A 46,171-nucleotide genomic window follows, 5' to 3' on the forward strand; every position below is an offset into this window, starting at 1 on the left:
CGATCGGCTGCACCGCGAAGGCGAGCGCGACGCAGCGCACGATCTTTTCGATGCCCACCTGCCGTTGATCCGTTTCGAGCAGCAACAGGGGATTGGCCTCGCGGTGCGCAAATACGTGCTGATGCGGCGCGGCGCCATAACATCGGACGTGCAGCGCAGCCCGCGCTCGTCGCTGACGCCGACCGGTCGATCCGAAGTCGACTACCTACTGGAACGGTTGGCTCGAAAGGACCCGCGAGCAAGGCGGTGACGATGCATGCCGAGCGCCCGCCGCGGGATACGATGGATTGTATCCGGTCCGGATCATTGTGACCGCTCTTCGATCCGATCGACGATCATCTTCGCGATCGGCATAGCGGACGTCGCCGCAGGCGACGGCGCGTTGCAGACATGCAACTGGCGCGGGCTGTCGAGGAAGAGGAAATCGTGCACCAGCGTGCCATCGGCCAGAACCGCCTGCGCACGAATGCCGGCGCCTGGTTGGCCGAGGTCCGGGAGTTCGAGCGAAGGGCAGTATTTGCGACACTGCTCCAGGTAGCCGCGGCGGAAAATCGAGTTGCGGAACTCGTCGATGCCTGACATCAGATTCTTGCGGGCCATTTTCCAGAAGCCGCCGAAGGTGAGCATCTGGGTGACATCGCCCAGGTCGATGCTGCCCTTCTTGTAGCCTTCGCGATGGAAGCCCAGCACGGCGTTGGGCCCAACTGTCACCCGTCCGTCGATCATGCGTGTCAGGTGGATGCCGAGGAACGGCAGATCCGGATCAGGGATCGGGTAGATCAAGTGCTTGACGATCGTCGATTTCGCGTCGGGCAATGTGTAATATTCGCCACGGAACGGCACGATCTGGTGGGTGGGATTGAGCCCGGCAAGCCTCGCCAGGCGATCCGACTGCAGCCCGGCGCAGGCAACAAGCTGCTCGGCGCGGATCGCTTCGCCATGATCGGTGGTCACCACCACGCCGGTGTCGTCTTCCGAGATGCCTTTGACGCGGGTGCCGGTCATCAGTTTGGCACCATTCGCCTTGAGACCCTCGGCCAGAGCGTCGCAGATCAGCTTATAGTTGATAATGCCGGTCGACGGCACGAGCAACGCGCCTAGGCCAGCGATGTTTGGCTCGATCTCATGCAGACGCGCCGCGCTGACCTCCTCGAAGCCAATGCCATTCTCCAAAGCGCGATGCTTTAGCGCTTCCATGCGCTCCATCTCGACCGGGCTGGTGCCGACAAGCAGCTTCCCGCACACCTCGAACGGAATGTTGTTGTCTCGCGCAAAGGCTTTCGTGGCCTTCGCTCCCTCGCGGCAGAGCTTCGCCTTCAAGGAGCCGGGGGCGTAGTAGATGCCGGCATGGATAACACCGCTGTTGTGGCCGGTCTGGTGCTCGCCGAAACCGGCCTCCTTTTCGATGACCAGGATGCGAGCCGCCGGATCGCGGGCCAGGATATCGGAGGCGGTGGCAAGCCCGACGATGCCGCCGCCAACGATGCAATATTGAAATGTCATATACCGCAGTCCTGTCAGACCTCAGCCTCGTCCGCGGCGATCTTCTTGCGCCCGGTCAGCTTGAGGAAGAGTGGGATCGAGAGCACGAGAACCGTGGCGATGAACAGCCCCAGGGCAATGGGCCGCTCGATGAAGACGAGCAAGTCGCCCTGCGATTGGATCAGCGTGCGGCGGATGTTGCGCTCCAGCAGCGGTCCCAACACCAGGCCGAGGATCAGCGGCACGGCTGGATAATCGAGCCTGGCAAGGATGATCCCGGCACCGCCTGCCAAGATGGTCAGCATCACATTGAACGTCGAATTGTCGATGGCGAAGACACCGTAAACGACGATCGCAATGACGATTGGATAGAGATAGGCTGTCGGAACGAAAAGCGCCGCCGCCAGCAGCGGAGTCAGCAACAGCGTCAAGAACACAAGTGCCAGGTTGCCGATGGCGAAAGAGCCAAACACCGACCAGACAAACTGCGGATTCTCGGTGAACAGCAGCGGGCCCGGCTGCAGGCCGATCATGATCAACCCGCCCATCATCACCGCCGTGGTCGCCGAGCCCGGGATGCCCAGCGTGAACAGCGGGATCATCGCGCCGTAGGACGCTGAATTGTTGGCCGCCTCCGGCGCTGCCACGCCCTCGACGATGCCGGTGCCATATTTTTCGGGCGTCGGCGACAGGCGCTTGGCGAGTGCGTAAGAGAGCATGGTCGCTGCCGAGGCGCCGACGCCGGGGAGGACGCCCACGAAGAAGCCGAGCACCGACCCTTGCAGCAGTTGCCAGCGTGTCTGAACGGCATCGCTCATCCTCGGCAACAGCGAGGCGAAAGTGTATTTGGCAACCGGTTTGTCCACGTTCGCCTCAAGGGAGGTGAAGATCGCGGTAAGCCCGAACAGGCCGACAGCGACGATGGAGAAGTCGAGCCCATCGAACAGGTTCATCGACCCGCCGGTATAGCGCGGCAAGGCGGAAATGGGATCGAGTCCCACCATGCCCAGCCACAAGCCCAGCGCCAACGCGACGAAACCCTTGAAGGCGTTGCGGCCGCCCAACACGCTGAGCAGCGAAAGCGCAAAACACATCATCGCCGTCATCTCGGTCGGGCCAAAGGCGAGTGCATAGCGCGATACCGGAACCGAAAGAGCCACCAGCCCGGCTATGCCGAGAAGACCCCCGACGAAGGAGGCGAAGACGCTCGTCCCCAGCGCCCGCCCGGCCTCGCCTTTCTGGGCCATCGGATAGCCATCGATGACCGTCATCACGGAAGGCGCGTCGCCGGGAATGCCGAGCAGGATCGACGTGATGGCGCCGCCGAACATCGAGCCATAGTAGACACCACCGAGGCACGCGATTGCCGCGACGCCGCCGAAGCCTGCCGCCACCGGCAGCATGATCGCAACGCCGGCGGTCGGTCCGAGGCCAGGGAGCGCACCGATCAGCAAGCCGACCACAGCGCCCAGTATGGTGCAGGCGAAGATTGCCGGATCGGTGGCGGCGAGAATTCCGTCCCACAACAGCGCAAGCGTTTCCATCGCGGTACCTCTCTTGGGTGGCCGATTAGAAGCCGAGCAGTCCCCTGGGGGTCGGCACGCCCAGGAGATTTTGGAACAGCAGCAGAAGGATGATCGGCGTGATCACAGACACCGCCGCAAGCTTGACAAAGAAAACCGGGCCCGGTTCGGTCCGCAGAGCCAGGCCGATCGCCGCCATAGCCAGCATGGTGGCGATCATCATGCCGAGATACGGGGTCAGCCAGACGGCGATCAGCAGCGCCGCGATCACGACCCCGGCTTTTGCCGCCTCGCGGCCCGATATGCCCGGGCCAAGCTTCTCAACCCCGCCAAGCGCCCGGTATAGATTTATTGCGCTGAGCAAAGCGATCGACGAACCGATGATGATGGGGAAGAGACCGGCCCCGGGCGTGGTGCCCTGCATCAGGCCATAACCGATGCCTGTGTAGATCAGCCAGAGACCGAAGATTATCAGCAGTGCGGCGACCAGTAGGTCGAGCCGTTGAACGCTCATCGCTTTCCTCCTCGCGACGGATGGGAGCCACCATTTCGGGTGGCTCCGAGCAACGTCACTATTTGATGATGCCGAGTTCCTTCATCATCGTCTCGTAGCGCGCGTTGGTGCGCTCGAGCACTTGCTTGAAGCCTTCCGCGTCAACATAGTCCGGGATGTCGTGGAAGCGGTCGATATACTGCTTCTTCCACTGCTCGCTGGTCGCAACCTTTTGCAGGATGCCCTCCCAGTAGGTTACGACTTCCGGCGGAACGTCCGCGGGCATGACCAGTCCGCGAAGCTGGGTGTGCAGAATCTCGCCATATCCGAGTTCCTTGAAGGTCGGGATGTCGGGGAAGGCCGGCGAACGCTCGGCCGACGTGATCGCGAGTGGCCGCAGCTTGCCGGCCTTCATCTGCGCCATCGCCTCGGATGGGTTGAGAAAGCCGACGTTTACATGTCCGCCGAGCAGCGCCGCCATCACCTCGCCCTCACCGTCGAACGGCACTGAGTCAATCTGGATGCCGAGCGCGTTGGACGTCATCTTGGCCAGCAGTGCCGCGTCGGAGACGACGCCCGTCGTACCGGTGGTGAAGCGCGGCGTCTTCTTCAGGTCGTCAAGCTTCTGGTATTCGCTAGAGGTAGGAACAACCATGATGTAGGGCGACTGCGCGATCGCAGCGAGTGGAGTGAAGTCCTTGTAGCTCACCGGCGAGCCACCCAGGAGTGGCGTTGTGAAAAAGCTGACGCTGACGGTCGCCAGATGATAGGGATCACCCTTTTCCTTGGCGACTACACTGTAGCCGACCGCGCCCGAGCCGCCTGTACGGTTCTCAGGCAGGATCTTCACAGGGATCAGCTTCATCTCCTCGATCACGCCGGCGATGGTGCGGGCGAGCGTATCGCTGCCGCCGCCGGCGCCGAACGGGATTATCATTTTAATGTCCTTGTCCGGATACTCCGCTGCCGCGGCGCTGACCGCGATGGCCGCAGCTGTGAGCAAACCGAGGCCGACAACGCGGCCATGGTTGACGAAGTTCGAGAGTCCGTAGGTCATAGTCATTTCCTCCCAGTTAGAACTTGGAACAGCACCGGAACCGATCGAACCATTTTTGGCGGTCCCGGGGCTGCGATTGTCAGGCGTTCTTCTTTTCGATGGTTTCACGCAGCAGGTAGCCGTGCGCATCACGACCGGTGAACTGGCTACCTTTGGGATCCTTGACTCGGCCATCCTTCAGCGCTTCGTAATTCGGCGTGAAGCCAAGGCCCGGCGCGTCCGGGATTGTCATCTTGCCGTTCACGGGGTCGGGCGTGCCGTTGAAGAAATGTTTTCCGGTCATCCACATGCCGTAGTGGAATTCGACCGGGCCGCCATTCATTACGCCCGCCAGAATGTGCATGTTGAAGATCGGCCAGCCGCCGCCATTGGCCATCGGCAGATTGAAGGCCTGGGCGAGGTGCGCCACTTTGAGCGCCTCGGTGTAGCCGCCATTGTAGAGGACGTTCGGCTGCAGCACGTCCACCGCGTGGTGGACGACGAGTTCGCGGAAGCGCCAGCGGTTGCCTTCCATCTGGCCGGCGGCGATTGGAATCTTGACGCGGCTGCGCAGGTCGGCAAGCGCACGCGCGTCGTTCTGCTGGATCGGTTCCTCGAACCATTTCAGGTTCGCGTCTTCCACGGCCTTCGCCAGCATGAAGGCGTCATGCGGGTTGAAGTAGCAGTTGGCGTCGATCATGAGGTCGACGTCGGGGCCGATTGCCTCGCGTGCGGCATAGACGCGACGCACGTCGTCCTTCCAGGTACGCGTCGGCTCGCCGCCGACGACCATCTTCAGCATGGTGTGCCCGTCGGCCAGAAACTTCTTGGCGTAGTCGGCGATCTGCTGCTCGTCGAAGAACGGGTAGCCAAACGTCGCATAGGTGTAGGCCTCGCGGGAATAGCCGCCCAGAAGCTCCGAGACCGACTTGCCGACAATCTTGCCCTTGAGGTCCCACAGCGCGATGTCGATCGCCGAGAGAGCGTTGGAAATGACACCGGTATAGGCGCGGTTGTTGAGCTGCTTCCATACTTTGGAGTGGATAGCCTCGGTGTGGAAGACATCCATGCCCTTGATCAACGGAAATATATGATCCTCGATGCAGGGCATGGTCGACCAAGGCAGGAACTGGCCGGTGCAGCCGAGCCCCTTGAGGCCCGTGTCGGTCTCGACCTCGACAAAGACGAACATGCGAGATTCGATGGATTCGCCGATGCCAGGCAAATCGATCTCGTGGCGATGCAGGCTGGCGGTGATGTTTGCAATTTTCAAGTGAGATCTCCTTGGGACAAATGGGTCATATGGCGGCCACGGCGGCCGCCGCATTTTCGATGGATGCCTTCCAGCGTGCCTTGCCGTTGAGGACGTGCTCGAGCCCACGCTGCCGAGCGAGCTCGACGTCGCCGCGCTCGATCGCTTCGGCGATGCTGCGATGCTCCAGATTGGTCTGCTCCGGCGATGATAGCGAGCGCCGCAGGACATGGGTTTCCCGGATCAGGTCGTTGTAGACGCGGCGCGCACAGGAATGATCGGCGATACGGCCGATCAGTTCGTGGAACGCAAGGTTGATCTCGTAGTAGCGCACGATCCGGCCGGCGGCGATCGCCGTATCCATGTCGGCTATCAGGCGCTTGAGCTTTGCCGCTTCGGCTTCGGTACGCCGTTCCGCTGCCCGCGCGCACATCAGCCCGGTGAGCAACGAGCGCACGTCGTAGTTTTCGGCAATCTCGCGGTGGGACATTTCACGGACGAAGACGCCGCGCGCCGGAATAGCGATGAGAAGGCCCGCCTCGACAAGTGCCCGCGTCGCTTCGCGCACCGGCGCTCGGCTCACGGCCATCTGCCCGGCAAGCACCGCCTCGTTGATCCTGCTGCCGGGCTGTATGTCCCCCGTGAGGATCATCCGTTCTATTTCGCTGTAGACGCGAGCGCTCAGGCTTTCGGATCGTTCGATCGGTCTTGCTGCAAATGTCACGTCTTCGCCCTCGGTTCACTGTCGCCAGCCAACTGTAAACTGTCGACAGAAGCAGGCGCAAGCACCCAGTCGGCGCCGGATTCCTGGGCTATCCGATGGAGACGGCGATGCAGGCCGGGCCCGATGGGAATGCCTGTCTTCTCACGCTCGGCGCGGACCTTGCGCTCCGGGTCGCCGGCCACCTGGACAGGTTTTAGCGGGTCCACGGGGGGTGTTGCGCGCAGATCGTCGCAGAAGCGGGCAACGTCGGCGCGGAAGTCTGCAATCGGACGGAACAAGGCGGGGTTGATGGCCATGAAGAAGTGACCGACATCGAGGCCCCATGGCTGTTTCGAATGGTTGGGATCGGTGATCAGTGTGGAGCCGGACAGGCACGAGGCGAGGATATTGACCATCGCAGCCAGCCCGTAACCCTTGTAGCCGGCGCTCTCCGCCGCGCCGCCCAGCGGCGACAGGAAGCCTCCCTCCATCACCGCTTTCGGGTCGAGCGTCGGCACGCCCTTCCCGTCCATGCCCCAGCCCGACGGCATGAGTTGGCCTTCGACGATCTTGTTCCGGACCTTGCCGGACGCCACCGTCGTCGTGGCCATGTCGAGCACGAAGGGCCGGCCGGGCTCGGCGGGGGCGGCGAAGGACCACGGGTCGGTGCCGAAGCGCGCCGCCGCGCCGCCGGTCGGCGGAACCCGAATGCCGAATACGCTGGTGGCGGCGATGCCAATCAGATCGTGATCGGTGGCCTTGGTGGTGAAGTAGCCCAGCGCGCCGAAATGACCGGAATTGCGGACCGACACCACGCCGACGCCGGCTGCCCTTGCCTTGGCGATCGCGGTTTCCATCGCTCGTATGGCGGGATCGTGGCCGAGGCCGCCGTCCCCGTCGAGCAGGGCGCTGACCGCCGTCTCCCGCACGATTGCGGGCTTCGACTGAAAGTTGATCGGCCGCGTCTGCCGTCGTTCGTTGTATTCGACCAACAGCGCGATGCCGTGGCTTTCGAGGCCATGGAGATCGGCCCAGGCCAGCACGTCCGCCGATTTCTCCGCCTTCTCCGCAGGCATGCCCCAAGCGCGGAAAATGCTCATCGCCTGACTGCGGTGCGTCTCGAAATCATGCCTCATCCTGACCTCCCGGGGAAGGCTGCGCCATGATCGACAGCCATCCGAGGATCAAGAATAAGGAATCGACCGATCGAAAAACAATGTCAGCTTCAATTGATTTAAACGATAGTTTTTCTTGGTTCCGGAAGACAGGTCCATACGCCGAAATTTGTTCGTGCCTCCGAACTGTGTGGGCGTCTACCCTCCGTGCGATAGGCGGAAAGGACCCTTTTGAGATTGACCAATTGTTGGCTGCATCCGTTCGAAGATGGCCCCAAGGATCGGAGAAGAACGCGATGCGGCTGCTGATCGCCGGAACACATGCACAAATGTCACGATACGGCGTTTCAACTCGGCAACGCCTCGTCGACGTTGTCCACGCGAAGGCAACGGTGATGCCACCCCGACAGGCCGAGGTTGGCGGCAAGGTCCGCGTATGCGGGACGCTCGGCAGCGCGACTTCAGGGTCGGGTGGACCCGAAAAACGGCCAGATGTTCTCGGTCTGTGCTCGAAAAGTCGCATAAGAGTGCAGGGCGGAACTCAACGGCGACCCTGTGACGGGTCGCCTCATCACAACGTCTGAACCTTTCACTACTCTTTCCTTCGCGGCCGCCCAACGGCAGGCCATGACTCGAAGGCGATGTTCACATTTCAGATTCTGAACGGCAGCTCTGCGCCCCAAGTCGGTCACAAAAACTGCTTTTCCGGCTTTTCGAAACGGACATTGCAGGATCCATCACCAACGTCGTACTCGCGCGCCATCAACGGACATTGATCGATGGAACCCACGGGCATTGCCCTCACAGCCAAAAGACGAGCGTATGTCCTGACGAGAGCAAGTCGGCGATCCAAAGCGATGCGCTCCTTAGTCGGGAAGGCCAGCCTTGCGGTAACCTTCGACGAAGCGCTGGAGCACTTCTTCGTCGTCGAATGGCTGCGATGTTGCCCAGTGCCTGATGCTGAAATAGGGATCGCTCAGCAGGAAGAATTCCGCCTCTTGACGGGCTTCGTCAAAGCGCCCGAGCTGCGCGAGGGCTGCCGCTAGGATGCGCCGCGACGTGGTGCGGTAGGTTTCCGGCTTGCGTAAGGCATCGACCGCAGATTGATAGTCGCCGAGCGCATAATAGGCTTGGCCCGCCATCCAATAGTACCACCCTGGAGGGTGCGGATTGAGCCGCAACGCCCGCGTCACGAATTCGATGCCCTTGACCGCGTCGCCCCTTAGGGTGATGAGATCCGAGCGCATCGCCCAGGCATCGGCATGATTGGGATCGAGCTTGAAGGTCGCCTCGAACTCGGCATCCGATTCCGGGAAGCGCCGTTCGTGACCAAGTATGATGCCCAGCCCCCAGCGGTTTCCCGCATCGTTAGGGTCGAGCGCCACAGCCCGCTGCGCTTCCGCCAGCGCGCGAGGCTGGTTGGTTTGCTTCGGCTCGTTCCAGAACAGCCAGCCGAGCCAAAGATTGAGGGCCAGCAAGCTATGTGCCTCGGCATAGTCGGGATCGAGTCCGATCGCCTTTTCCAGGAGCATGCGCGCTTCCCGCGCGCCTAACCCGGTCTGAAAACTGACGCCGCGGGCTCGCACGCAAAGATCATAGGCTTCGAGACTCGTCGGCCGTTTACGCGCCGGCTGTCCGGCCAATCGGCCGACAAGGGCTTCGACGATCTTGGCCGTGACCTCGTCCTGCACTGCAAAGATGTCCTCGAGGCTGCTGTCGTAGCGCTCGGCCCAGATATGATCGCCGCCGATCGCGTCGATCAGCTGCGCATTGATGCGCACGCGCGCCGCGGCGCGCCGGGCGCTGCCTTCAACCACATAGCGCACCCCAAGATCACGCGCGGTCAAACGCACATCGACCGACCGCCCCTTGTAAGCAAAGGTTGAGTTGCGCGCGATGACGAAGAGGCCGGCTGAGCGAGACAGGTCGGTGATCAGGTCTTCGGTCAAGCCGTCGACAAAGGTTTCCTGCTCCGGATCGTTGCTCATGTTGGTGAAAGGCAAGACCGCGATCGAGGGCTTGTCGGGCAATTCGAGCGATGCCAGTCGGCCGACCGGAGCGGCTCTCGGAACGTGCAGGTTCACGCGATAGCAGTATATCGGCTCGGCTATATTCTTCACCCGCTGCTCGCCCATGGGCTCGAACGCAAACGCCAGCTTCTGCCTGACCTCCTTGGACACCTTCTCCGAAACGCAGATGCCACCGGGCTCGGCGAGTTGTTGGAGACGCGACGCCACGTTCACGCCCTCGCCATAGCGATCGTCCCCTTCGACGATCACTTCTCCAAGGTTGATTCCGATCCGGACTTCGAAGCGCTGGTCTTCGGCGACGCTCGCGTTACGCTCCGCCATGCCGCGCTGAAGCGTGACCGCGCATTCGACCGCATCCACCACGCTGCCGAACTCCGCCAGCAGGCCGTCTCCCATCAGCTTGAAGATTCGCCCGTGTCGCGTCGCGATTTCCGGCTCGAACAGCTCTTTGCGGCCACGTTTCAGCCGGTCGAAGGTGCCCGCTTCATCCGCCTCCATGAGCGCCGAGTACCCGACAACATCGATGGCAAGGATGGCAGCGAGCTTCCGCTCCATGTTGAGCCTCAGTAAAGATTCACGACTCGCAAGCCGCAGGCCAGAGGCAGGCAGGACCGGCGCCTCCGGTCTTACCGGCCTATGATACCACAGATCACGCCTCTTGAGACTATGGCTCGCGCGACGCCCCAGCTCTCCTGCCGCAGGGCCACTGACGCGCGTCCGACCCATCCCGCTGCTTCTGGCGCAATGCGGTCGGCACTACCCTGGATGAAAAGGTCGGCTTTCCAGCCCCATCATCCCGAAAGCGGACGTTCCGCTTCCGGCACGGCAGACTGAAGCAACGCAGCATTTTCCACTTTGAGGCGAAGTAATTCTCAACTATGGTCCGCCAGGCTTTTGGCATGGGGGGATATTGCCGATGGTTTTATCACGCAGGGGTGTCGTGCTCGGCGGCCTGGCGCTGGTCGCGGTGGGTGCAACCAGCAATATTGCTCAAGCCGCGGCGGCAAAATCCTTTTTCGCCGGTACCGCCAGCGACAACAATTTTGTCTATCGCAAGACCAACTTCGCCAAGATCGACAAGAGATGGCATCGCCAGATCGTCAAGTATTTCAGCAGTGAGCCGGTCGGCACCGTCGTGGTCGATACCCGCCACCATTTCCTCTACGTCATCATGGAAAACAAGACCGCCATCCGCTACGGCGTCGGCGTCGGCAAGGACGGCTTCAAATGGTACGGCCGCGCGACGATCGACCGCCGCGCGCTGTGGCCGCAATGGGTCCCACCCCCCGAAATGCGTAAGCGCAAGCCGGACCTACCGCACATGGTCGCAGGCGGCGCGTCCAACAATCCGCTCGGGCCGCGCGCGCTCTATCTGCACCGCAACGGCGCCGACACCGGCTACCGCCTGCATGGCACGCTGGAGCCATGGAGCATCGGCACCGACGCTTCCAGCGGCTGCATCCGCATGTTCCCGGAAGACATCATCGACCTTTACCAGCGCTGCCCGATCGGCACCGCGGTGCAGGTCCTGCCGCACATCGCCGACCAGGCGCCCGCTTCCACCACTGTCGAATGATTGGCGCCTCATGAACCGCATGATTGAAAACACGCGCCGGCTGCTCGCCGCCGGCCTGCTGGTGCTGGCCGCATCCTGCTCGACCAGCAACACGCTGGCCCCTTCCACGCCCGACATCACCAACACCGAGGTTGCCGGCTTCCAGAACGTGCAGCCGGGCAGCGAGGAGGATTTTATCCTCAATGTCGGCCGCCGCACCTATTTCACGCAAGGTTCGGCTGCGCTCGATTCTGTCGCCAAGGCCACCCTCGACACCCAGATCGCCTGGTTAGCAAAGCATCCGCGCTGGCTGCTCAAGCTGCAGGGTTTCGCCGACGATCCCGGCGCAAGTGAAACGGCGCTGTCGCAGCAGCGCGCCGATGCGGTGATGGACTACCTCGCCGCCGGCGGCATAGACCGCAACCGTATGTGGGCCAAGGGCTACGGTAAGGACAGGCTCGTCCGCGACTGCCCCGACACCGCCTGCAGGTCGCAGAACCGCCGCGTTGTGTCTAATTTGCGCGATGAGAGGGACGAGCCGTAGGGGGCTGCTGTTCTGCTTGTGACCCGTTGGCGACCTCCATAGGTCAGACCGGAAGGTCTGCAAACGGGGCAATTCGGCTCGTCGCGAGAGGCCGGAACTACCGCTCAGTCACCGATTTTGTTGAGAGCTCAGCAATCCAGCGCTTCAGCCAGTCATCAGGTACCGCACAAGGCCACATGGCGATCCTGGTCCCTGGTCGCTCGTTCAGAAAAGAGCCGGATGCGCCGCAGAACCAGCCGAGGTATCCGCGCTTGCGGAAAGGACTGTCGGCGCCGGCTGGATTAGCGTAAGCTAAAGTTTGGGGGTGCAGTCATGCACCACGCGGTCACCATTGCTGTCGCCGCGCTCGCGGCGTTGTTCATCTGCCCTGCGGGGGCGGAGGTGTTGATCGGTGTCGCCGGCCCGATGACGGGAAAGCTCGAGTGGACCGGCACACAATTGAAACGCGGCGCCGAGGCGGCCGTGGCCGACATCAATGCGACGGGTGGGGTGCTCGGCCAGCAGTTGCGGCTCATCACGGTCGACGACTTCTGCGATCCCGAGCAGGCGGTAGCGGCAGCCCAGAAGCTGGTCGCCGACGGCGTGGTATTTGTGGTCGGGCACTACTGCTCCGGAGCCTCGATCCCGGCCTCGAAGGTCTACGAGGCGGCGCGCGTTGTGCAGATATCGCCATCCTCGACCAACCCGATGCTGACCGAGCACGGCCGCGCCACCGTCTTCCGCGTCTGTAGTCGCGACGATGCGCAGGGCCTCGAGGCCGGCGACTTCCTGGCTGATCAATGGGGCGACAGGAAGATCGCGATCCTCCACGACAACACGACCTACGGGAAAGGCCTCGCCGACGAGACCCGGAAGCAATTGAACAGGCGGGGCGTGACCGAAGCGATCTACCAGGCCTACGTTCCCGGGAAAGACGACTACTCCGCTGAGATCGTCGCGCTGCAGGCGGCGGATATCGCGGTGCTCTATGTGGGCGGGTACCATACCGAGGCCGCGCTCATGGTCCGCGCGGCGCGCGACCGGGGCTACCCGGTTCAGGTGATCTCGGGTGACGATACGGCGACCGAGGCGTTTGCGCTCATTGCCGGCCCTGCCGCCGAGGGCACGCTCTTCACCTTTGTCCCCGACCCGCGTCGAAATCCGGAAGCGGCTGATGTCGTTGAGCGGTTCCGCGCCGAGAACTTCGAACCCGATTCCTGGACGCTGCACAGCTACGGCGCCGCCCAGACCTGGGCGCAGGCGGTCGAGAAGGCAGGCTCGCTGGAGCCGAAGGCCGTGATTGCGTCGCTGCACAACAATCAATTCGACACGGTGTTGGGCCGTATCGACTTTGACGACAAGGGCGATCTCACGACCCAAAGCTGGGTATGGTACGTCTGGCGGAGTGGAGAGTACGTGCCGGTCGAGTAAGGGTCCGGCGCACGCTGAAACAAATGATGCAGACCGGGTTAGCACGATCGTTCGGATCAAGCATCGGCGCGATATTTGAGCGCCTCCGTATACGCGGCTGCCTCTTGCGTCTGCCGCTGGCGGGATCGCGGCTCCCAAGGACGCTGCGCCTGCGGAAAGGGCTGTCGCGCCGACCGGATTGGCGTAAGCGGCGGTTTGGGGGTGCATCCACCCACCGCATCATCACCGTAGCTATCGTCGCGCTTGCAGCCGCGTTCAGCCTCCCCGCGGGGGCCGAGGTCCTGATCGGGGCGGCGGGCCCGGTCACGGGGCAGCTCGCCTGGGTCGGCGGGCAGATGGAGCGCGGTGCCGAAATGGCCGTGGCCGAAGTCAATGAAGCGGGCGGCGTACTCGGGCAGCAGGTGCGGCTCATCACAGTCGACGACTTCTGCGATCCCGAGCAAGCTATGGCGGCCGCCCAAAAGCTGGTGGCTGACGGCGTCGTGTTCGTCGTCGGGCACATGTGCTCCGAGTCGTCGATCCCGGCATCGAAGGTCTATGAGGCTGCGGGAATCTTGCAGATTTCGCCGTCGTCCACCAACCCGATGCTGACCGAGCAGGGCCGTGCCAATGTGTTTCGAGTCATTGGCCGCGACGACGCGCAGGGCACCGTGGCCGGCAACTACCTGGCCGATCATTGGGCCGACAAGAAGATCGCAATACTTCACGACCGTACGACCTATGGGAAGGGTCTTGCCGATGAGACAAGAAAGCAGTTGAACCAGCGGGGCGTGACCGAAGCGATCTATGAAGCCTACGACCCCGGGAAGACCGACTATTCGTCTGAAATCGCTGCTCTCGAGGCAACAGATATTGCGGTGTTGTACCTCGGCGGCCGTTATGACGCAGCCGCCCTCATGCTCCGCGCGGCACATGATCGCGGATACGCACTTCAACTCGTCTCGGGCGATGCCATGTCGACCGAGGAGTTCGGCCTCATCGCCGGCCCCGCGGCCGAGGGCACGCTCTTCACCTTTGTCCCCGACCCGCGTCGAAATCCAGAAGCGGCGCTCGTCGTCGAGCAGTTCCGCTCCGAGAACTTCGAGCCCGAAGGCTATACCCTGCTGAGCTATGGCGCCGTCCAGGTATGGGCGCGGGCGGTCGAGAAGGCGGGCTCGCTGGAGCCCCAGGCCGTGGTTGCGTCGCTGCGGAACAATCAATTCGAGACTGTGTTGGGCCGTATCGACTTTGACGACAAGGGCGATCTTACGACCCAGAGCTGGGTTTGGTACGTCTGGCGGAGTGGAGCGTACGTGCCGGCAGAATAAGAATCCGCCAATCGCCGGCGCGCTGGTCGAGGCATCTGATGCAGGGCAAGTTAGCGCGATCGTTCAGATCAATGCGTCGCTGTGATGGTTGAACGCCTCGGCATACGTGGCCGCCTGTTGCTGGCCTTTTTCGGTATCAGCACCTTCGCGGTGTTCGCCACGGCGGCCGCTCTTTACGCCTTCCTCCAGGTGGGAGAGGTCGTCGACAGCATCACCAGGGATCGGGTGCCGTCGGCGCTGGCGTCCCTCCAGCTGTCGCGCCAGGCCGAGCGGGTCGCCGCCACTGCGCCCGCCATACTTACCTCGACCAGCGAGGCTCGGCACAACGAGGTCTCGGCTGCGATCGGGGCAGAGATGACGCGCCTCGAGGAGCTGCTTGCTGCGCTCAAAGGTGCGGCGCTCGACGTCGCGGCCGTGGCCGAGATCGAGGCGGCAGTGCTTGGTCTCAGGCGCAATCTCGACGCTCTCGACGATCTTGTCGCCGCCCGCCTCAGCGTGGTCGCGCGCAAGGAGGACCTGTTGCGCCGCTTGTCCGCCACCACAAATGCAGGTCAGCGTCTTGTGGCGCCCGGCATCCTTGTTCTGAACTCCAAGCTCCCGCAATGGCAGGCGGTCACGGCCGACACGTCGCGCGCCGCGGATCCAGGCGCGGCGACGGCGGCCGACGTGGTCCAGGCGATTGCGGCCTACCTCCCGCAGCAGAAGGCGCATCAGGAGATCTCGGCTGTCAATGACGCGCTGGTCAAGACGGCAGACGCGCCGACACCGGGCGATCTGACGTTGATCCTGTTCCCGCTGCGCCGGTCGCTCGCCGTTCTCGACACGATTTCTACCGAGATCGACGAGAGGCTGCGGGTCCGCTTCCGGCAGCGGGTGGACGAGTTGAAGGCACTTGTCGATGGTGAGAACAGCATCCCGAAGGCGCGGGAGGACGAGTTTGCTGTCCTGGCCGATGGCGAAAAGCTTCTGGCCGAGAATAGCAAGCTGTCGCGCAGTCTCACCGCTGCCGTCGATCGCCTTGTCTCAGCGGCAGACAGCGAGATCACAGCGTCCGGTCTCGAGGCCGCGCTCGTCCAGCGCTACGGCACCGGAGTTGTCCTCGGCTCCGCCTTTCTCAGCCTCCTGAGCTCGGTTCTGATTGTCTGGCTCTATGTCGACCGCAGCCTCCTTGCCCGTCTGGGAAGCGTGAGCCAGGGCATGCTCGCGATCGCCGGCGGCAATCTTCGTGCGCCGCTGCCTGCCGCCGGCCGCGACGAAATCGGGCGTATGGCCGACGCGCTCAGGCTGTTCCGGGACACCGCGGTCGAGATCGAGGAAAAGAACCTGCGCGAGGTCGCCGAGGCGCGCCAGCGGCTCGTCGATGCCATCGAGAGCATCTCCGAAGGGTTCGCTCTCTACGACGGGGAGGACCGGCTTGTCCTCAGCAACAGCCGCTATCGCGAGCTGCTCTACAGCGACCTTGCGATCGAACTGGCGCCCGGCACGACGTTCGAGCAGATCATCCGCCGATCCGCCGAGCGCGGCTACATCAAGGATGCCGAGGGGCGGTTCGAGGAATGGGTCGCCGAGCGGCTCTCCCGGCACCGCAACCCTGGCGAGCCCTGGGTGCAGCGGCGCGCCGATGGACGATGGATCATGATAGGCGAGCGGCGCATCACGGGCGGCGGCACGGTCGCCGTCTACTCGGACATCACGGAGCTGAAAAAACGCGAGGAGAACCTCGCCGAGAAATCCGCTGCGCTCGAGGCGCTCTCAGCCAAGCTGGCCAAGTATCTGGCGCCGCAAGTGTACAACTCGATATTCACCGGCCGTCAGGATGTCAGGATCGCCAGCCAGCGGAAGAAGCTGACAATATGCTTCTCGGATATCGCCGGCTTTACCGAGACCACCGACAAGATGGAGTCGGAGGACCTCACCCAGCTCCTCAACCACTATCTGACGGAAATGTCGAAAATTGCTTCGGATCACGGCGCGACAATCGATAAGTATGTCGGTGACGCGATCTTGATGTTTTTCGGCGATCCGGAGACTCGCGGTGTCAAGGAGGACGCGCTCGCCTGCGTCGAGATGGCCCTCGCCATGCAGAAGCGGATGACCGACCTTGCCGAAATCTGGCGTGACATCGGCATCGAAACGCCGCTGCGCTGCCGCATCGGCATCCATACCGACTACTGCACCGTCGGCAACTTTGGCAGCGAAGACCGGATGGACTACACGATCATCGGCGGCGCCGTGAATCTCGCCTCACGCCTCGAGCAGGAGGCGCCACCGGGTGCCGTGCTCATTTCCTATGAGACGTTTGCGCAGGTGAAGGACACGATCGACTGCGTGGAACTAGGACACGTCCAGGTCAGGGGCATCGCCTATCCCGTCGCCACCTATCGCGTCCTCGATCTGAAGGCCAATCTGGTCGCCGCCGGCAGCGCCGTTCGAACCGAGCTGCCGCATCTCAGACTAGAAGCTGAACCCGAGTTGATGTCTGCTGGGGAGCGAGAGGAAGCCGCGACTGCGCTTCGCGACGTGCTCGATCGACTTTGTCACAAGCCCGGGTAGCAGGCTTCGCGCCCGCACCCGGATCGTCGCCTTCTACAGCGCTCACCTTGTCGACCAATGCAGGGATGGCTCCTTCGCCAGCGCCTCTTTTGGGGCCGTGACTTGACCTTCCCGGCGTCGCTGGCAAGGTCCGCTTCTGGCGCAAAGTGGGCTTCGGCATTGCACCGCCCGGCCAAGCCGGCTCATAATTCCCTTCGGTTCCTTTTCGGTCAGTTCGAAAATCGGAATTTTTTTGTTGCGAAGGCTGCGGGACGGCGCCCCTCTCTGTCCTGCCGGACATCTCCCCCAACAAGGAGGGAGATTGGCAGCTCCACCGGCAGCGTTTTTTAATCCAGCCTTGGAGACTGGCGAACGCGATGGCGATATCCGATCAAGTGGGCCGGCAACGGGGCGACGTAGAGCATCGGCTTCAATGCTCCCTCGCCAGCCACCGCGCCCCGCGCAGTCTCAGGGCGTGGTGGTGTGCGCGCAGATTTCGGCCAGGCGTCCGGCAACGTATTCTCCGGCGGCGGATATTTGGCCGCCGGTTTTCGCCGCTGCAGCTCGGCAGCAGAGGCGCGTCGTAATTGGTCTCGAAGAAGAAGGGAATCGAAGCCGTGGTCAAAGTCGCCCGGCGGTGTGCCCGCCACACCACAGCCCTTTTGATTGAGCTTGCGAAGGGGCGCGCCAGCCCTTCGGATCAGGCAGATCCAAACGCAATTGCCACATGGCGGCAAGGTATTAGTCGACACGCACGCGGCGCGTCACCTGGCCATTGCTTTCCCAATATGTGTGTTTCTTGGCAATCAAGGGATCGTCCATTGCCGGTTGAATTTGTCCCGTGGTGCTGACCGCGCGCGAGGTCACCGTGTGTTCTCCAGGGGCGGGATTTGCCCAAGCCAGGGACCAGATCTTCCAGGCGTGCTCGGCCTCCTCACTATGGTCGATGGTCGCTGGTGCCCAAGGCCCTTGATCGATTTGCACTTCCACCCGGTCGATCGGCGCCCCCCAGGCTGCTCCAATGATGGAGTAATCTGAGTCTTTCCGGGTGACCTTCGCAGGCGCGGACTTTATCAGCGCTCGCCCGACCGAAGTCTCGACCCATACGGTCTCGCCGTTGTGGTCTTCCTCCCGGATGGTGACATAGTCACGGGCCATCAGAAGGCTCATGAACCGCGTATCGCGGACCTCGATGCGCTTCAGCCACTTGACGTTGGCGATCCCGTACCAGCCTGGAGCGATGAGCCGCACCGGGAAGCCGTTGGGCGCCGGCAAGGCGGCTCCGTTCATTTCATAGCAGAGGAGATTGTCGGGGTTCATCGCGTCGGCGAGCGACATGCTGCGAGCGAAGTTCTGCTGCATCTTGACGTCGCGTATCGCGACCTCGCCTGTGTCAGTGCCGAAAAAGACGACCTCGATGCCCTTCTCCAGAACGCCGGCTTCCTCGAGGATCGGGGCGAGCGGCGTCCCTGCCCAGCGGGCATTGCCGATGCCGCCGGTGAAAAAGGGAAACCCGTGATTGCCCGAGCATTCCACGGTGAAAACGACCTCCTGCCGCGGCCGCGCCCTGATGTCGGCGAGTGTCAATTTCAAGGGCTTCTTGACCAGGCCGCCGATCTCCATCGACCATGTCTTCTCGTCGATCGTTGGTCGGTTGAAATGCGAGATGCTGAAGAACTTGTCGTTTGGAGTTATCCAGCTATTCAAATCCTCCCAGACAAGCTGCTTCTGGATACCTACCGGATCGGGATTTTCGGTCGGCTGATCCAGCCACGGGATAACTTCCTCGCTCGGCCGTGTTGGAAAAGCGTAAGCCCGACGCGAGGTATAGAGAGCGGCAATTGCGGCAAGAGCCGCGCTTCCTTGAACAAGAAGTTCTCTGCGCTGAAAATCAGGCATGTTGTTTACCTCCCAGTTGATCCGGAACGGGCTGCAACGTGCCTTAGGCCGTAGCCTGATCACGGATAGGCGACACAATGTGAGGTCTGCCCACCCGGAAGTATCCGGACAGGTCAGACAATCACCGACGCAAGTCAAGCATGTGAAGCATTGGACGAAACACTAGCTCGCGTTTCGCACGCTAAGAGTGCGCCTTTGAGAAGGACGTGTCCACAACCTGGACGGGACATGATGATGATTGCAGCATTCGAGACCGATTTCCTGCCAAAATCGTTGCTGCTCGGATCGCAACCGAACGCCCGCTTCCGGGTCATTTCCGGACCTTCGCGGGTGCGGTCGGAAAGGCCCGTTCCGAGCCAATTGCTGCCGTTCCGATACCGGCCGCGCCATCTCCAGGACGGATGTTCACCCCAAATTTGGCAAGAAACCGCGTTGGCCTGCCGTCTCTTGTCGCGATCACTCTTGGCGCGACAGGATGGCGGCGCGGCCGGCGCAGGTGTATGATGATGGTCTAATATTTCGAGATGAGGGAGGACAGCATGATGTCTTGGGAAATCAAGGGACGTGAACTCGTCAATTGCACCTGCGAATATGGCTGCAACTGTCAATTCAATGCGCTGCCCGATAAGGGCCATTGCCATGCGGTGGCGGGCATCCAGATCGATGAAGGCCATCATGGCGAGACCGCTCTCGACGGCCTCCGGATCGCTGCGATCTTCAAATGGCCTGGCGCCATCCACGAAGGCAATGGCGAAGCCATCGCTTTCGTCGACGAGAGCGCAACCGACCGGCAGCGTAACGCGCTGCTGCGCATCATGACCGGCCAGGACACCGACCCGTTCGCGACGATGTTCGCCGTCTACGCCTCAACCGTGACAAAAATGAATGAGCCGGTTTTCACCAAGATCGATCTCGACCTCGATATCGACGGTCGCAGGGGCCGCATCTTCGTCAAGGATTATATCGAAACCGTCGGCGAACCGATCCGCAACAAGGTGACGGGCGCGGACTCGCGCGCTCAGATCGTGTTGCCGAACGGCTTCGAATATGCGGTCGCCGAGATCGGCAGTGCCTCGAGCACAACCAGCGGGCCGGTTCAGGTGAGCACTAAGGACAGTTACGGCCAGTTCGCGCGGCTGCATCTCAACAACCACGGGGTGGTGCGAGCCTGACGCCTCGCATGAACGGCGCGTCGCCACTGGAACGCCTGCTCAGACGCGACCGCGTCATCACGATTGCGGGCGTGGTGGCGCTGTGCCTGCTGGCCTGGCTTTATATCGCCGCCGGTGCAGGGCTCGGCATGAATGCGTGGGAGATGTCGAGGCTCGCGCTATTCCCCCACCAGCACACCGCCGACGTGGCCTCCGATATGTCTGGCATGGACATGCCCGGCATGGACATGAGCGCGATGGCCACGGCGGCGGAACCGCGGGTCTGGGGGGCCGCGACTTGGGCGCTGATGATCGCCATGTGGTGGGTCATGATGGTTGCCATGATGTCACCGAGCGCGGCGCCGACCATCCTGCTCTATGCGCGCGTGCATCGCCATGCGCTCGCACAGGGTCAGATCCAGGACAAGCTCGCGCCCACCGGCGTATTCATGGCAGGCTACCTCCTGGTCTGGCTGGGGTTCTCCGTCGCGGCAGCCGCGTTGCATTGGCTGCTCGAACGCGAGGCATTCGTTTCAGCAGCGATGATGAGTTCGCAGAGCCGCTGGCTTTCGGGCATCGTCCTGATCGCCGCGGGCCTGTATCAGCTCTCGCCGCTCAAGAACGCCTGCCTGTCGCATTGCCGGACGCCGACGGCGTTCCTTTCCCGACACTGGCGTCCCCACGCACTTGGCGCGCTGCGTTTGGGCGCCCTGCACGGGGCGTTCTGTGTCGGATGCTGCTGGATGCTGATGGCGTTGTTGTTCGTGGGTGGCGTAATGAACCTGGTGTGGGTTGCCGCACTCGCCATTCTGGTGCTGGTCGAAAAGGTGTTTCCTGCCGGCCAGTGGGTCGGCCGGGTGGCCGGCATCGCCCTGATCGCCTGGGGCAGCGCAACGCTTTTGGTCTGACGACCAGCGCCGCATCGAATGAAGGAAGCGACGACCAATCGCTTCTGATGCAAAGTGCGTCGCACCACCCGGCCGAACCGCATAGCTACCACTAGGCCAGGTTGGGAGCACTGCCCCGCCTATCCCGATTCGCGGCGACCGGCCCATCCGGCACGTGCAAGGTTCAACCCCGCAGAGGTGGTGGAGCGAGCTTTCCATCTGCGGTCTGACGAAACTGAGCATTATGCCGGCATTCAAAGCTGCGGAGGAACTTTGAATCCTCGCGCCCGTTTACCGAATGTCATGGATGGGAGGTTCCGCCGATGAATGTGAGCGACGAAAGGACCGTAGCCCTCTGGGCGGCGACCGAAGTAGCGCCCGATGCGGTCCCGCTCGGGCAGAGCGAACAGGTCGATGTCGTCGTCGTCGGGTCTGGAATTGCCGGCCTGTCGGTCGCGTACGAACTGGCCGCCGCCGGGCAAAAGGTAGCTGTCGTCGATCGCGGCCGGATTGGCAGTGGCATGACGGCTCGCACCACTGCGCACCTGTCATCCGTCTGCGACGACTATTTTTCGGAACTGATCAAATTGCGCGGTGAGGACCTGGCGCGGATTTTTTATCAAAGCCAATCGGCCGCTATCGACCGCATCCAATCAATCCAGGAGACGGAGAGTATCGCGTGCGATTTCCGACGCCTCTACGGCTTTCTCTTTCCGGCTTCCGGCGGCCGAGAATCCGATATCGAGCGCGAGCTGGACGCCGCTCTGAAAATCGGGGTCGACGTCGAGAAGATCAGGGGCGTGCCGTTTGCGGGCTTTTCGGATACGCAGGCCCTTCGATACGCGAATCAGGCGACCTTCCACCCGCTCAAATATCTCTGCGGGCTGGCCGCAGGCATCCGCGCGCGCGGCAGCGCGCTTTATGCCGATACCATTGTGGAAAACGTCGAAGAGACTGACGGCGGCGTGCGCGTATCCACGGTTTCGGGCTTAACCGTGTCTGCCAAATCGGCCGTTGTCGCCACCAACTCGCCGATCAACGACCGGGTCGCCCTCCATACCAAGCAGGCGCCCTATCGGACCTACGCGATGTCGTTCGAGATCGCGCGCGATACCCTACCGGATGCGCTGTATTGGGATACTGAGGACCCTTATCACTACGTTCGGCTTCAGCCTGGCGAAGGCCGTACCGACTTCCTGATCGTCGGAGGTGAAGACCACAAAACAGGGCAGGCCGACGATGCCGGCGACCGCTTCGCGGCCCTGATAGCCTGGACTAGAAGGCTGGTGCCCGATATCGGCGTGGAAACGAACCGGTGGTCCGGGCAGGTGATGGAGACCGTCGATTATGCGGGGTTCATCGGCCGCAATCCTGGCAACCAGCGTGTCTTTGTGGCGACTGGGGATTCCGGCCAGGGCATCACCCATGGCGTCGTCGCCGGCCTGTTGATCTCCGACCTGATTCTGAAGGGGGAAAGCCCCTGGCGCGAACTTTACGAGCCGTCTCGCAAGACGGCAGGCGCGATCGGCGATTACCTGGCGGAGAATGCGACTGCGATCAAGAGTTTTGCCGAGTATGTCGCGCCTGGCGAAATTGATTCCGCCGACAAGCTGCGACCGGGAGAAGGTGCCATCGTTCGCGAAGGGCTCAGCAAAATCGCCGCGTTTCGCGATGACGACGGCACGCTCTACAAGCGCTCGGCCGCATGCACGCATGTCGGCTGCCATGTCCACTGGAACTCCCTCGAGCGCTGCTGGGACTGCCCTTGCCATGGTTCGCATTTCGCTATCGACGGCACGGCTTTGAATGGACCTGCGGTGTCGCCGTTGGCTCGGCTGGGCTAGCCTCTTCAAGCCGCCTCACAATTCCTTTTCGGCCAGCTCGCGAAACGCGTCGGGAACCGATCGCGACAGTCCGAGCGCGACCGAGGCATAGCCGACCGCCTCCCAGCCGAAGCGGTCGCGGATCTTGTCGATGGCGCGGTCGGCGGTCCAGCGTGCCGCACCCTTCCTGGTGCCGGGGCGGAGGCGGTCGTCGTCGAGGTCGAGCGGCAGTTCCAGCTGCAGGCCCGGTTGCTTCTCCAGATGCGAGACGGCGATCGCCAACAGCGAGATGGTCTTTTCGTGCGGATGATCGACAAGCACCTTGCGCACCAGCGCCTCGGCGATCTCGGCCAGCATGGCGGTTGCCGAAATCGGCTGGTCGAGCGTGATCGAGCGCGTCACCGAGCGCCGATCGGCGAAGCGGACGCGGACCGTTACCGTGCGGCCGGGCCGCGATTTTGCCCGCAGCCTGGTGGCGACCCTGTCGGCCAGGTGCAGCAACGCGGGCACGAAGATTTCTGCCTCGGCCGGTTTTCTGCCGAGCGCCGACTGCGCGCCGGCCGATCGCGCCCGGCGCTGCGTCTCGAGCTTGCGCGGATCGCGATTCCAGGCCAGCGCGTTGAGCTTTTCGCCCGCCGCCGGGCCGAGCAGGCGCTCCAGCGACCAGCCGGGCGTCTTTGCCAGCTCGCCGATGGTGTTGACGCCGATGCCGGCCAGCCGCTCCCTGGTGACCGGACCGACGCCCCACATCAGCTCGACCGGCAGATCGTGCAGGAACTCCAGCTCGTGGCGCGGATCGACCACCACCAGCCCGTCGGGCTTGGCCACTTGCGAGGCGATCTTGGCCAGATGTTTGGTGCGTGCCACGCCGACCGAGATCGGCAGGCCGAGCTCGGCCCGCACGCGGCGGCGGATCGTTGTGGCGATCTCGGCCGGCGGGCCGAACAAATGGGTGCAGCCGGTGACGTCGGCAAAGGCCTCGTCGATGGAAATCCGCTCGACCACAGGCGTGAAATCGCCGAGCACTTGAATAGCCGCATCGCCCAGCCGCTGGTAATCCTTGAAATGGCCGCCGACAAAGATCAGCCCGGGGCAGAGTTCGCGCGCGCGCCGCCCCGGCATGCCGCCACGCACGCCGAAGGCCTTGGCCTCATACGACGCGGCCAGCACAACGCCGCCGCCGACGGCGATCGGCTTGCCGCGCAGGGCCGGGTCAAGCAACTGTTCGACCGAGGCATAGAAGGCGTCGAGATCCGCGTGGAGGATGTTGGCTTCCATCCGGCCCGTTCGCCCGCGGCGGTTCGAACGCCGCATTGTCTTGAGGTGGTTTCGTATGGAACATAAAGAGAACAAACAGGGCGGATTGTCAAGGAGCGTGGAGGGCAATCGCTTCGGTTTGCGCTGCCCCTCATCGCCCTACCGGGCACTTCTCCCCGTATAGGGACGGGGAGAAGGACGCCCTCGTCGATGGTTTCGCCAATCACCAATGCTGCAGGAAAGTGCCGAGGTTGCGGACAGCTCCTTCGCCCCGTCACTATACGGGGAGAAGGTGCCGGCAGGCGGATGAGGGGCGGCGCCGATTTCAAACGATCGCCCCGATGACGGGTGCTGCGCCCTACAACGCCATCTTGTAGCCAAGATGGCTGGCGGTGAAGCCGAGGCGCTCGTAGAAAGCGTGCGCTTCCCGTCGGCTCTTGTCCGTGGTGAGCTGAACGAAGCTGCAGTTGCGCGAGCGGCACGCTTCGATCGCCCATTCGATCATCTGCTTGCCGACGCCGCCGGACCGTCGGCGCCGGGCGACGCGAACGCCTTCGATCTGGCCGCGCCAGGCGCCTTTCCTCGAAATGCCCGGAATGAAGCTGAGCTGCAGCGTTCCGATGACTTGTCCGGCCTCGACGGCCACCACCAGCAGCTGGTTGGGATCGGCACCGATTGCCCGGAAGGCATCTACATAGGACGGCGCGAGCGGCGTCGACGCGTCTTCCCGGCCGGCGCCAAGCGCATCGTCGGCTAGCAATGCGACAATCGCCGGCAGATCGGGCGCTTGCGCGCGACGGAACTCAATCTCGCTCATCGAGGAGAGATTTACGGCGCGGCGTCGGCGACGGCAAGTGCCGTCCAGGCATTGGCGAGCCGATGGCTCGGCAACCTCCGGCTTACGCCGCCTGCCGTGCCCAGAGGCGATGGCCGTAGCGGCGGAAGAAGCGCGCCAGGAGCCGCTGCTGCTTGGCGCGGGCGAGATCGGCGCCGCGTCTTTCCTGGCGCCAGCGCGGCATGTTGCGATAACAGGCGATGAAGCGGGCGGCGTCCTCGAGCGCCTCCTCGGCCGACTGCGCCGGGCGCATCGCCGCCAGGAACAAGGCCTCGCCGTGCTTCAGCCGGTCGACCATCGCCTTGCGCTGGTCATGGCCCAGGCGAGCCTTGCCTATGCCGTCGAGGCGGATGGCCGCGAAGGCCGCCAGCATGGCCGGGCTGTCGCCGGTATAGCCGCAATCGCGGGCGAATTGAGCGGAGAGGGCGTCCATCCTGGTTTCCTTGGCTTTCGGCGGCCGGACGGATGTCCGGGTCCTGCTGCCCCATCCGTATCGTCCGCGGCGGTACTATTCGTCGGTATGAGATACAAGCATAACTCAAAAATAGGCACAAGTGAAACTTTTGCATGGGTTTGAGCGGAACCGACTCGACTCTTTGGGTAAAACCCATAATGTTGTGAACAAAACAGGAACGGAGGCACTAGGGGCGATGGCATTGCCGGGCAAGGAAGCGACGATCGCCGAGGTGGTCTCGATTGCGGTCGAATGTATCGATTGCGGCCGCAGCAGATGGTGGAAGCCGGCTGAGCTGAGGCGCTTCGGGGTGACTGGGCAGACGGCGCTGGCGTCCCTTTCGGGGCGGCTTCGCTGCTCGGCCTGCCGCGCGGACGGGCTGCCGGGCGCCACGGTCGTGATCCAGGCGGCGTTCATCGACGAGCAGGAGCGACGCCGCGCCGAGGCGCGGATGCTTAGCGAGCGCGAGGTTCCGCTGGAGAGATCCAGGCGGGCTTGAGTGGTGGCTTCCCCTTCTCCCCTTGTGGGAGAAGGTGGCCGAGCGAAGCTCGGTCGGATGAGGGGTGTTGGACGGATCGCTACGCCTGCCTTTGCTTCGGGAAGTGAAGTGAAAGCGGACGGATTGCCAATGCCTCATTCCGTGCAGCACCCCTCATCCGGCTCGGCGCTGGCGCGCCGATCCACCTTCTCCCACAGGGGGAGAAGGGCGCGCCCACCCTAATACCCCAGCAACTCCTTGAGCGGGATGACGCGGAAGACGGCCTTGATCGCGTAGCGGTTGAAGGTCAGCGTCTTCGGTGGATTGTACTGCTCGACGACCAGCTCGGCGGCGGTGCGCTTGATCAGCTTCTTGATGAAGGCCTTGCCGTTGCGCTCGTTTTCCTCGGGAAACATCTCGATCACCACGTGGTCGCCGGGCACGGCGTCGCGGCCGCCGCAATAGAGCATTTCGCCGGGCTCGTAACGCGGTACCATCGAGTCCGAGAGCACATGCAGCGCGAACACCTTGCGCAAATGGGCGATGCCGGGCGGGCGCTGGACGTAGCCGGCGACCTCGCCGTTGAAGGTGAAGTCGCCGTCGTCGCCGCCGACCGCGGCACCCAGAAGCTCGATGTCCATCGGGCCGGCGGGCAGGGGAGCGGCGTCGGTGACGATCTCGGCGTCGGCGACATTGTCGGCGTCGTCGAGGAGGACGACCTCGCCCCTGCCGAGCGCCACCGGGTCGACGCGCAGGAAGGCGGCGGTCTTCAAAAGGTTCTCGGTCTTGGGCAGGTTGCGGCCGGTTTCCCAATTGCCGACGGCGGCGACGTCGGTGTCGTTGTGCTCGGCAATGTGGCGCATCACCAGGCCACGCTGCTTGCGCGCCTTGCGGATCGCCGCCCCGACCTTGATCGACAATGAGGTTTTCGCCATGGCGGCCATCTGAAACATAAGAATCGATTTCGTCCATGAAAGAATGGCTTGCATTATTTTGAGAGTTATGCTTATATTCAACCCATGCACAAGCCACGTCGCCTCATCTCCCTTTCCCATCCGTCCCGGCTGTTCTCCTCCCCGGCCGGGACGACGCCCGAGGCTCACGCCTCGGACCCGGTCGCTCTGCCGTCACCGGCGGCGACCGGAACGGCCGGAGCCGTATCCCTCACGGCTCCGGCCACGAATTTCGGCGCGTGCCATGCCGGCGTTTCGTGCATCCGCACCGAGGACGGCACGGTCATCGCCTTCGACCGGCAAACGGGCAGGGCGGTTTCCGGCGCCACCCGCGAGGCGGCCGAGGCGAAGTTTTATCGCCGGAGGTGATCGTCCTTCTCCCCGTTCACGGGGAGAAGGTGCCGGCAGGCGGATGAGGGGCGGCACCATCGCCGGGCTGCTCGGGCAATGCCGGCAAGGCCTGGGAGAGGCAATCGGCGACGTCGCGCTGCCCCTCACCTGCCTGCCGGCATCCTCTCCCCGTGAACGGGGAGAGGGACGCAGCTTCGGCATCTACGCAACCCTTTCAAACGGATCGACATCATGCCCGCGTACACCGACACGGAATTGCAAAGCATCGCCCGCTGGCTGAAGGACGGATTGTCCGCCGCCAGGATCGCCGACCGGCTGAGCGCGCTGCGCGGCGGCCCGGCCTCGCGCAACGCGATCATCGGCGTGGTCCACCGCAACGCCGACTTGCGCGCCATTGGTTTTGCCAATCCTCAGGGCAGGTCCGGCGGCCGGCCCAGAAAAAACCCGGCAAAGCTCGTCAGGCCGGGCAAATCCGCAGAGCCGGTCGGATCGCCTGGGCAAGCAAAGCTGCCTGGGCAAGCGAAGCTGCCTGGGCAAGCAGAGCTGCCTGGGCAAGCGAAGCTGCCCGTGCAAGGGAGGCTGGCAAAACAAAGCGGGCCTGCGAGGCATGTGACGCCGGCCAGGCTGGCGCCGCCGGTCTGGCTGCCGCAGCGCCAGTTCGTGCACGAGATCCACGGGCCCGATAGCGAGGCCGTCAAGGTGCCGGCGCCGCACCCCACTGCCGTAGGGCGCCAGAAGCATGTCGCGGCCATGCGCTTCATCGACTGCCTGTTCAACCGCTGCCGCGCGCCGCTCGATCTGACGCTGGACGAAGACCCCGAAAACGTCGCGCCGGGCAGCCGGCCGGGACTGGACATGCTGTGCTGCGGCCTGCGCACGCGGCCGCTGAAAAGCTACTGCGCCTATCACGCGGCGCGCTTCTGCGACCACCGCCGCACGGTTCTGGCGGATGCGGCGTGAGCTGATCGCCGAACGGACGGCAATCTGAGTTCCTCGCCCTACGAGGTGAGGAGAGGAACCAGGTTCTGCGAAGACAGCAAATGAAACGAGGAGCCACCGATGAGCAGGAAGACCGCCCAGAAGGCTAAACCCAAGCTGCCCAAACTAGCCAAGGGCGAGGCCGAGCAGGTGCGCATTCGCAAGGAGGTCGGCCATGATTTCGCGCTGAAGGACGACGCCTTCGGCCGCAAACGGCTCGCAGTCGGCACGCTGGAGGCGAGGCGTGTCTATGAGGTTTCCAACGACGGCCCGCCCGGCGGCATTGTGCGGGTGCGCAATGTCGACCCGCTGACCGGCATCACCTCGCTGTCGCGCCAGCAGCGCGAGGCGGGCATGCGCTACCGCGAGGATTTTCGCGTCTCGGCACAGGACGGCGTCAAGCCGACGGCGCTGACCGAGCGCGTCGATGGCGGGCGCATCGGCGGCGGCGTTGCCGACCGCATCCTGTCCGCCGGCCGCGCCTATGCCGACGCCACCAGGGCGCTTTCGCATTGGGAGGTTTCGGGCGTGGTGCAAAAAGTCTGCTGCCATGGCGAAACGGTGAAGAGCCTGGCCAAACAGAACGCCGAGCCGCGGGATGTTGTGGCGAAGCTGCTCAAGGTCGGGCTGGATTTGTTGGCGGTGCATTACGGGATGATGCTGATGCGGAGGCCGCGTGGGTAGCAGGCAACTGGCGTGATGCTCGCGTCGGTCATCAAGACGCCGTCGATCACCGGGAGCGGCCTGAACTTTGCCGCCCGAGGGGACGCCGAGTGCGGAGGGCGGGCGAGGCAGCGAACCTCGATCCGCCCGCGTCCTCCAATTGAAGGGCGCAGGCTTCTCCATAGCCTGTTACGGTGCGCCATTGCTGGTAGATCGCAATGTTAAAGCCGCAGCTAGACCCTCATTTCGCAGACGTCGCGCCGACGTCTTCGGCGCTGACCGGCTATGACGAGGACCATATGCTTACTTATATCCGGCTGCTCGATGCGTCGGCGGACGGGGCCGATTGGCGTGAGGTCGCCCGCATCGTTCTGCACATTGACCCGGAGCAAGAGCCAGAACGGGCATTCCGGGCCTGGGCGACGCATCTGGCGCGTGCCCGCTGGATAACTCGGAATGAGGCTTCGCGCCAATCAGCACGATAGGGCGTGGATGACGCCCTGACATTTTCCATGGAACTGCCGTCCCGGTCTGCCCGTTTAGATAGGAAATCAACATGGGAAAGCGTCCGATGAACTCTTGGCAAATCAACACTTTAGAGGCGTGCTGCCTGCTTGCTGTTCCGGTGTCGCTTATCCTTACGGTTCTGGTGGCGGGTCTCATCCTTGGCTGAATACCGGTATTTGGCAGCTGTTAATTCCGGCTATTCTGCCAGGCACCTAAGCCTGCCGCGACCTCGTCATATCGGATGCGCATTGCCTGGTTCGGTAGGCGGTCGCAGCGCCGTGAAGAGGCTTGCCGCACCCAAACGGGTTCGTCCCCTCTACGAAGGCATTTGAAGGCAGATCAGCCCAGCTGTTGCGAAATCTACCTAGCGCTCCAAACCATACGCAGCACCCGCACAACCTCTGGGTTCGGCCGAGCGTCGAGCCTTCGCAGTCAAGTTTACACCCGCCTTGAATTTTGGTGGGCCGCATAGTGCTTGGCGAAAACCTCGGCGGACAGGTCGAAGGCGGCGCGCTCCTTTTTTAGCCGCGCCATGGGCCAGTTCCACCACTGGATTTCAAGCAGTGCAGCAATCGTCTCGTCGGAGAACCGGCGCTTGATCACCTTGGCTGGGTTGCCGCCGACAAGCGTGTATGGCGCAACGTCCCTGGTCACGACGCTGCCGGCGGCAATAACTGCTCCGTCGCCGATGATCACGCCTGAAAGGATGATCGCGCGGGCTCCGATCCAGACGTCATTGCCGACCAGGATCGGGCCTTTCGAAACAAGGTACTCCAGGTTCTTTTTCTGCCGGAAAATCCGCGACTGAAAAGGAAAAGTTGAAGCCGTTTCCGTTCGGTGGTCAGTCTGGCACAGAAAGAGTGTCCCTGGTCCGATAGAACAAAATGCGCCTATCTCGACTGGCGATTCCGCCGTGCAATTGAGGAATGTCCTGCCGTGGACACCATAGGTTCCGCGTCCGATTTTAGCGTGGCGCGGGATCGCTGCGGGATCATCTTTCAGTCCCAGCCAAATCCGCAGTTTCTTGAAAGCCATCCCGGTTTACCGCCTGGATTCGGTAAGCCTGCAATCGACACCACCGTATCGATCCGCGCGACTGCCTTAAATGTCATTCCTCAAGCCCCTGCTAAGGGGTGGAGCATTGCTCAAGAGAGGGCATTTCGCAAGTGCGCTATGGCCGCGCGACGGATCGGGCACCCCCACTAGAGCGAGGATTTCCGCGTCTCGCAGCAGGACGGCGCCAGGTCGATGGCGCTGACCGAGCGCGTCGACGGCGGCCGCAAACGGCGCTGTCACTGACCGCATCCTCTCAGCCGACCGCGCCCACGCTGCCCGGGCGCTGGCGCACTGGGAGGTGGCGAACGTGGTGCACAAGGTGTGCTGCCATGGCGAAACGGTGAAGAGCCTGGCCGAGCAGACAGGAGAGACGCGGGAAGTGGTGGTGAAGCTGCTGAAGGTCGGGCTGGATCTGCTGGCGGTGCATTACGGGGTGATGCTGGGGCGGCGGGTGGGGTGAGGGCGTCGAGCGCCCATCCTAAATGCCATCCTCGCTCAAAGGCGACCAGCAGCAACCCTCACTAGAGACTATGACAAAAAAATAGTGCAAAGCCGGAGCTATGGCTATCAATTCGCTCGCCAGTCTACAATTAGTGGTCGAATCCTTGATGATAACAATTGGTAGGGTCGCGTGGGTGGCTGTTGAGAGTGTCTTCAAAAGAACTAGAATATTTGCCCTGGGCTTCAAAGCGGGTCTATGACGATGCCAAAGCACTCAGTGGTCGCAGTCAAAACAGCTGTAGGCCCGACGATCATGCTCCGCAGCGGTGCAATACTGGACTTTTTAGATCCATGGAGCAGCGAATTCACGATCGACGACATCGCCCACGGCCTCTCACTCATATGTCGCTATTCCGGTCAGTGCGATCGCTTTTATTCGGTAGCTGAACATTGTGTCCACGTTAGCGAGGTTGCAAAGGATCACGCCTATGCGGCCCTGATGCATGACGCGGCAGAAGCTTTCGTTGGTGACGTAACTCGACCATTGAAACAATTACTACCTGCTTACAAAGCTATCGAGTCTGACGTCGAAATCGCCATCTGCAACCGCTTTTACGTGCCTTATCCCATCCCGGATGCAGTCAAGAAGGCGGACTTGCGCGTTCTAGCTGCAGAACAGGCGCAGATCATGCCTGCTGGCGCTGATGGATGGGCTCAAGCAGCAGGCGTGATCCCCGCGGAAATAACCGTGAAGTCCTACCCACCGTCGGAGGCGAAGGCAATTTTTCTACAGCGTTTCGAGCGGCTTCGCGGTGCGCAAGGTAACTGAGCTGCGCGCTCTTTCGTTCGATATATCAATGGCATAGTTGCAACCGGTCGCGCGATGAAAATTGCGGCCGCCATTGTTGTCCACAGGCGACAGCATTCTTTGGATTGCGGCCGTTTTGCGGATGCGTAGACCGTGTTTCACACGTTATACTTCCGCAGCCCGCAAGGCGGGCTGCGGATCGTTAGAAGGAAATTTCTATGAGTTTGCGCAAGGACCAGTCGCTCGACAAACTGGCCCGAACAGGCAACGTTGCACAATTTGTCAGCTTCGCACCACTTGCTGATGGTAGCCTACGTCAGCAGTATTCCCGCGTCACAGGTTTTGCCCCAAATCACGATTTCGGCTCGCTAGCGTCAGCACTGAAGGTGCTGCTGCGCTACAGCGTTGACGGTACGATCAATCTCCGTAGTTACGCGCCCGATAGCCCTCGCAGCAGGGAATTTGTCTATGGAATAGCTCGACTGGAGGATGCCGTCGCCGCTGCTGAGCGTCTCGCTGGTGAAGGGCTATTCGTCATCGCCAATGAAACTGTGGACATCAATGATGGGGGTGTCTCCGGCGTGATCCAGGGAAACATCATCGAGTTCGCGCCGGACGACACGCCGCGCTGTGTAGAGAAACCTGGTGTAGCCTCGCTACCGCGCGCATGGGGTCTAGCTCTATTGAAGACGGTTTATGGCTTTCGCCCAGACACTGAGACGCCGGATGACAGCCGACTGGAGTTCAGTATTCACCCGAAGCCGCGTGGTTGGAAGCGCAGCCACACACTTGCATGGGAATACGAAGAGACCGAGGACAATTATCCCTCGCCAACCTTTGCGTGGCCCAACCGGTTTAGTCGCCATATTGGTGACAAAGCGTTTGGTCTGTTGATCGCTGATTACCTAGGTCTGCCCGTTCCGAAAACTACTGTCTTCGGTCGACGAGTCGCTCCCTTTGCGTTCGGCCGGCCAACCGGCAGTCTAGAAGTTTGGATACGCACTTGTCCGCACGAACCAGATCCCGGTCGCTATACCACGCGGAAGGGATGGACTGATCCCTTCAAGCTTATGGCGGTAGAGGATCGTGACCACGATGCTATTGCTTCGGTGCTTTGCCAAGCTGCGGTGCCTGCTCTGTATTCTGGCGCTTCAATCGTAACAATTGACCACGAATTGCTTATTGAGGGTCGCTCAGGCGAGGGCGATGGCCTGATGCTTGGAAAAGATCGTCCTGAGGATTTGCCACCTGCGATACTGGGGGACGTGGAAAAAGCCTTTCAACGTCTCTCTAAAGAACTTGGACCTGTACGCTTCGAGTGGGTGCACGACGGCCAACTGCTCTGGATTGTTCAACTGCACCGGGGCGAAACACAAACTTCGTCGACAGTCCTAGTACCAGGGGATGCTGCCCAGTGGCGCTCCTTTAGCGCCAGCGACGGCCTAGAAGCACTACGCGCCTTTTTGACCGAATTACCTACCGATGCTGGAGTGACAATCAACGGTGACATCGGATTGACCAGCCACCTCGCGGACCTCATTCGGAAGGCCCAGCGACCGGCGCGCCTGATGTCCGATGCCTGAGTTCTAAAGTTCGGGTCCATCGTGTGGATCAGTACCGGGGCGCCGCCAGATCTGCACAGGTTGGATATTATGTATTCTATGAACGGCGATCACATGCTTGGCGATGTCGGAAACACCGCCGGTGACAATAAGCTCGACCAATGCATCAGCCTTGGGTCTGGTCTTGCGTCGCTCTGCGTAGGGATAGTCGGAGATCGGCAAGAATGTTTTGTTGCCACGAGGGCGCGCACCCATGATAGTCGATCCGCTATTGATTGGGCTAAGCAGGATCTTATCGCGATGCGCCGCGACTAAAGTAGCTGTCTCGATCGTTAGCACCGTTTGTGGCTGGCTGCGATAAGCTTTTGCGTTCAGCAGGCGCCATAGGCGTACGGGCGACAGCCAAAAAAAGGTCTTCGCATTAAGGATTTCGTACCATTGCGTTGGGGTCAAATTGTCTTCGAGACACTTGGCCAAGGGGCCTTCCCATAAAGGTTTTTGATCGCGGACGACAACATCCGGTAAGCCCTGGCAGCCGATAGTAACGGACTGTGGGCGGCGCTGCGATTCAATCGCCTGCCGTTGAGCTCCGTTAATCTGGTAGAGATTCAACAGGGCTGTTGTGCTTAACAGCCCATGCTTTTCGATTGAGGGCCAACTTCCATCCTCCGCCATATGGAAGAGGCGCGGATAGAAGGTGATGAGGTCAGTTTCCTTCACGCGAGTCCTTTCAGCGCCAAGTGCGACGATCAATCATAACAGCGAAGCGACCAAAATCCTTGGCAATGAGTGAGACATGGGCATTGGTGACACGTTCGACCTCAGCAATAAACTTACGAGTCTCCTCTGTTAGTTGATCAAAGCGTTGGGCTTTCCGATTTTCAACACTGATGTAATCAGCGAAGGTCAACGCAATGTCCGTGACGCCATTGATGGAAGCGGCACGGCGAACCTGTTCCCAATCGAATTCGGCGATGCGTCGGGGTTTTCCAGAAACAGTACCAACCTCAGTCGCCTTAAGTTCGGCCTCAGGGATGCCGCTGCGATCCGCGATCGTCTTTAGCTCGATCTCGCCCATCATATCTCCTGATGTGCCGCCGACCCGAATAGGGTAAGTGCGCATCACCATAATCACCTTGCGTACTCGGGTTGGTGCAATGCCTGCATCGGCGAGACAGCCAGAGGCAGTTGTCTCACGTGACGTGACATGGGGATATTGGCCATGATGTATGCTTAAGTCGGTCCCCTGAGTGCCCTCAAGCAGAACGCGCTGGCCAGCTGCATAAGCTCTCTCCAACACAGTCTTTGTGCAGCGAATGAAGGGCCGAAGTTCATCAACGTTGCGTGCAAGCCTTACCGTGCTTCCCCAATGGGCTTCACCGTCGCGCCCAAGAATTTTGCGCGCTGTGGCAACACCGACGCCTTTCTTGGTGGAGCCGATCACCTCCATGGTTTTCTCTTCTTGCTGGCGATCGGTTTGCTCTATGATCATGGCTTGAGGATCGATTGCCAGCCGCTCCGGTGTGAGGTCGAGATCTTTGATCTCCTTCAGCACTTGCTCGACCGAGAGTGTCGCGCCGGCGCCAATAACAATCGTCGCTTTCAGGTTCGATAGGGTGCCCGATGGCAGCTGGATGTAGTCATACTTCGGAAACGCGACTTTGTGACCAGCGTTGGGGCCACCGACCCGCATTAGCACCTGATAGTCATTGGCGATATGGGCGCAGATGTTGCCCTTGCCTTCGCTGCCATACTGGGCGCCGACTAACACATCGACGAGGCGCTCGGGCTCCATCGGAAACAAGCCCAGGCCAGCTGTTGCCCTGGCTAAAAGTGAAGAAGGATCACACCGGTTGGTTTCGGCGACGATATCCGCGATGGCAGCAAGCTTCTCGATATATTGTTCCGTGCCGTGTTTCCGGGCTTCGTCGTAAGTCGCATATTCATTGAGGCTGGAATCGCGCTCTTTGTAGCGCTGGCGCAGAATTTCCAAAGGTGCCGTCAGATGAACATGAACCACGCGTGTTCCGAAGGCATCGCGGAAATGGAAGACTTGGCGCTCCGTCCTGACCGCATCAATGAGCCACAAAGCGCTATCGGCATCCGTTCCGACCTGATCACGAAAACCGTCCAATACCCATTTGCCATCTGTGGATTTGTCGAGCTCAAGACCAAGAGCAATTAGCTGATCCCGATCGTCCGAATTCTCAATTGCTTTTAGAAACTTTCGCGTGGAAAGGCGCTTTGCCTGAAATCGGTTTTGGAACGCATCGGTCAGGGCCGTCTTGCCTGCTGCAATAGGACCAGAAAGTAGAAAGATGTAGCTCATTGAAACGGCTCCCCCCGCATTGGCTATGCAACTACGTTCGGCCCAACCCATGCAATAGCGACGCGATAGCTCATGCGCCGCAGCTGACGGTGGACGCTTGCAAGTGCGACCTTGCTGAAAAATGGAAGCGTTGCGTTTCCCTCGTGGAGAAAAACGTACACGATTTCATAGTGAGCCGGATCCGGGCGCGCCGCTGGGATTAGATCAGCCAATTCAGGCGCAGCTTCTCGTATCTGCGTACGTAGAGCGGGATAGTCCAGGAAGGCCTCTGCCGATACGTGACCCTGAAGAAAAAGGTGGCTAAGTGCGGACGATTTACTCCGACGTTTGACGTGAATAAGCTGGCGCGTGTTGCTCAACAGATCGCAAAATTCGACGCGGCCGCGTTCGCCTTCGAAGGAGATAAGTTCCTTATCGTAAAGGTGGAGGTCGTCACGGTCTACAACTGCCCGGGTATTGTAAGCGCCTTCCTTTTCCCCCGGCTGATATGGAGGAAGCCCGAGGTTCGCCGCAGGAATCTCCGCAATAGAGGTATTTATATCCGCAACAAAATCGGCCCTGACGGCGTACCATTCCTCCGCAGCTAGGATGTATAACATATTTTCGAAATTGATTTCTGCTGATATACACTTGAAGACGGGCCATCTGTCAAAGAATGGCCCTCCATCTGCAGCAGTTCTTACCTTGTCAGCCTTGAGGTTAGCTAGCGTAAGTGGAGAATTCTCGTCGAACAGATCAAGGTATTCATCTAATCGCAATTCATCGAAACCGTCGTGGCCTCTGGGCATCCCAGAGAACCTGAATCGATCAATGTCTTGATATTCGACGATTTCGGGCGGCGCGAGGTGGATACCGTCGAGTTGGCCAGACCGGAGCTTCTCCACAAGAATGTGATCAAGGCTCTCGATCCGTATGCGGTCTCTTACTGGCGTAATCTTACCGTACCAAGGGAAAAGCTCCTGATACGCCGTGTCACCGAACGAAGTCACTATCTGAAGTGCCTTAGCGCCGATCTGGTTGTAGTCGGTCTCGCAACTCAGCTTAAGGCCGTCTGCACCGGTAAGGGTGCCGCCGAAATCAATTTCACTCGACTTGCCGGTTATCGCCTGCAAAATGATGTGGTTAGTGTCGAGCCCGAAATCGAATATTTCGCCGGTCCTGCTGTTCTGGGACCGAGTCTGGATGGTCGCGTCCTCTGGCTTGCGGGTATCTATGCTCTTGATGCGTTCCCGACCAAGACGGTTAAGTGCCACTTTCAGGCCAAATTGACTCTCCAACGCCTCGGGTCGAAGATCTTGAAAGCCCATTCCGAAGCAAACCGCCAGCCAACGGCTTTCCGGCTCGCCGCCTTCCTCGTTCTCTGCCGGAGGAAGCGTGACTTGAACGAACAAGATAGCCGCTGCTTGCCCCCCATATAGCCCTTCAAACTGTGGCCGATCCTCCGGGTTGAAAAATGAGATCCACGCGGGAGCCGAGCTATAGGCCTGCCCAGCGAAAAGCCGCTTGCTTTCTGGATTTTCGACCAACGGCTTCTCTTCGAGCCGATGATTTTCTTTTAAAGAATCAGCCGGATCAACGATCTGAATCTTCAAAAGCCGAAACGAAAACGATCTCTTAGCCATAGTGATCGCCTCCCCCCGAGCCGACCGGCTAACTTACATTTAGATTATTATGAACGGCAATACGGGTTTGTAAAATATTACTTGGCCCAGTGCATGGCAGCTGCACTGCGGATCGCTTCAGATTTTAGGCTAAGAAGCAGAACTCTTTGATTAGTCAGCGACGCCTAGAGGTCACGGCGTGGATCCCAGGGTCTGCGCGACGTCGCTTCGCTCCTGCTCCGCCCTGGGATGACGAAGCGCGTGTCGTTCCAGCCAATCTCCAGCGCGGACGATTGGGCCTCTCAATCCTTCGCCCGCTCCACATACGCGCCATCCGCCGTCATCACCACCACGCGGGTGCCGGCGCTGATATGGGGCGGCACCAGCGTGCGCACGCCGTTGGACAGCGTTGCCGGCTTGTAGGAGGAGGATGCCGTCTGGCCCTTGGTCACCGGCTCGGTCTCGACCACCTCGAAAGCGGCGCGCTGCGGCAGCACCAGCGAGATGGCGATGCCATTATACTGCGAGACCTGCACCGCCATGCCTTCCGTGAGATAGGGCGCCATCTCGCCGACCACGCTTTCCGACACCGCGACCTGGTCGTAGCTTTCCGGGTTCATGAAGTGGAAGCCCTCGCCGTCGCGATAGAGGAAGGTGTGCTCGCGCTCCTCGACATAGGCGCGCTCGACCTGCTCGGTGGTGCGGTAGCGCTCCGAGACTTTCACCCCATCGGAGATGCGGCGCATGTCGAGCTGGGTCACCGGTGTGCCCTTGCCCGGGTGGATGTTTTCGGCAAAGAGGATCACATAGAGCTTGCCGTCCTTTTCGACGACATTGCCTTTGCGTAGGGAACTGGCGATGACCTTCACGGGCTTTATTCCTAAGAGCGTTGACTGGCCTGGAAGCGCCGACCGGCGCAAATCGGCTGCGGGAGCCGTCCGGTGCGGACTAGCGCATCTTGGCTGCAATCGCCAGTCCTCGATGCAAATCCGCCTGTCATGACCGCCGCCTCGCCCTGGTGGACGCCCGATGTCCACACCGACCGCCGGCCGCGGCTGCTCCAGCGCAATGCCATCACTGCGGCCCTGCGCGACTGGTTTGCCCGTCGCGATTTCATCGAGGTCGAGACAGCGGCGCTGCAGGTCTCGCCAGGCAACGAGGCGCATTTGTCGGCCTTCGCCACCGAGGCGATCGGCCCGGACGGGCAGCGCCAGCCGCTCTATTTGCACACATCGCCGGAATTCGCCTGCAAGAAGCTGCTCGCCGCCGGCGAGAAGCGCATCTTCAGCCTGAGTGCCGTCTATCGCAACCGCGAGCGCGGCCCGCTACACCATCCGTCCTTCACCATGCTCGAATGGTACCGGGTTGATGAGACCTATGAGAGCCTGATGGAGGATTGTGCCGGGCTTGTCGCGCTGGCCGCCGAGCGCGCCGGCGCAAAACGCTTCTCCTTTCGCGGCCGCGAGACCGATCCGTTCGCCGAGCCGGAACGGTTAAGCGTCGCCGAGGCTTTTTCGCGCCATGCCGGCATCGACCTGCTAGCCACGGTCGCCGCCGACGGCAGCACCGACCGCGAAGCGCTGCACGCGGCTCTGGTCCAGGCGGGCTTGCGCACCGCGTCCGACGACAATTGGGCCGATCTGTTCAGCCGGGTGATGGTGGAAAAGATCGAGCCGACGCTGGGGCAGGGGCGCGCCACCATCCTTTACGGCTATCCGATTTCGGAGGCGGCACTCGCCCGGCCGAGCGCAGATGATGCGAGGACCGCCGAGCGCTTCGAGCTCTATTGCTGCGGCGTCGAGCTGGCCAACGCGTTCGGCGAGCTGACCGACGCCGCCGAGCAGCGCCGGCGCTTCACCATCGAGATGGACGAGAAGGAGCGCGTTTATGGTGAACGCTATCCGATCGACGAGGATTTCCTCGCGGCGCTTGATATCATGCCGCAGGCAAGCGGCGCCGCGCTCGGCTTCGACCGGCTGGTGATGCTGGCAACTGGGGCGCTGCGGGTCGAGGATGTGATGTGGACGCCGGTGGCGGAGTGAGAGTCAGCGCCTGTCCGCGCCGGCCTCGATGACTATGTGCTGGCAGACATTATCGAGGTCACGAATGACGTCGTCGTTCCAGAAGCGCAGGATGGTCCAGCCCAGCGCTTCAAGCTTTGCCGTTCTCGCGGCATCCGGCGCCGAGGCCTCGGCCTGGGCATGCTGGGAACCATCTAGTTCGACGATCAGCTTTCTGCCCGGGCAAGCAAAATCGACGATGTAGCCAGCGATGGGCATTTGGCGCCGAAACGCCAGTCCCATGAGGCGATGCGCTCTGATCTCGTTCCAGAGTTTCAGTTCGGCATCCGTCATGACTTTACGCATCTTGCGCGCATTGCGGCGGTTGATTGGCGGCACAGGATAGTGGCTCATCGCCGCCGACCCCCCTCTGCCCTGCCGGGCATCTCCCCCTCAAGGGGGGAGATTACGCCTTCGCATCGCTCCGGCCTCAATCGCGGATGTTGAAGGACGAGGTGCGGCGTTGCGGTCAGCCGATCTCCCCCCTTGAGGGGGAGATGCCCGGCAGGGCAGAGGGGGGTGCTTCGCTCCATCCTCTCCTACCGCCCCATCAGCAAATTCACGATGAGCTGCTGCAGATTGCCGCGCGGGGCGAATTCTACCCGGTCGAAATCGCGGCTTGCCTGCCGCTGCGCCTGGGAGAGTTCGGCAAGCCGCCGGGTCATTTCGGTCCTGATCTTTTTGCAGCCGGGATCGTCGGGGACGGACAGGCCGATGGTGGCCGTCTCGATCTTGCGGACCATGTCGACGATGATGTCGCCATGCACCTTTTCGTGGGCGGCGAGGCCAGCGGCAAAAACGTCCCAGCTCTTCTGCACGGCGGCCGGCACCGGCCCGGACGTTTTGGGCAAGGTGTAGGTTATGATGAGCTTCGGCCGCGCCGATACCAGCACGCAGGCATTGCCTTGTCGCTGATAATCCCTGACCCAGGTCAGCTTGAAATTGGTGTAGGCCATGGCACGGACCTTGCCTTTGCCGATCATCGGCCCCCGCTCGCCCATCGAGGCATGGAGCTGGGGACCGGTCTGTCCTGAAACGGCGTAGGTCTCGACCGTCTCAATCGGCTTCCATCCCGCCTGCGCCGGCGATGCCAACAAACAGGCCAGGAGCAGAGACGTCAGAACGGCTGTTTTCATGCGAATCCCCCGGGGCGATGCCTTTGGTGCGCTTGATCATCAACGCGTGGCCGGAATGCGGTCAAGGCGCCCTTGCCCTAAACCTCGGCGTCCGCATTGCGCGTCGAATGAACCAATCAACGGCGATGTGCCGCAAACTCAATCCGCTTGGCGGGCTCGTTTTGAAATCTTCTCGCTCATTTAATTCTATAAACTCAGTAGAGTTACTACACACAAGCCGTTTTGCGAGGAGACCGAAATGCCGAAGAAACTGGTGGTGGGGCTGTCGGGCAACCTGACCCGTCCGTCGAAGACCAAGGCATTCATCAGCCACATCGTCGCGGAGGTGTCGAGCAGCACCGGTGCAGCCTCGACCGTTTTCGACATCGAGGATCTCGGCCAATCCTTCCCGCTGGCAAGGCGCATCGGCGATCTGGATCCGCTGGCCAGGAGCATCGTCGAGCGATTGCTGGGTGCCGATGTCCTGGTGGTTGGCTCGCCGACTTTCAAAGGCAGCTACACCGGGCTTTTCAAGCATTTCTTCGACCTGCTCGACCCGTCGTCCCTGAGGGGAAAACCGGTCATCCTCGCTGCAACTGGCGGCGGCGATCGTCATTCGCTGGTTGTCGAGCATCAGCTGCGGCCGCTGTTCGGTTTCTTCGAGGCACTGACCCTGCCGACCGCGATCTACGCCTCCGACAAGGACTTCGCCGACGGCGTGCTGGTCTCCGAAGCCATCCATTCTCGCGTCAGGCAAGCGGTCGCCGAAGCATGCCGGGTGGCCGGAACGCCACGCAGCGTCGGTCTTGCCGCCTGAACACCGGTCAGCCGATTCCCTTTCCGCACAGCACAGAAGGAACCCGCAATGACCAGACCCAGCAAGTCCAGACAGATCAAGCTTGGTGCCTTCCTGCCCGGTGGCGGACAGCATATCGCAGCCTGGCGCCATCCTGAGGCGCCGGCCGACGGCGCGACGAATTTCGAGTTCCACAGGCAGCTCGCGCTGACCGCCGAACGCGGCCTGTTCGACGCCTATTTCCTCGCCGACAATCTGACCGTTGGCCTCGGCGCCCGCGAAGGCGGCAATGCCAAGATCGCCGGGTTCGAGCCGGTGACGCTGTTCGCCGCATTGGCGCCGCTCACCACGCATCTGGGCTTCATCGCCACCGCCTCCACCACCTATGAGGAGCCTTATACGCTCGCCCGCAAATTCGCCTCGCTCGATCTTCTGTCGAATGGCCGGGCCGGCTGGAACGTCGTGACCTCGGCAGGCGACGACACCGCGCGCAATTTCAACCGCGACGCCCAGCCGAACCACGCCGAGCGCTATGCCCGCGCGCATGAGCATGTCGAGACGGTCAAGGCGCTGTGGGACAGCTGGGAAGACGACGCCTTCATCCGCGACAAGAAGTCGGGCCGCTTCTACGACAAGGACAAGCTTCACGACATCGACCACAAGGGCCAGCATTTCAGCGTCAAAGGCCCGCTCAATGTGCCGCGCCCGGTGCAAGGGCACCCGGTGGTGGTGCAGGCCGGGCAGTCGGAGGACGGCCGCAAGCTCGCCGCCCAATCGGCTGAGGTGATCTTCACGGCTCATCAGAACCTGGCCTCGGCGCAAGAATTCTATCGCGACATCAAGGCGCGCGTGGCGGCTGCCGGCCGCGATCCCGGACAGGTGCTGATCATGCCGGGCGTGGCACCGTTCGTTGGCCGCACCGAAGACGAAGCCCGCGCCAAGTACGAGCAGCTGAACGAGCTGATCCTGCCCGAGGACGGCGTCGCCCTGCTCAACGGGCTGGCGGGCCAAACGCTCGACATCAGCGGTTACCCGCTCGACGGACCGCTGCCGCCGAGCAAGGAAACCGAAGGCATGAAGAGCCGCCAGGCGCTGATCCGCCAGATTGCCGACGAGCACAACTTCACCATCCACCAGCTCTACCAGTGGGTGGCAACGGCCCGCGGCCACTATACCGTCATCGGCAGCGCGGTGCAGGTTGCCGATCAGCTGGAGGAATGGTTCGGCAACGAGGCCGCCGACGGCTTCAATATCCTACCGCCATGGCTGCCTGGCGCGCTTGATGACTTTGTCGACCTGGTGATTCCCGAGCTGCAGCGCCGCGGCCTGTTCCGCACCGCCTATGAAGGCAGGACGCTGCGCGAGAATCTCGGCCTCAGGCGGCCGGAAAACCCTTGGACCGCCGCCCGCTCGAAGGTGCTGGCCGCCGAATAAATTCTTTTAAGCAAAGGGCAAGACGATGAGTCTGCAACACATCGAGCAGCCGGTCACGATCGCTGCACATGACGGCAGAACCAGCCTTGGCGCCGATTTTCCGCGCCTGGCCAACCGGACTGTCGTCCGCTTCCTGTCCCGATACGGCATCCTGATCGCCTTCCTCGCGATCTGGCAGGTCTCGAGCCGCGCGGGATGGGTCAACGCCGCTGTGCTGCCGCCGATCGACACGATCGTCACCGCATTGTGGAACGGCCTGGCCGGCGGCACCTTGCTTGGCGACATCGCCATCAGCCTGCAGCGCGCCGGCCTCGCCTTCGCGGCGGCCGTGGCGGTCGCTATCCCGCTCGGCCTGTTCATGGGCCAGGTGCGCACCGTCGAAACCGCGCTTGACCCGATCCTGCAGGTTTTCCGGCAGACCTCGGCGCTGGCGCTCTACCCGGTGTTCATCCTGCTGCTCGGGCTGGGGGAGGCATCAAAGGTCTTCGTCATCTTCTGGGCGACGCTGTTTCCGCTGCTGCTCAACACCATCAGCGGCGTCAAGCAAGTCGATCCGAAACTGCTCGAGATGGCCCGGGTCTACGGCGCCGCGCGGCTCACCGTGTTTCGCCGTGTCGTGCTTCCAGGGGCCGTCCCGTCGATCTTCGTGGGCTTAAGGCTGAGTGCGACCACGGCGCTCTTGTTGCTGATCGCCTCCGAAATGATCGGCGCCAACAAGGGCATCGGCTTCCAGGTGATGAACGCGCAGTACAACTTCCAGATCCCGCTGATGTTTGCGGCGATCGTCATCCTCGCCGGGCTCGGCCTGATCGCCAACCAGGCCCTGGTCAGCCTGCAGCGGCGGCTCTGCCGCTGGAGCGATCCCATCGACTGACCAGCTCTCACCATCTCTCCAACAGGCCATCCTCTCCAACAGGCCAACCTCTCCAACAAGAAAGACCGGACCATGCCAATCACTCGCCGTTCCCTGCTTGCCGGCGCTCCCTTTGCCGCCGGCATCATCGCCGCCGGCCTGCCTCGCTTTGCCGCTGCGCAAGCCGCGCCGGTCACGTTGCGCTACCTTGCCAGCCGCGGCAGCATCTCGCCGCATGAGCTGGCGGACGAGCTCGGCTATTTCAAGGATTTCGGCGTCAAGCTGGAGAATGTCGGCTACTCCGGCGGCGGCCCGGAATCGCTGTTCGCGCTCGCCTCCGGCAGCGTCGATCTCGGCTCGGCCGCAACCGCTGCGGTGATCAATTCGATCTCCGGTGGCAACGACTTCGTCGCCGCCTATCCAAGCAACGGCATCAACAGCCAAGTGCGCAGCGTCTTCTACGTGCTGGAAGACAGTCCGATCAAATCGATTGCCGACATCACCGGCAAGACCATTGCGGTCAACACGCTCGGCGCCCATCTCGACTATACCGTGCGCGAGGCGCTGCACGGCGCCGGCCTGCCGCCGGATGCCGCCAACCTCGTCGTGGTGCCCGGGCCACAGCTTGAACAGACCTTGCGGTCGCGCCAGGTCGATATCGCGGCACTCGGCTATTGGCAGGCGACGTTTGCCGGCGCCCTTGTCGACAATGGCGGCGTGCGCGGCGTGTTCAACGACACCGATGTGCTGGGCGAACTGGCCGGCGGCTTCATCGTCCTGCGGCGCGACTTCATCACGGCGCATCCGGAGGGGGCCCGCAATTTCGTCGAGCAGTCGGCGCGCGCCGCCGACTGGTCGCGCCAGAACCCGGACGAGGCGCGCAAGGTGCTTGCGGACATCCTCGACAAGCGCGGCGAAAATGGCGCGCTGGCACGCTACTGGACCGGCTTCGGCCTGCGCGAAGGGGCGAAGGCTGACGATCGTGACATCGACTTCTGGGTCAGCGTGCTCGAGCGCGACGGCCGCCTGCCCAAGGGCAAGCTGAAAGCCGCTGACATCCTCTACCGGCGCGGCGAAACGAAAACCAACTGACCGGGAGACGGGCGCCATGGCCAGCAAAAGCGGCGGCGAGGTCACCATACGCGACCTTTCCAAATCCTTCACCCTCAGTGGGCGCCCTCTTGCCGTGCTGAGGGCGCTCAACCTCGATATCCGCTCCGGTGAATGTCTCGTCATCGTCGGCGCCAGCGGATCGGGCAAGACCACGCTGCTGCGCATTCTTGCCGGGCTGGAGGCAGCAGACAGCGGCGGGGTCGCGATCGACGGCAAGCCGGTCCATGGCGTCGGCGCCGAGCGCGCGGTCATCTTCCAGGAACCGCGCCTGCTGCCCTGGCTGACAGTGCTCGGCAACGTCGCCTTTGGCCTCGAAGTGCGGGGCGTGCCCAAGGCGGAGGCCGAGGACAAGGCCCGCTTCTATATCGCGCTCGTCGGCCTGGCCGAATTCAGCGATGCCTATCCCCGGCAGCTTTCGGGCGGCATGGCGCAGCGCGTCGGCATCGCCCGGGCCTTGACCGTGCAGCCTGAAATCCTGCTGCTCGACGAGCCGCTAGGCGCGCTCGACGCCATGACCAAGATCGGCATGCAAGAGGAGCTGGCGCGCATCTGGAGCGAGGAGAACGTCACCATGGTCATGGTCACTCATGATCTGGAGGAAGCGATCTATCTTGCGGACAGGGTGCTGATCCTGCCCAGGGAGAAAGGCGGCACGGCACGGCTGGTCGAGGTTGAGCTGCCGCGCCCCCGCGATCGCAGCGAAAGCCGGTTCGTGCGCTATCGCGAAGAACTGCTGCGTGAGTTTGGCCTGCACTGAGACGAGGGGTGAAAGGCGCGTCTTGCGCCGCCCCTATTTCTCCGCCGCCACCTTCGAGAACAGCGCGCGCTCGACCGGCGGCTCCAGCGTTTGCGCAAAGGGCGTCGCCATGTGGTGGCGGTCGCGGTAGGCCAGCTTGCCGTCGATGAAGACATGGCAGGTCTTGGCGTCGCAGAACCGGTCGGTCATATCGATATAGGTCGCGTTGGGAATGGCGCGCACGATATCGCGCTCCACCGCGGCCACGGCGTCGTTGGCGGCGTCGCTTCGCGGCGCGTCACATACCGATGGCGCCTGTCCGCGCCACAGCGCGCGGGCCACGCAGGTGTCGACGAACATGCCGTTGAACGGCACATCGCGGATGAAGGCGACCTTCAGCCCGGCTTGGCTGAAGGCCTCCAGCGTTGAGCGCAGACCGGCCTGCCAGTCCTGATCCTGGGTGTCGGGCACCTTCGCGTCGGGCGACAGTTTGCGCGAGCTCGTCAGCGATATCTCCGAGATCACCACCAGGCTCGGGCGCAGCGCGATGATCTCCTTGATCGATTGCTCGCGCCATTGATCGCACTCGGTGTAGTCGCGCTTCAGCTTCGAGCTCCAGACCGTCAGCCGCGAGGCCCGGCAGGCGGATTTGAGCCAGGTGACGACCTTGTAGTTGTTCTTCTTCGCCGCCTCGATCAGCGGCGTCGACCAGTGGTCGGCATGCGAATCGCCGAACAGCGCGATCGAGTGCTCGGCGTTCTTGGCGCCGAACTCGCAGGCCTTCGGCGTGACTGTCTCGTAGTCGAGAATGCAGCCCACCTTGGCGCGCGCAGTGGAAGGCTGTGCGGCAGTTTCGGCAATGATGCGTTGTGAGGGGTCGAGATCGTGCACGGCAAGGCGCGCATTGGCATAGGTCGCCACCACGCTGGCGCCGGTCAGCATTGCGGCGGGGACAAGCGCGCGCGCCGCGTTCGCCATCAGCCAGCCGTTGCGGCGGATCGGGTTCTCGATGAAATTATAGGTGAAGATCGAGAGCGCCAGCGTCAATG

At 62.2% G+C, this 46,171-nt stretch carries 44 protein-coding genes (1 of these 44 running past the window's edge); 23 read left to right on the top strand and 21 right to left on the bottom strand.

Features of this window, described 5'->3' with window-relative positions; genetic code table 11:
• A protein-coding gene (locus tag EOB36_RS00555; RefSeq protein ID WP_128284043.1) for a dihydrodipicolinate synthase family protein crosses the window boundary here: on the top strand, nucleotides 1–250 show its end. 677 nt of this gene lie to the left of the window's left edge; 250 of the gene's 927 nt are visible here — the last part of the coding sequence; its start codon lies beyond the left edge, outside the window; it ends in the stop codon at nucleotides 248–250.
• Between the two features lie 53 nt (nucleotides 251–303).
• Here EOB36_RS00555 and lhgO read toward each other — a convergent pair whose 3' ends face one another.
• The 8 genes from lhgO to EOB36_RS00595 form a co-directional block, all read right to left on the bottom strand.
• Nucleotides 304–1,503 (bottom strand): L-2-hydroxyglutarate oxidase, encoded by a 1,200-nt coding sequence (gene lhgO, locus EOB36_RS00560; RefSeq protein ID WP_095482827.1) that lies wholly within the window; start codon nucleotides 1,501–1,503, stop codon nucleotides 304–306.
• A 14-nt stretch (nucleotides 1,504–1,517) separates the two neighbouring features.
• Nucleotides 1,518–3,026 (bottom strand): tripartite tricarboxylate transporter permease, encoded by a 1,509-nt coding sequence (locus tag EOB36_RS00565; RefSeq protein ID WP_095482826.1) that lies wholly within the window; start codon nucleotides 3,024–3,026, stop codon nucleotides 1,518–1,520.
• A 25-nt stretch (nucleotides 3,027–3,051) separates the two neighbouring features.
• Nucleotides 3,052–3,519 carry a tripartite tricarboxylate transporter TctB family protein gene (locus EOB36_RS00570; RefSeq protein ID WP_095482825.1) on the bottom strand — a complete coding sequence of 156 codons (468 nt, stop codon included), beginning with the start codon at nucleotides 3,517–3,519 and terminating at the stop codon, nucleotides 3,052–3,054.
• A 58-nt stretch (nucleotides 3,520–3,577) separates the two neighbouring features.
• Nucleotides 3,578–4,555, bottom strand: a complete 978-nt coding sequence (locus tag EOB36_RS00575) for a tripartite tricarboxylate transporter substrate binding protein (protein ID WP_095482824.1) — start codon at nucleotides 4,553–4,555, stop codon at nucleotides 3,578–3,580.
• A 79-nt stretch (nucleotides 4,556–4,634) separates the two neighbouring features.
• Nucleotides 4,635–5,807, bottom strand: coding sequence for a mandelate racemase/muconate lactonizing enzyme family protein (locus tag EOB36_RS00580; RefSeq protein WP_095482823.1), 1,173 nt, complete (start codon nucleotides 5,805–5,807; stop codon nucleotides 4,635–4,637).
• 25 nt (nucleotides 5,808–5,832) lie between these two features.
• Nucleotides 5,833–6,510 (bottom strand): GntR family transcriptional regulator, encoded by a 678-nt coding sequence (locus tag EOB36_RS00585; protein ID WP_095482822.1) that lies wholly within the window; start codon nucleotides 6,508–6,510, stop codon nucleotides 5,833–5,835.
• Nucleotides 6,507–7,625 carry an Ldh family oxidoreductase gene (locus EOB36_RS00590; RefSeq protein WP_128284044.1) on the bottom strand — a complete coding sequence of 373 codons (1,119 nt, stop codon included), beginning with the start codon at nucleotides 7,623–7,625 and terminating at the stop codon, nucleotides 6,507–6,509. The genes EOB36_RS00585 and EOB36_RS00590 overlap by 4 nt, the downstream gene beginning before the upstream one ends.
• Before the next feature lie 845 nt (nucleotides 7,626–8,470).
• Complete coding sequence (locus EOB36_RS00595) at nucleotides 8,471–10,189, bottom strand: adenylate/guanylate cyclase domain-containing protein (protein ID WP_126105648.1); 1,719 nt, start codon at nucleotides 10,187–10,189, stop codon at nucleotides 8,471–8,473.
• Nucleotides 10,190–10,550: 361 nt separating this feature from the next.
• On the opposite strand from EOB36_RS00595, the gene EOB36_RS00600 reads away from it, so the two are divergent.
• The 5 genes from EOB36_RS00600 (at nucleotide 10,551) to EOB36_RS00620 (ending at nucleotide 17,003) form a co-directional block, all read left to right on the top strand.
• Complete coding sequence (locus EOB36_RS00600) at nucleotides 10,551–11,210, top strand: L,D-transpeptidase (RefSeq protein WP_077380658.1); 660 nt, start codon at nucleotides 10,551–10,553, stop codon at nucleotides 11,208–11,210.
• A 10-nt stretch (nucleotides 11,211–11,220) separates the two neighbouring features.
• Nucleotides 11,221–11,733, top strand: coding sequence for an OmpA family protein (locus tag EOB36_RS00605; RefSeq protein WP_027155108.1), 513 nt, complete (start codon nucleotides 11,221–11,223; stop codon nucleotides 11,731–11,733).
• Between the two features lie 312 nt (nucleotides 11,734–12,045).
• On the top strand, nucleotides 12,046–13,143 hold the full coding sequence (locus tag EOB36_RS00610; RefSeq protein WP_095482817.1) for a branched-chain amino acid ABC transporter substrate-binding protein: 1,098 nt from the start codon (nucleotides 12,046–12,048) through the stop codon (nucleotides 13,141–13,143).
• Nucleotides 13,144–13,166: 23 nt separating this feature from the next.
• Entirely contained in the window at nucleotides 13,167–14,450 is a 1,284-nt protein-coding gene (locus tag EOB36_RS00615) for a branched-chain amino acid ABC transporter substrate-binding protein (RefSeq protein WP_245467531.1), read from the top strand.
• An 84-nt stretch (nucleotides 14,451–14,534) separates the two neighbouring features.
• Nucleotides 14,535–17,003: an adenylate/guanylate cyclase domain-containing protein gene (locus EOB36_RS00620; RefSeq protein ID WP_126105649.1), complete on the top strand. Its 2,469-nt coding sequence runs from the start codon at nucleotides 14,535–14,537 to the stop codon at nucleotides 17,001–17,003.
• A 720-nt stretch (nucleotides 17,004–17,723) separates the two neighbouring features.
• Here EOB36_RS00620 and EOB36_RS00625 read toward each other — a convergent pair.
• A complete protein-coding gene (locus EOB36_RS00625) occupies nucleotides 17,724–18,881 on the bottom strand; it encodes a sulfite oxidase (protein WP_128284045.1) in 1,158 nt (385 codons plus the stop codon).
• 539 nt (nucleotides 18,882–19,420) lie between these two features.
• Here EOB36_RS00625 and EOB36_RS00630 point away from each other — a divergent pair.
• The 3 genes from EOB36_RS00630 to EOB36_RS00640 all read left to right on the top strand — a co-directional run bounded on the left by EOB36_RS00630 (nucleotide 19,421) and on the right by EOB36_RS00640 (nucleotide 22,763).
• A complete protein-coding gene (locus EOB36_RS00630; protein WP_128284046.1) occupies nucleotides 19,421–20,053 on the top strand; it encodes a DUF1326 domain-containing protein in 633 nt (210 codons plus the stop codon).
• An 8-nt stretch (nucleotides 20,054–20,061) separates the two neighbouring features.
• Nucleotides 20,062–20,940 carry a DUF2182 domain-containing protein gene (locus tag EOB36_RS00635; RefSeq protein WP_128284047.1) on the top strand — a complete coding sequence of 293 codons (879 nt, stop codon included), beginning with the start codon at nucleotides 20,062–20,064 and terminating at the stop codon, nucleotides 20,938–20,940.
• A gap of 302 nt (nucleotides 20,941–21,242) precedes the next feature.
• A complete protein-coding gene (locus tag EOB36_RS00640; protein WP_095482808.1) occupies nucleotides 21,243–22,763 on the top strand; it encodes an FAD-dependent oxidoreductase in 1,521 nt (506 codons plus the stop codon).
• 15 nt (nucleotides 22,764–22,778) lie between these two features.
• Here EOB36_RS00640 and dinB read toward each other — a convergent pair whose 3' ends face one another.
• From dinB to EOB36_RS00660, 3 genes are all read right to left on the bottom strand, one after another.
• Complete coding sequence (gene dinB, locus EOB36_RS00645; RefSeq protein WP_128284048.1) at nucleotides 22,779–24,020, bottom strand: DNA polymerase IV; 1,242 nt, start codon at nucleotides 24,018–24,020, stop codon at nucleotides 22,779–22,781.
• A 337-nt stretch (nucleotides 24,021–24,357) separates the two neighbouring features.
• Nucleotides 24,358–24,816: a GNAT family N-acetyltransferase gene (locus EOB36_RS00655; RefSeq protein ID WP_128284049.1), complete on the bottom strand. Its 459-nt coding sequence runs from the start codon at nucleotides 24,814–24,816 to the stop codon at nucleotides 24,358–24,360.
• 82 nt (nucleotides 24,817–24,898) lie between these two features.
• Nucleotides 24,899–25,267: a hypothetical protein gene (locus EOB36_RS00660; RefSeq protein WP_128284050.1), complete on the bottom strand. Its 369-nt coding sequence runs from the start codon at nucleotides 25,265–25,267 to the stop codon at nucleotides 24,899–24,901.
• A 217-nt stretch (nucleotides 25,268–25,484) separates the two neighbouring features.
• On the opposite strand from EOB36_RS00660, the gene EOB36_RS00665 reads away from it, so the two are divergent.
• The gene (locus EOB36_RS00665) at nucleotides 25,485–25,787 is read left to right on the top strand and encodes a hypothetical protein (protein WP_128284051.1); all 303 of its coding nucleotides are present in this window, start codon (nucleotides 25,485–25,487) and stop codon (nucleotides 25,785–25,787) included.
• A 218-nt stretch (nucleotides 25,788–26,005) separates the two neighbouring features.
• On the opposite strand, the gene EOB36_RS00670 is transcribed toward EOB36_RS00665, so the two are convergent.
• The gene (locus EOB36_RS00670) at nucleotides 26,006–26,710 is read right to left on the bottom strand and encodes a helix-turn-helix transcriptional regulator (protein WP_128284070.1); all 705 of its coding nucleotides are present in this window, start codon (nucleotides 26,708–26,710) and stop codon (nucleotides 26,006–26,008) included.
• 39 nt (nucleotides 26,711–26,749) lie between these two features.
• Here EOB36_RS00670 and EOB36_RS00675 point away from each other — a divergent pair, with 39 nt between their 5' ends.
• The 4 genes from EOB36_RS00675 (at nucleotide 26,750) to EOB36_RS34820 (ending at nucleotide 29,196) form a co-directional block, all read left to right on the top strand.
• Nucleotides 26,750–27,088, top strand: a complete 339-nt coding sequence (locus tag EOB36_RS00675) for a hypothetical protein (protein ID WP_245467532.1) — start codon at nucleotides 26,750–26,752, stop codon at nucleotides 27,086–27,088.
• 213 nt (nucleotides 27,089–27,301) lie between these two features.
• Complete coding sequence (locus tag EOB36_RS00680) at nucleotides 27,302–28,030, top strand: GcrA cell cycle regulator (protein WP_128284052.1); 729 nt, start codon at nucleotides 27,302–27,304, stop codon at nucleotides 28,028–28,030.
• Between the two features lie 99 nt (nucleotides 28,031–28,129).
• Nucleotides 28,130–28,732, top strand: a complete 603-nt coding sequence (locus EOB36_RS00685) for a DUF6456 domain-containing protein (protein ID WP_128284053.1) — start codon at nucleotides 28,130–28,132, stop codon at nucleotides 28,730–28,732.
• A 197-nt stretch (nucleotides 28,733–28,929) separates the two neighbouring features.
• Complete coding sequence (locus EOB36_RS34820) at nucleotides 28,930–29,196, top strand: DUF2285 domain-containing protein (protein ID WP_128284054.1); 267 nt, start codon at nucleotides 28,930–28,932, stop codon at nucleotides 29,194–29,196.
• A gap of 460 nt (nucleotides 29,197–29,656) precedes the next feature.
• Here the strand turns inward: EOB36_RS34820 and EOB36_RS35650 are convergent, their stop codons facing one another.
• Nucleotides 29,657–30,253 carry a CatB-related O-acetyltransferase gene (locus tag EOB36_RS35650; protein ID WP_128284055.1) on the bottom strand — a complete coding sequence of 199 codons (597 nt, stop codon included), beginning with the start codon at nucleotides 30,251–30,253 and terminating at the stop codon, nucleotides 29,657–29,659.
• 328 nt (nucleotides 30,254–30,581) lie between these two features.
• Here EOB36_RS35650 and EOB36_RS35905 point away from each other — a divergent pair, with 328 nt between their 5' ends.
• The 3 genes from EOB36_RS35905 to EOB36_RS00710 all read left to right on the top strand — a co-directional run bounded on the left by EOB36_RS35905 (nucleotide 30,582) and on the right by EOB36_RS00710 (nucleotide 33,106).
• Entirely contained in the window at nucleotides 30,582–30,734 is a 153-nt protein-coding gene (locus EOB36_RS35905) for a hypothetical protein (protein WP_348631780.1), read from the top strand.
• A 237-nt stretch (nucleotides 30,735–30,971) separates the two neighbouring features.
• Nucleotides 30,972–31,544, top strand: a complete 573-nt coding sequence (locus EOB36_RS00705) for a hypothetical protein (RefSeq protein ID WP_245467534.1) — start codon at nucleotides 30,972–30,974, stop codon at nucleotides 31,542–31,544.
• 197 nt (nucleotides 31,545–31,741) lie between these two features.
• A complete protein-coding gene (locus EOB36_RS00710) occupies nucleotides 31,742–33,106 on the top strand; it encodes a hypothetical protein (protein ID WP_128284056.1) in 1,365 nt (454 codons plus the stop codon).
• 3 nt (nucleotides 33,107–33,109) lie between these two features.
• Here EOB36_RS00710 and EOB36_RS00715 read toward each other — a convergent pair whose 3' ends face one another.
• The 4 genes from EOB36_RS00715 to efp form a co-directional block, all read right to left on the bottom strand.
• Nucleotides 33,110–33,805: a hypothetical protein gene (locus tag EOB36_RS00715; RefSeq protein WP_245467536.1), complete on the bottom strand. Its 696-nt coding sequence runs from the start codon at nucleotides 33,803–33,805 to the stop codon at nucleotides 33,110–33,112.
• A gap of 10 nt (nucleotides 33,806–33,815) precedes the next feature.
• Complete coding sequence (locus tag EOB36_RS00720; RefSeq protein WP_128284057.1) at nucleotides 33,816–35,414, bottom strand: adenylosuccinate synthetase; 1,599 nt, start codon at nucleotides 35,412–35,414, stop codon at nucleotides 33,816–33,818.
• 23 nt (nucleotides 35,415–35,437) lie between these two features.
• Nucleotides 35,438–37,036, bottom strand: coding sequence for a DUF6119 family protein (locus EOB36_RS00725; RefSeq protein ID WP_128284058.1), 1,599 nt, complete (start codon nucleotides 37,034–37,036; stop codon nucleotides 35,438–35,440).
• A gap of 281 nt (nucleotides 37,037–37,317) precedes the next feature.
• A complete protein-coding gene (gene efp, locus EOB36_RS00730; RefSeq protein ID WP_128284059.1) occupies nucleotides 37,318–37,884 on the bottom strand; it encodes an elongation factor P in 567 nt (188 codons plus the stop codon).
• 129 nt (nucleotides 37,885–38,013) lie between these two features.
• Between efp and epmA the strand changes: the two genes are divergently transcribed.
• Nucleotides 38,014–39,057, top strand: coding sequence for an EF-P lysine aminoacylase EpmA (epmA, locus tag EOB36_RS00735; protein ID WP_128284060.1), 1,044 nt, complete (start codon nucleotides 38,014–38,016; stop codon nucleotides 39,055–39,057).
• 3 nt (nucleotides 39,058–39,060) lie between these two features.
• Here the strand turns inward: epmA and EOB36_RS00740 are convergent, their stop codons facing one another.
• Nucleotides 39,061–39,429, bottom strand: a complete 369-nt coding sequence (locus EOB36_RS00740) for a DUF559 domain-containing protein (protein WP_128243101.1) — start codon at nucleotides 39,427–39,429, stop codon at nucleotides 39,061–39,063.
• A gap of 185 nt (nucleotides 39,430–39,614) precedes the next feature.
• The gene (locus EOB36_RS00750; RefSeq protein WP_128243100.1) at nucleotides 39,615–40,211 is read right to left on the bottom strand and encodes a DUF922 domain-containing protein; all 597 of its coding nucleotides are present in this window, start codon (nucleotides 40,209–40,211) and stop codon (nucleotides 39,615–39,617) included.
• Nucleotides 40,212–40,449: 238 nt separating this feature from the next.
• On the opposite strand from EOB36_RS00750, the gene msuE reads away from it, so the two are divergent.
• From msuE to EOB36_RS00775, 5 genes are all read left to right on the top strand, one after another.
• The gene (gene msuE, locus EOB36_RS00755) at nucleotides 40,450–41,007 is read left to right on the top strand and encodes an FMN reductase (protein WP_127204178.1); all 558 of its coding nucleotides are present in this window, start codon (nucleotides 40,450–40,452) and stop codon (nucleotides 41,005–41,007) included.
• A gap of 48 nt (nucleotides 41,008–41,055) precedes the next feature.
• Nucleotides 41,056–42,420, top strand: coding sequence for an LLM class flavin-dependent oxidoreductase (locus EOB36_RS00760; protein ID WP_128284061.1), 1,365 nt, complete (start codon nucleotides 41,056–41,058; stop codon nucleotides 42,418–42,420).
• A 25-nt stretch (nucleotides 42,421–42,445) separates the two neighbouring features.
• A complete protein-coding gene (locus EOB36_RS00765; protein ID WP_128284062.1) occupies nucleotides 42,446–43,294 on the top strand; it encodes an ABC transporter permease in 849 nt (282 codons plus the stop codon).
• A gap of 72 nt (nucleotides 43,295–43,366) precedes the next feature.
• Nucleotides 43,367–44,365, top strand: a complete 999-nt coding sequence (locus EOB36_RS00770) for an ABC transporter substrate-binding protein (RefSeq protein WP_095482791.1) — start codon at nucleotides 43,367–43,369, stop codon at nucleotides 44,363–44,365.
• A gap of 16 nt (nucleotides 44,366–44,381) precedes the next feature.
• A complete protein-coding gene (locus tag EOB36_RS00775; RefSeq protein ID WP_128284063.1) occupies nucleotides 44,382–45,143 on the top strand; it encodes an ABC transporter ATP-binding protein in 762 nt (253 codons plus the stop codon).
• Between the two features lie 33 nt (nucleotides 45,144–45,176).
• Here the strand turns inward: EOB36_RS00775 and EOB36_RS00780 are convergent.
• Nucleotides 45,177–46,171: SGNH hydrolase domain-containing protein (locus EOB36_RS00780; protein ID WP_281035465.1), on the bottom strand; the 995-nt coding region annotated here is incomplete at its 5' end.

The sequence above is a fragment of the Mesorhizobium sp. M6A.T.Cr.TU.017.01.1.1 genome (genome assembly GCF_004023115.1).
Classification (GTDB): Bacteria; Pseudomonadota; Alphaproteobacteria; order Rhizobiales; family Rhizobiaceae; genus Mesorhizobium; species Mesorhizobium mediterraneum.

Coding starts and splice junctions, on each gene's coding strand:
- lhgO (WP_095482827.1), bottom strand. CDS start 1,503: ATGACATTTCAATATTGCATCGTTGGCGGCGGCATCGTCGGGCTTGCC.
- EOB36_RS00565 (WP_095482826.1), bottom strand. CDS start 3,026: ATGGAAACGCTTGCGCTGTTGTGGGACGGAATTCTCGCCGCCACCGAT.
- EOB36_RS00570 (WP_095482825.1), bottom strand. CDS start 3,519: ATGAGCGTTCAACGGCTCGACCTACTGGTCGCCGCACTGCTGATAATC.
- EOB36_RS00575 (WP_095482824.1), bottom strand. CDS start 4,555: ATGACCTACGGACTCTCGAACTTCGTCAACCATGGCCGCGTTGTCGGC.
- EOB36_RS00590 (WP_128284044.1), bottom strand. CDS start 7,625: ATGAGGCATGATTTCGAGACGCACCGCAGTCAGGCGATGAGCATTTTC.
- EOB36_RS00595 (WP_126105648.1), bottom strand. CDS start 10,189: ATGGAGCGGAAGCTCGCTGCCATCCTTGCCATCGATGTTGTCGGGTAC.
- EOB36_RS00600 (WP_077380658.1), top strand. CDS start 10,551: ATGGTTTTATCACGCAGGGGTGTCGTGCTCGGCGGCCTGGCGCTGGTC.
- EOB36_RS00605 (WP_027155108.1), top strand. CDS start 11,221: ATGAACCGCATGATTGAAAACACGCGCCGGCTGCTCGCCGCCGGCCTG.
- EOB36_RS00610 (WP_095482817.1), top strand. CDS start 12,046: ATGCACCACGCGGTCACCATTGCTGTCGCCGCGCTCGCGGCGTTGTTC.
- EOB36_RS00615 (WP_245467531.1), top strand. CDS start 13,167: ATGATGCAGACCGGGTTAGCACGATCGTTCGGATCAAGCATCGGCGCG.
- EOB36_RS00620 (WP_126105649.1), top strand. CDS start 14,535: ATGGTTGAACGCCTCGGCATACGTGGCCGCCTGTTGCTGGCCTTTTTC.
- EOB36_RS00625 (WP_128284045.1), bottom strand. CDS start 18,881: ATGCCTGATTTTCAGCGCAGAGAACTTCTTGTTCAAGGAAGCGCGGCT.
- EOB36_RS00630 (WP_128284046.1), top strand. CDS start 19,421: ATGATGTCTTGGGAAATCAAGGGACGTGAACTCGTCAATTGCACCTGC.
- EOB36_RS00635 (WP_128284047.1), top strand. CDS start 20,062: ATGAACGGCGCGTCGCCACTGGAACGCCTGCTCAGACGCGACCGCGTC.
- EOB36_RS00640 (WP_095482808.1), top strand. CDS start 21,243: ATGAATGTGAGCGACGAAAGGACCGTAGCCCTCTGGGCGGCGACCGAA.
- dinB (WP_128284048.1), bottom strand. CDS start 24,020: ATGGAAGCCAACATCCTCCACGCGGATCTCGACGCCTTCTATGCCTCG.
- EOB36_RS00655 (WP_128284049.1), bottom strand. CDS start 24,816: ATGAGCGAGATTGAGTTCCGTCGCGCGCAAGCGCCCGATCTGCCGGCG.
- EOB36_RS00660 (WP_128284050.1), bottom strand. CDS start 25,267: ATGGACGCCCTCTCCGCTCAATTCGCCCGCGATTGCGGCTATACCGGC.
- EOB36_RS00665 (WP_128284051.1), top strand. CDS start 25,485: ATGGCATTGCCGGGCAAGGAAGCGACGATCGCCGAGGTGGTCTCGATT.
- EOB36_RS00670 (WP_128284070.1), bottom strand. CDS start 26,710: ATGGCCGCCATGGCGAAAACCTCATTGTCGATCAAGGTCGGGGCGGCG.
- EOB36_RS00680 (WP_128284052.1), top strand. CDS start 27,302: ATGCCCGCGTACACCGACACGGAATTGCAAAGCATCGCCCGCTGGCTG.
- EOB36_RS00685 (WP_128284053.1), top strand. CDS start 28,130: ATGAGCAGGAAGACCGCCCAGAAGGCTAAACCCAAGCTGCCCAAACTA.
- EOB36_RS34820 (WP_128284054.1), top strand. CDS start 28,930: ATGTTAAAGCCGCAGCTAGACCCTCATTTCGCAGACGTCGCGCCGACG.
- EOB36_RS35650 (WP_128284055.1), bottom strand. CDS start 30,253: ATGGCTTTCAAGAAACTGCGGATTTGGCTGGGACTGAAAGATGATCCC.
- EOB36_RS00705 (WP_245467534.1), top strand. CDS start 30,972: ATGACGATGCCAAAGCACTCAGTGGTCGCAGTCAAAACAGCTGTAGGC.
- EOB36_RS00710 (WP_128284056.1), top strand. CDS start 31,742: ATGAGTTTGCGCAAGGACCAGTCGCTCGACAAACTGGCCCGAACAGGC.
- EOB36_RS00720 (WP_128284057.1), bottom strand. CDS start 35,414: ATGAGCTACATCTTTCTACTTTCTGGTCCTATTGCAGCAGGCAAGACG.
- EOB36_RS00725 (WP_128284058.1), bottom strand. CDS start 37,036: ATGGCTAAGAGATCGTTTTCGTTTCGGCTTTTGAAGATTCAGATCGTT.
- epmA (WP_128284060.1), top strand. CDS start 38,014: ATGACCGCCGCCTCGCCCTGGTGGACGCCCGATGTCCACACCGACCGC.
- EOB36_RS00740 (WP_128243101.1), bottom strand. CDS start 39,429: ATGAGCCACTATCCTGTGCCGCCAATCAACCGCCGCAATGCGCGCAAG.
- EOB36_RS00750 (WP_128243100.1), bottom strand. CDS start 40,211: ATGAAAACAGCCGTTCTGACGTCTCTGCTCCTGGCCTGTTTGTTGGCA.
- msuE (WP_127204178.1), top strand. CDS start 40,450: ATGCCGAAGAAACTGGTGGTGGGGCTGTCGGGCAACCTGACCCGTCCG.
- EOB36_RS00760 (WP_128284061.1), top strand. CDS start 41,056: ATGACCAGACCCAGCAAGTCCAGACAGATCAAGCTTGGTGCCTTCCTG.
- EOB36_RS00765 (WP_128284062.1), top strand. CDS start 42,446: ATGAGTCTGCAACACATCGAGCAGCCGGTCACGATCGCTGCACATGAC.
- EOB36_RS00770 (WP_095482791.1), top strand. CDS start 43,367: ATGCCAATCACTCGCCGTTCCCTGCTTGCCGGCGCTCCCTTTGCCGCC.
- EOB36_RS00775 (WP_128284063.1), top strand. CDS start 44,382: ATGGCCAGCAAAAGCGGCGGCGAGGTCACCATACGCGACCTTTCCAAA.